52 protein-coding genes and 2 tRNA genes (1 of these 54 running past the window's edge) are annotated in these 57,671 nt (G+C 44.3%); 31 read left to right on the forward strand and 23 right to left on the reverse strand.

Annotated elements, in window-relative coordinates; all coding sequences use genetic code 11:
* Positions 1–134 precede the first annotated feature (134 nt).
* From Q4492_RS14070 to greA, 4 genes are all read left to right on the forward strand, one after another.
* Positions 135–929, forward strand: a complete 795-nt coding sequence (locus Q4492_RS14070; protein ID WP_303419192.1) for an ABC transporter substrate-binding protein — start codon at positions 135–137, stop codon at positions 927–929.
* A gap of 228 nt (positions 930–1,157) precedes the next feature.
* Entirely contained in the window at positions 1,158–2,291 is a 1,134-nt protein-coding gene (gene carA / locus Q4492_RS14075; RefSeq protein WP_303419194.1) for a glutamine-hydrolyzing carbamoyl-phosphate synthase small subunit, read from the forward strand.
* A gap of 101 nt (positions 2,292–2,392) precedes the next feature.
* Entirely contained in the window at positions 2,393–5,602 is a 3,210-nt protein-coding gene (gene carB, locus Q4492_RS14080) for a carbamoyl-phosphate synthase large subunit (RefSeq protein WP_303419197.1), read from the forward strand.
* 1 nt (position 5,603) lies between these two features.
* Positions 5,604–6,080 carry a transcription elongation factor GreA gene (gene greA, locus Q4492_RS14085; RefSeq protein ID WP_303419200.1) on the forward strand — a complete coding sequence of 159 codons (477 nt, stop codon included), beginning with the start codon at positions 5,604–5,606 and terminating at the stop codon, positions 6,078–6,080.
* Positions 6,081–6,136: 56 nt separating this feature from the next.
* Here the strand turns inward: greA and Q4492_RS14090 are convergent, their stop codons facing one another.
* Positions 6,137–6,439, reverse strand: coding sequence for a YhbY family RNA-binding protein (locus Q4492_RS14090; RefSeq protein WP_067868174.1), 303 nt, complete (start codon positions 6,437–6,439; stop codon positions 6,137–6,139).
* A 125-nt stretch (positions 6,440–6,564) separates the two neighbouring features.
* On the opposite strand from Q4492_RS14090, the gene rlmE reads away from it, so the two are divergent.
* The 15 genes from rlmE to pnp all read left to right on the forward strand — a co-directional run bounded on the left by rlmE (position 6,565) and on the right by pnp (position 21,854).
* Positions 6,565–7,185 (forward strand): 23S rRNA (uridine(2552)-2'-O)-methyltransferase RlmE, encoded by a 621-nt coding sequence (gene rlmE, locus Q4492_RS14095; protein ID WP_303419204.1) that lies wholly within the window; start codon positions 6,565–6,567, stop codon positions 7,183–7,185.
* Positions 7,186–7,288: 103 nt separating this feature from the next.
* Complete coding sequence (gene ftsH, locus Q4492_RS14100) at positions 7,289–9,250, forward strand: ATP-dependent zinc metalloprotease FtsH (protein ID WP_303419206.1); 1,962 nt, start codon at positions 7,289–7,291, stop codon at positions 9,248–9,250.
* 89 nt (positions 9,251–9,339) lie between these two features.
* The gene (gene folP, locus Q4492_RS14105) at positions 9,340–10,197 is read left to right on the forward strand and encodes a dihydropteroate synthase (RefSeq protein WP_303419208.1); all 858 of its coding nucleotides are present in this window, start codon (positions 9,340–9,342) and stop codon (positions 10,195–10,197) included.
* Between the two features lie 10 nt (positions 10,198–10,207).
* Positions 10,208–11,554, forward strand: coding sequence for a phosphoglucosamine mutase (gene glmM, locus Q4492_RS14110; RefSeq protein ID WP_303419211.1), 1,347 nt, complete (start codon positions 10,208–10,210; stop codon positions 11,552–11,554).
* A gap of 45 nt (positions 11,555–11,599) precedes the next feature.
* Complete coding sequence (tpiA, locus tag Q4492_RS14115; RefSeq protein WP_303419214.1) at positions 11,600–12,349, forward strand: triose-phosphate isomerase; 750 nt, start codon at positions 11,600–11,602, stop codon at positions 12,347–12,349.
* A 15-nt stretch (positions 12,350–12,364) separates the two neighbouring features.
* Positions 12,365–12,745, forward strand: coding sequence for a preprotein translocase subunit SecG (gene secG, locus Q4492_RS14120; RefSeq protein ID WP_303419217.1), 381 nt, complete (start codon positions 12,365–12,367; stop codon positions 12,743–12,745).
* Positions 12,746–12,764: 19 nt separating this feature from the next.
* Positions 12,765–12,851 (forward strand) — tRNA-Leu (locus Q4492_RS14125).
* A gap of 50 nt (positions 12,852–12,901) precedes the next feature.
* Positions 12,902–12,978: transfer RNA gene (locus Q4492_RS14130), tRNA-Met, on the forward strand.
* A gap of 189 nt (positions 12,979–13,167) precedes the next feature.
* Positions 13,168–13,623, forward strand: a complete 456-nt coding sequence (gene rimP, locus Q4492_RS14135) for a ribosome maturation factor RimP (RefSeq protein ID WP_067868160.1) — start codon at positions 13,168–13,170, stop codon at positions 13,621–13,623.
* 33 nt (positions 13,624–13,656) lie between these two features.
* Positions 13,657–15,147, forward strand: a complete 1,491-nt coding sequence (gene nusA / locus Q4492_RS14140; protein WP_303419222.1) for a transcription termination factor NusA — start codon at positions 13,657–13,659, stop codon at positions 15,145–15,147.
* 27 nt (positions 15,148–15,174) lie between these two features.
* Positions 15,175–17,736, forward strand: a complete 2,562-nt coding sequence (gene infB / locus Q4492_RS14145; protein WP_303419225.1) for a translation initiation factor IF-2 — start codon at positions 15,175–15,177, stop codon at positions 17,734–17,736.
* A 17-nt stretch (positions 17,737–17,753) separates the two neighbouring features.
* A complete protein-coding gene (rbfA, locus tag Q4492_RS14150) occupies positions 17,754–18,155 on the forward strand; it encodes a 30S ribosome-binding factor RbfA (protein WP_067868151.1) in 402 nt (133 codons plus the stop codon).
* A gap of 3 nt (positions 18,156–18,158) precedes the next feature.
* Positions 18,159–19,142, forward strand: a complete 984-nt coding sequence (gene truB / locus Q4492_RS14155) for a tRNA pseudouridine(55) synthase TruB (protein ID WP_303419230.1) — start codon at positions 18,159–18,161, stop codon at positions 19,140–19,142.
* Between the two features lie 141 nt (positions 19,143–19,283).
* Complete coding sequence (rpsO, locus tag Q4492_RS14160) at positions 19,284–19,553, forward strand: 30S ribosomal protein S15 (protein ID WP_303419234.1); 270 nt, start codon at positions 19,284–19,286, stop codon at positions 19,551–19,553.
* A gap of 195 nt (positions 19,554–19,748) precedes the next feature.
* Positions 19,749–21,854 carry a polyribonucleotide nucleotidyltransferase gene (gene pnp / locus Q4492_RS14165; RefSeq protein WP_303419237.1) on the forward strand — a complete coding sequence of 702 codons (2,106 nt, stop codon included), beginning with the start codon at positions 19,749–19,751 and terminating at the stop codon, positions 21,852–21,854.
* Positions 21,855–22,114: 260 nt separating this feature from the next.
* Here the strand turns inward: pnp and Q4492_RS14170 are convergent, their stop codons facing one another.
* Entirely contained in the window at positions 22,115–23,515 is a 1,401-nt protein-coding gene (locus Q4492_RS14170; protein WP_303419240.1) for a PLP-dependent aminotransferase family protein, read from the reverse strand.
* Between the two features lie 143 nt (positions 23,516–23,658).
* On the opposite strand from Q4492_RS14170, the gene Q4492_RS14175 reads away from it, so the two are divergent.
* Positions 23,659–24,537, forward strand: a complete 879-nt coding sequence (locus Q4492_RS14175) for a DMT family transporter (protein WP_303419243.1) — start codon at positions 23,659–23,661, stop codon at positions 24,535–24,537.
* Between the two features lie 37 nt (positions 24,538–24,574).
* Here Q4492_RS14175 and Q4492_RS14180 read toward each other — a convergent pair whose 3' ends face one another.
* Both Q4492_RS14180 and rsuA read right to left on the reverse strand, forming a co-directional pair.
* Entirely contained in the window at positions 24,575–25,615 is a 1,041-nt protein-coding gene (locus tag Q4492_RS14180; protein ID WP_303419246.1) for a methyltransferase, read from the reverse strand.
* A complete protein-coding gene (gene rsuA / locus Q4492_RS14185; RefSeq protein ID WP_303419249.1) occupies positions 25,612–26,307 on the reverse strand; it encodes a 16S rRNA pseudouridine(516) synthase RsuA in 696 nt (231 codons plus the stop codon). Before rsuA ends, Q4492_RS14180 begins: the two co-directional genes overlap by 4 nt.
* Positions 26,308–26,451: 144 nt before the next feature.
* Here rsuA and Q4492_RS14190 point away from each other — a divergent pair, with 144 nt between their 5' ends.
* Positions 26,452–27,288 (forward strand): 6-carboxytetrahydropterin synthase, encoded by an 837-nt coding sequence (locus tag Q4492_RS14190; protein WP_303419251.1) that lies wholly within the window; start codon positions 26,452–26,454, stop codon positions 27,286–27,288.
* Between the two features lie 94 nt (positions 27,289–27,382).
* On the opposite strand, the gene Q4492_RS14195 is transcribed toward Q4492_RS14190, so the two are convergent.
* The 10 genes from Q4492_RS14195 to dksA all read right to left on the reverse strand — a co-directional run bounded on the left by Q4492_RS14195 (position 27,383) and on the right by dksA (position 39,031).
* Positions 27,383–28,564 carry an acetyl-CoA C-acetyltransferase gene (locus tag Q4492_RS14195; RefSeq protein ID WP_303419254.1) on the reverse strand — a complete coding sequence of 394 codons (1,182 nt, stop codon included), beginning with the start codon at positions 28,562–28,564 and terminating at the stop codon, positions 27,383–27,385.
* A gap of 390 nt (positions 28,565–28,954) precedes the next feature.
* A complete protein-coding gene (gene panC, locus Q4492_RS14200; RefSeq protein ID WP_303419257.1) occupies positions 28,955–29,803 on the reverse strand; it encodes a pantoate--beta-alanine ligase in 849 nt (282 codons plus the stop codon).
* Positions 29,804–29,805: 2 nt separating this feature from the next.
* Positions 29,806–30,600 (reverse strand): 3-methyl-2-oxobutanoate hydroxymethyltransferase, encoded by a 795-nt coding sequence (gene panB, locus Q4492_RS14205; protein ID WP_067868117.1) that lies wholly within the window; start codon positions 30,598–30,600, stop codon positions 29,806–29,808.
* Between the two features lie 40 nt (positions 30,601–30,640).
* Positions 30,641–31,126 (reverse strand): 2-amino-4-hydroxy-6-hydroxymethyldihydropteridine diphosphokinase, encoded by a 486-nt coding sequence (gene folK, locus Q4492_RS14210; protein ID WP_303419260.1) that lies wholly within the window; start codon positions 31,124–31,126, stop codon positions 30,641–30,643.
* Positions 31,116–32,537 (reverse strand): polynucleotide adenylyltransferase PcnB, encoded by a 1,422-nt coding sequence (pcnB, locus tag Q4492_RS14215; RefSeq protein WP_303419262.1) that lies wholly within the window; start codon positions 32,535–32,537, stop codon positions 31,116–31,118. The genes folK and pcnB overlap by 11 nt, the downstream gene beginning before the upstream one ends.
* 624 nt (positions 32,538–33,161) lie before the next feature.
* Positions 33,162–34,550: a sigma-54 dependent transcriptional regulator gene (locus tag Q4492_RS14220; RefSeq protein WP_303419265.1), complete on the reverse strand. Its 1,389-nt coding sequence runs from the start codon at positions 34,548–34,550 to the stop codon at positions 33,162–33,164.
* Positions 34,551–34,572: 22 nt separating this feature from the next.
* Complete coding sequence (locus tag Q4492_RS14225) at positions 34,573–37,506, reverse strand: ATP-binding protein (protein ID WP_303419268.1); 2,934 nt, start codon at positions 37,504–37,506, stop codon at positions 34,573–34,575.
* The gene (locus Q4492_RS14230) at positions 37,499–37,669 is read right to left on the reverse strand and encodes a hypothetical protein (RefSeq protein WP_156473713.1); all 171 of its coding nucleotides are present in this window, start codon (positions 37,667–37,669) and stop codon (positions 37,499–37,501) included. The genes Q4492_RS14225 and Q4492_RS14230 overlap by 8 nt, the downstream gene beginning before the upstream one ends.
* A gap of 3 nt (positions 37,670–37,672) precedes the next feature.
* Positions 37,673–38,557 carry a tRNA glutamyl-Q(34) synthetase GluQRS gene (gene gluQRS, locus Q4492_RS14235; RefSeq protein WP_303419272.1) on the reverse strand — a complete coding sequence of 295 codons (885 nt, stop codon included), beginning with the start codon at positions 38,555–38,557 and terminating at the stop codon, positions 37,673–37,675.
* 45 nt (positions 38,558–38,602) lie between these two features.
* The gene (gene dksA, locus Q4492_RS14240) at positions 38,603–39,031 is read right to left on the reverse strand and encodes an RNA polymerase-binding protein DksA (protein WP_303419275.1); all 429 of its coding nucleotides are present in this window, start codon (positions 39,029–39,031) and stop codon (positions 38,603–38,605) included.
* Between the two features lie 278 nt (positions 39,032–39,309).
* Between dksA and Q4492_RS14245 the strand changes: the two genes are divergently transcribed.
* Positions 39,310–40,476 carry a pyridoxal phosphate-dependent aminotransferase gene (locus tag Q4492_RS14245; protein WP_303419278.1) on the forward strand — a complete coding sequence of 389 codons (1,167 nt, stop codon included), beginning with the start codon at positions 39,310–39,312 and terminating at the stop codon, positions 40,474–40,476.
* Positions 40,473–41,174 carry a DNA/RNA nuclease SfsA gene (gene sfsA / locus Q4492_RS14250; RefSeq protein WP_303419279.1) on the forward strand — a complete coding sequence of 234 codons (702 nt, stop codon included), beginning with the start codon at positions 40,473–40,475 and terminating at the stop codon, positions 41,172–41,174. Before Q4492_RS14245 ends, sfsA begins: the two co-directional genes overlap by 4 nt.
* Before the next feature lie 8 nt (positions 41,175–41,182).
* Here the strand turns inward: sfsA and Q4492_RS14255 are convergent, their stop codons facing one another.
* Together Q4492_RS14255 and Q4492_RS14260 are read right to left on the reverse strand one after the other, a co-directional pair.
* On the reverse strand, positions 41,183–41,500 hold the full coding sequence (locus Q4492_RS14255) for a Rieske (2Fe-2S) protein (RefSeq protein ID WP_067868094.1): 318 nt from the start codon (positions 41,498–41,500) through the stop codon (positions 41,183–41,185).
* Entirely contained in the window at positions 41,500–43,035 is a 1,536-nt protein-coding gene (locus Q4492_RS14260; protein ID WP_303419282.1) for a bifunctional aminoglycoside phosphotransferase/ATP-binding protein, read from the reverse strand. Before Q4492_RS14260 ends, Q4492_RS14255 begins: the two co-directional genes overlap by 1 nt.
* Before the next feature lie 76 nt (positions 43,036–43,111).
* Between Q4492_RS14260 and mrcB the strand changes: the two genes are divergently transcribed.
* Both mrcB and Q4492_RS14270 read left to right on the forward strand, forming a co-directional pair.
* Positions 43,112–45,442: a penicillin-binding protein 1B gene (gene mrcB / locus Q4492_RS14265; RefSeq protein WP_303419283.1), complete on the forward strand. Its 2,331-nt coding sequence runs from the start codon at positions 43,112–43,114 to the stop codon at positions 45,440–45,442.
* On the forward strand, positions 45,430–46,038 hold the full coding sequence (locus tag Q4492_RS14270; RefSeq protein ID WP_303419285.1) for a M48 family metallopeptidase: 609 nt from the start codon (positions 45,430–45,432) through the stop codon (positions 46,036–46,038). Before mrcB ends, Q4492_RS14270 begins: the two co-directional genes overlap by 13 nt.
* 81 nt (positions 46,039–46,119) lie before the next feature.
* Here Q4492_RS14270 and Q4492_RS14275 read toward each other — a convergent pair whose 3' ends face one another.
* From Q4492_RS14275 to Q4492_RS14295, 5 genes are all read right to left on the reverse strand, one after another.
* Positions 46,120–46,719: a hypothetical protein gene (locus Q4492_RS14275; protein ID WP_303419287.1), complete on the reverse strand. Its 600-nt coding sequence runs from the start codon at positions 46,717–46,719 to the stop codon at positions 46,120–46,122.
* Positions 46,719–47,999 (reverse strand): glutamate-1-semialdehyde 2,1-aminomutase, encoded by a 1,281-nt coding sequence (gene hemL / locus Q4492_RS14280; protein WP_303419289.1) that lies wholly within the window; start codon positions 47,997–47,999, stop codon positions 46,719–46,721. Before hemL ends, Q4492_RS14275 begins: the two co-directional genes overlap by 1 nt.
* 20 nt (positions 48,000–48,019) lie before the next feature.
* A complete protein-coding gene (gene thiE, locus Q4492_RS14285; RefSeq protein WP_303419292.1) occupies positions 48,020–48,649 on the reverse strand; it encodes a thiamine phosphate synthase in 630 nt (209 codons plus the stop codon).
* 20 nt (positions 48,650–48,669) lie between these two features.
* Complete coding sequence (locus Q4492_RS14290; RefSeq protein WP_303419295.1) at positions 48,670–50,394, reverse strand: chloride channel protein; 1,725 nt, start codon at positions 50,392–50,394, stop codon at positions 48,670–48,672.
* 268 nt (positions 50,395–50,662) lie between these two features.
* Positions 50,663–50,863 carry a hypothetical protein gene (locus Q4492_RS14295; RefSeq protein WP_303419298.1) on the reverse strand — a complete coding sequence of 67 codons (201 nt, stop codon included), beginning with the start codon at positions 50,861–50,863 and terminating at the stop codon, positions 50,663–50,665.
* 103 nt (positions 50,864–50,966) lie between these two features.
* On the opposite strand from Q4492_RS14295, the gene Q4492_RS14300 reads away from it, so the two are divergent.
* The 6 genes from Q4492_RS14300 (at position 50,967) to Q4492_RS14325 (ending at position 55,635) form a co-directional block, all read left to right on the forward strand.
* On the forward strand, positions 50,967–51,350 hold the full coding sequence (locus Q4492_RS14300) for a hypothetical protein (RefSeq protein WP_067868067.1): 384 nt from the start codon (positions 50,967–50,969) through the stop codon (positions 51,348–51,350).
* A 76-nt stretch (positions 51,351–51,426) separates the two neighbouring features.
* Positions 51,427–52,632 (forward strand): NO-inducible flavohemoprotein, encoded by a 1,206-nt coding sequence (gene hmpA, locus Q4492_RS14305; RefSeq protein WP_303419305.1) that lies wholly within the window; start codon positions 51,427–51,429, stop codon positions 52,630–52,632.
* Positions 52,633–52,786: 154 nt separating this feature from the next.
* On the forward strand, positions 52,787–53,215 hold the full coding sequence (locus tag Q4492_RS14310) for an Rrf2 family transcriptional regulator (RefSeq protein ID WP_303419309.1): 429 nt from the start codon (positions 52,787–52,789) through the stop codon (positions 53,213–53,215).
* Between the two features lie 320 nt (positions 53,216–53,535).
* Positions 53,536–54,570 carry an N-acetyl-gamma-glutamyl-phosphate reductase gene (gene argC, locus Q4492_RS14315; RefSeq protein ID WP_303419314.1) on the forward strand — a complete coding sequence of 345 codons (1,035 nt, stop codon included), beginning with the start codon at positions 53,536–53,538 and terminating at the stop codon, positions 54,568–54,570.
* Between the two features lie 162 nt (positions 54,571–54,732).
* Entirely contained in the window at positions 54,733–55,089 is a 357-nt protein-coding gene (erpA, locus tag Q4492_RS14320; RefSeq protein WP_303419317.1) for an iron-sulfur cluster insertion protein ErpA, read from the forward strand.
* Between the two features lie 93 nt (positions 55,090–55,182).
* Positions 55,183–55,635, forward strand: a complete 453-nt coding sequence (locus Q4492_RS14325) for a DsrE family protein (protein ID WP_303419319.1) — start codon at positions 55,183–55,185, stop codon at positions 55,633–55,635.
* Between the two features lie 9 nt (positions 55,636–55,644).
* Here Q4492_RS14325 and Q4492_RS14330 read toward each other — a convergent pair whose 3' ends face one another.
* A complete protein-coding gene (locus tag Q4492_RS14330) occupies positions 55,645–56,751 on the reverse strand; it encodes an anhydro-N-acetylmuramic acid kinase (protein ID WP_303419322.1) in 1,107 nt (368 codons plus the stop codon).
* A gap of 5 nt (positions 56,752–56,756) precedes the next feature.
* On the reverse strand, positions 56,757–57,671 hold the 3' portion of the coding sequence (locus Q4492_RS14335; RefSeq protein WP_303419325.1) for an OapA family protein. Its footprint extends 453 nt past the window's final position; the window shows 915 of its 1,368 coding nt (coding positions 454–1,368); its start codon lies beyond the right edge, outside the window — the gene reads right to left on this strand; its stop codon occupies positions 56,757–56,759.

Genomic DNA, 57,671 nt, shown 5'->3' on the forward strand with positions numbered 1-57,671 from the left:
TACGTAGCCGGGGTTTTTTGCGTCTGGGGCTTGGGGTTCAGGCCTTTGGACGTACCGCTACCTTTTAGCGGTTGCGTGTGTTTGCTGTTGCTGCTTATACTCAATTGTATATTGTCGGTTTTGAGGTTGTCAGTTTGAGTCGCCGTTTTTTGCTTTTATCTCTTTGTGTTTTTTTATTGTTGCCTTTATCCGCTCTAAGGGCGAGTGAGTGCTCTGTGTTAACTGCCGCAGGTAATGTGGAGTATTCCCCTTATTTATGGCGCCAAGGCGGAGATAACGGAGAAGTTATTGGGGCTAACCGACTGGTAATTGATGAAATAGCTAGACGCTTAGATATTACTATTCAGTTATTAGATGTTGGATCTTGGGCGCGTGCGCAGGAGATGCTGAAGCGAGGGAAGGTAGACTTGATGGCGGGTATTTTTTATACAGAGCCGCGTACTATGTATATGAATTATATTTCCCCAGCTTTTTTTAAGACAGCCAGTGTGGTTTGGCGTAAATCGAATACGCAAGCCTCCTATAATTCCCGAGATGATTTAATCGATTTGCATGGTGTGACTGTCATCAATAATAGTTTTGGGCAGGGTTTTGATGAATATGCGAAAGAAAAGCTGAATCTAACTTATGTTCCCTCTTTAGGGCAGGCCTTTTTAATGCTTGATCGAGGTCGAGCTGATTATGTGCTGTATGAGAAAAATCCAGGTTTAGCTTACGCAGAGTTGCTCGGTTATAAAGGGCACTTTGATGTTCTAGAGCCGCCAATTAGTGCTGAAGGTCTTCATTTGGCAATATCTAAAAAATCAAAATGTAATACGGCCGTCTTGAGAAAGCGCTTGGCGCTAGTGATCGCCGATATGCAAACTGAGGGTTTTATGGATCAGGCGCTATCTAAAGGCTTTGAAAACTGGCGCCTCTTTTTGGATTAATGCTGTTCTAAGCGACTCTTAAAAAACAATTTTGTTTAATTATGCCCTTTTCGCAATTGCGGAATAGACAGAAAGCGCCTTTATAGCATAAAATACAGCCGGTTTGCCTATAGCAAACCTTTTGTACAAGTTTCTTAACAAGGAAGCGAGGCTGAATTTCGGTTTGCCTCGCTTTTTTGCACGTATCGTTTCTGATTTTGTTGTTGCACATTTTGCGAGGAGGTTCAATTGGCGAGACCAGCCATTCTTGCTCTTGAAGACGGAAGTATATTCAAGGGCGTAGCCATTGGCGCAGACGGGCAGTCTAGCGGCGAGGTTGTATTTAATACCTCTATGACGGGTTATCAGGAAATTCTGACAGACCCTTCTTATTGTCGTCAGATAGTAACCCTTACTTATCCTCACATAGGTAACACTGGTACCAATACTGAGGATGAAGAGTCGTCTCGTACTTGGGCTGCGGGTTTAGTTATCCGCGATCTCCCTTTGGTTGCGAGTAACTTTCGTAACGAAAAAAACCTAGATGATTATCTGAAAGATAACAATATTGTAGGTATTGCAGACATTGATACACGTCGCTTAACTCGAATACTTCGTGAGAAAGGTTCGTTAAGTGGCTGTATTATGGCCGGTGATATTGATGAGGCTAAGGCGCTTTCTGATGCTAAGTCTTTTCCTGGCTTAAAGGGGATGGATCTTGCTCAGGTTGTTACTACTGAAACAGCTTATGAGTGGAACTCGTCAACTTGGAAACTAGGTTCAGGTCATGCTGATCTTGATCCAAAGTCTCAGCCTTTCCATGTTGTTGCTTATGATTACGGTGTCAAACGCAATATTTTGCGTATGTTGGTTGAGCGCGGTTGCCGTTTAACTGTAGTGCCAGCAAAAACTCCAGCTGCTGATGTCTTAGCTATGAATCCTGATGGTGTGTTTTTGTCTAATGGTCCAGGCGATCCAGAACCATGTGACTACGCTATTGCTGCAATTTCCGAGATCTGTAAAACAGATGTACCTGTTTTTGGGATCTGTTTAGGTCATCAGCTTTTAGCGTTGGCATCAGGTGCTAAAACGGTGAAAATGAAATTTGGTCATCACGGTGCTAACCATCCAGTTCAAGATTTAGATGGTAAGCAGGTAATGATCACGTCTCAGAATCATGGTTTTGCGGTTGATGAGGATGCGCTTCCGGCGACGTTACGTGCAACGCATAAGTCATTATTTGATGGCTCTTTGCAAGGTATTGAGCGTACTGACCGTGCGGCGTTTAGTTTTCAGGGGCACCCTGAGGCGAGTCCGGGTCCGCATGATGTCGCGCCTCTGTTTGATCGCTTCATTGCTGATATGAAAGCAGCTAAAGCGTAAGTCATCTATAACCTAGAAATTAGGTTGTTTGAAACGATACAGGGAGGGTGTGAATTGTCCGCCTTCCTCAGCTTCTAACTGATACGACTGGTTTAATACCGATGCCAAAACGTACTGATATAAAAAGTATTTTGATTCTTGGTGCAGGTCCGATTGTAATTGGGCAAGCATGTGAATTTGATTATTCTGGCGCGCAAGCGTGTAAAGCTCTGCGTGAAGAGGGTTATCGAGTTATTCTTGTTAACTCTAACCCCGCTACTATTATGACTGACCCTGCGATGGCTGATTCTACTTATATCGAGCCTATCAATTGGAAAACAGTTGAAAAAATTATAGCGAAAGAACGCCCTGAAGCATTATTGCCTACAATGGGTGGGCAGACCGCTTTGAACTGTGCGCTTGATCTTGAGCGTGAAGGGGTTCTGGAAAAATATGGCGTTGAGATGATCGGTGCTAATGCTGATACTATCGATAAAGCTGAAGACCGCAACCGCTTTGATAAAGCGATGAAAGCTATAGGCCTTGAGTGTCCTCGTGCAGCTATTGCTCATAGTATGGAAGAAGCGCTTCAGGTTCAGGCTCAGCTTGGTTTTCCATGTATTATCCGACCTTCTTTTACTATGGGAGGTACCGGTGGAGGTATCGCTTATAACAAAGAAGAGTTTATCGAGATCTGTGAGCGTGGCTTAGATCTATCTCCAACAACAGAGTTATTGATTGACGAGTCTCTGATTGGTTGGAAAGAGTATGAGATGGAAGTTGTTCGTGATAAAAACGACAACTGCATTATTGTTTGTGCGATTGAAAACTTCGATGCAATGGGTGTACATACAGGCGACTCTATCACTGTTGCGCCAGCACAAACATTGACGGATAAAGAATATCAGATCATGCGTAACGCTTCTTTGGCGGTATTGCGTGAGATTGGTGTTGAGACGGGTGGTTCTAACGTTCAGTTTGGCGTAAACCCAGTTGATGGCCGTATGGTCGTTATCGAGATGAACCCGCGTGTATCTCGTTCATCAGCTTTAGCCTCTAAAGCAACCGGTTTCCCGATTGCGAAAGTGGCTGCGAAGCTCGCTATTGGTTACACGCTGGATGAACTACAGAATGATATTACCGGCGGTCGTACACCTGCATCTTTCGAGCCTTCGATTGATTATGTTGTTACTAAGATACCGCGTTTTACCTTTGAGAAATTCCCACAAGCTAATGATCGTCTAACGACTCAAATGAAGTCGGTAGGTGAAGTTATGGCGATAGGCCGTACACAGCAAGAATCACTGCAGAAAGCATTGCGTGGTTTAGAGGTTGGTGCGACTGGTTTTGACTCTATTATTGATATTGAGAGCGATGATGCTCGCGCCACCATTGTGCGTGAGATGAAAGAGCCGGGTGCTGAGCGTATCTGGTATCTAGGCGATGCTTTCCGTTTAGGGATGACGGTCGAAGAGCTGTATGAAATTAGCGGTATTGATCCGTGGTTCCTTGTTCAAGTCGAAGATATTATCAAAGACGAGTTACGTGTATCTGAAATCGCGATGACTGATCTAGATAAAGATGCCGTCTTCAAGCTGAAGCGTAAAGGTTTCTCTGATGAGCGTTTGGCTAAGCTGCTTGGCGTATCAGAAAAACAGTTCCGTAAGCACCGTCATAATCTAGATGTTCGTCCTGTTTATAAACGTGTAGATACTTGTGCCGCTGAGTTTGCATCTGATACTGCCTATATGTATTCCACCTACGAAGAAGAGTGTGAAGCTAATCCGACAGATCGTGAGAAAATCATGGTTATCGGTGGCGGTCCTAACCGTATAGGTCAAGGTATCGAATTTGATTACTGCTGTGTTCATGCTGCGCTTGCTGCGCGTGACGATGGCTTTGAAACAATTATGGTTAATTGTAACCCTGAGACTGTTTCAACAGATTATGATACATCTGATCGCTTATTCTTTGAGCCGATCACGCTTGAAGATGTTTTGGAAATTGTACACGTTGAGAAACCTAAAGGAGTCATTGTTCAGTATGGTGGTCAAACGCCGCTGAAGCTTGCAGTTGCTCTTGAGCAAGCGGGCGTGCCGGTTATTGGTACCTCACCTGAAGCGATTGATCGTGCAGAAGACCGTGAGCAGTTCCAGCAGATGCTTAAGCGTTTAGGTCTTAAGCAGCCTGAGAACGCGACAGTTCGCTCTTTGGAAGAAGCGATTATTGAAGCGGGTAAACTAGGTTATCCTCTGGTTGTTCGTCCATCTTATGTTTTGGGTGGTCGTGCAATGGAAATAGTGTACAAAGAGGAAGAACTGCGCCGTTATATGACAACTGCGGTTCAGGTTTCTAATGACGCGCCTGTACTATTGGATCATTTCCTTAATGCGGCTATCGAAATTGATATTGATGCCGTATGTGATGGTGAAACTGTAGTTATCGGTGCAATCATGCAGCATATCGAGCAGGCGGGGGTTCACTCAGGTGACTCTGCATGTTCTTTCCCTCCATACAGTCTCCCGGCTGATGTGCAGGATGATATGCGGGAAATGATTCGTAAAATGGCGCTAGAGCTTGGCGTCGTTGGCTTGATGAATGCGCAGTTAGCTTATCAAGATGGTGAAATTTATGTGATTGAGGTTAACCCTCGTGCATCACGTACTGTGCCATTTGTATCTAAATGTATTGGTGTATCTTTAGCTAAAATTGGCGCTCAAGTGATGACTGGTAAGTCTCTGAAAGAGCTTGGTTTTACTGAAGAAATTGTGCCTAAGCTATTTAATGTCAAGGAAGCTGTTTTCCCATTTAATAAGTTCCAAGGCGTTGACCCAATCTTATCACCAGAGATGAAATCTACGGGTGAAGTGATGGGCGTAGGTGCGACCTTTGGTGAGGCCTTTATGAAGGCTCAGATCGGTGCCGGTGAGACTATGCCGCAAGCGGGTCAGGCATTTATCTCTGTACGTGAAGTCGATAAAGAAGCATCTATGCAGGTTGCCAAAGACCTTGTTGAGCTGGGCTTTTCGCTTGTAGCTACACGGGGTACTGCCGCATTAATGGAAAAACATGGTTTAGAGGCGAAAATTGTCAATAAAGTCATGGAAGGTCGTCCCAATATAGTGGATATGATCAAAAATGACGAAATTGCTTATATTATCAATACGACAGAAGGCCGTAAGGCAATTGAAGACTCTGCTGATATTCGTCGTAGTGCACTCCAGCATAAAGTTCCTTATACAACGACCTTGGCGGGTGCTGAAGCGATTACCATGGCGTTGCAATATGGCGAAGAGAAAGAAGTTCGTCGTATTCAAGACATAGGAGCCTAAGATGATTAGAGTACCGATGACTGCTGCTGGCGAGAAAGCGCTTCGTGCTGAGCTTGAGCAGCTAAAAACAGTTGATCGTCCACGTGTTATTGCTGATATTGCAGAGGCGCGGGAACACGGAGATCTAAAAGAAAATGCTGAATACCACGCCGCCCGTGAACAACAAGGCTTTATTGAGGGGCGTATTCAGGATTTAGAATCTAAGCTGTCAAACTGCCAAGTGATCGATGTTTCAGCGATCCCTGCAACAGGTAAAGTTATTTTTGGTACTACAGTGACAATCATTAATCTCGATACTGAAGAGTCTAAGACTTATCAGATTGTTGGAGATGATGAGGCTGATATCAAAGCGGGTAAAATATCGGTTAATTCCCCGATAGCACGCGGTTTAGTTGGCAAAGAAGAGGGTGATGTCGTTAATATTCAGACGCCGGGTGGTGCGACTGAATTTGAAATTGACGAAGTTGCTCACATCTAAAGCGATAAATAAAAAGGGGTGCCAACTGGCACCCCTTTTTTGTATATAGATAATTCTTAACGAAGAAGATTGGATAGTTTAGGATTAGGTTCTAACGCTTTTCTGTAGATGAGCGCTATATGTCCAATTTCTTGTATGAGTTCTGCTTCAACGATTGAGCATAGTTCGCGTATAATGAGTTTCTTTGTATCTCGATCACCAACAGCAAACTTTACTTTGATTAATTCGTGATCTTCTAGAGCGCGATCGACCTCAAGTTGAACTGCTTCAGTTAAGCCTTTACCTGCTACAGTAACAACAGGGTTTAGTTTGTGACCAAGAGTGCGATAATGCTTCTTTTGCTCAGGATTCAAGCTCATATTAAAATACGCTGCCTTAAAGTGTTTTGATGAGCTTAGAGCTCAGAAAAGATAATATAACAATTTTACAACAGTTGTTCGCAGCTTAGTAGCGTACAACGCTTAAATCAGAGAGCAAGTGGTTAGTGGCGAAATCAGCAAGCAGTGAGCGTTGGCTAAAAGAACATTTTGATGATCACTATGTGAAACAAGCAAAAGAGCATGGTTATCGCTCCCGTGCGAGTTTCAAGCTTATTGAGCTTGATACAAAAGATAAATTATTCAAACCCGGCATGACTGTTGTGGACTTAGGTGCGGCCCCAGGTGGCTGGTCTCAAGTGGCGGCAGAGCGTGTTGGTGATCGGGGGCGAGTGGTTGCGTCTGATATATTGCCTATGGATGGAATGTCGGGAGTTGAGTTCGTGCAGGGTGATTTTACAGAGGAAGCTGTTTTGCAACAGATACTTTCTGCCTTAGGAGATGAACCGGCAGACCTTGTAATTTCAGATATGGCCCCCAATATGAGTGGTATGTCAGCAGTTGATCAGCCTGCGGCTATGTATTTGGTGGAGTTAGCCTTAGATATGGCGCGTGAGGTACTTAAGCCCGGCGGAAATTTTGTCGCTAAAGTATTTCAAGGCGAAGGTTTTGATCAGTATTTGCAAGATATGCGTACAAGTTTTAATAAAGTGGTCACCCGTAAGCCTGATTCTTCTCGTGCTCGATCACGAGAAGTGTATTTATTAGGTAAAGGTTTTAAAGGGTAGGCCGTGTTTTAGTGGTCAAGTGTGGCCGCATAGTATAGTGTTTAGCGTCTCCAAGTAGAGCGCCAAGCTTAATCAGCAAATTGAGGGTATTCCATTGAATGATATGGCGAAAAATCTGGTTTTGTGGCTAGTGATCGCAGCGGTATTGCTGACAGTATTTAATAACTTTAATGAAAGTGCGGAATCTAAACGTCTTAGCTATTCTGAATTTGTTTCAGAAGTGAAAGCCGGAAGTGTAGAAAAAGTCATTATTGACGGTTATACAATCCAAGGGCACCGTAGTAATGGTGAGACATTTGAGACAACGCGACCAGCGTTGCAGGATCCTAAACTTGTTGATGACCTGTTTGCGAATGATGTAGTTATTGAGGGTAAACAACCAGAACAGCAGAGCATTTGGACTCAGCTGTTAGTTGCTTCCTTCCCTATATTAGTCATTATCGCTGTATTTATGTTCTTTATGCGTCAGATGCAAGGGGGTGGCGGTAAAGGCGGCCCTATGTCGTTTGGTAAATCCAAAGCGCGCATGATGGGTGAAGATCAGATTCAGACTACATTTGATGACGTGGCCGGTGTTGAAGAAGCGAAAGAAGATGTCCGTGAGTTAGTTGATTTTCTTCGTGATCCAGGTAAATTTCAGCGTCTTGGCGGTCATATTCCCCGTGGTGTACTTATGTCGGGTAGCCCCGGTACAGGTAAAACCCTATTGGCGAAAGCGATAGCGGGCGAAGCAAAAGTACCTTTCTTTACCATCTCAGGTTCTGATTTTGTTGAGATGTTTGTAGGTGTAGGTGCATCCCGTGTTCGTGATATGTTTGAGCAAGCGAAAAAGAACGCACCTTGTATTATCTTTATAGATGAGATCGATGCTGTTGGTCGTCACCGTGGTGTAGGCATGGGCGGCGGTAATGATGAGCGAGAGCAAACCTTAAACCAGTTGTTGGTTGAAATGGATGGCTTTGAAGGTAATGAAGGCATTATTGTTATCGCGGCAACTAACCGACCTGATGTGTTGGATCCAGCATTATTACGTCCAGGACGTTTTGATAGGCAGGTACATGTTGGTCTTCCAGATATTCGTGGTAGAGAGAAAATCCTTAAAGTGCATATGCGGAAAGTGCCTTTAGGAGATGACGTAAAACCTGAGCTGATTGCTCGTGGTACGCCTGGTTTCTCTGGTGCTGATTTGGCAAATTTGGTCAATGAAGCCGCTCTTTTTGCCGCACGAGGCGGTAAACGTACCGTTAGAATGGAACAGTTTGAAAAAGCAAAAGACAAAATCATGATGGGCGCCGAGCGTAAATCGATGGTGATGTCTGAGAAGGAACGCTTGAATACAGCGTACCATGAAGCGGGGCACGCGATTGTTGGTCGTTTAATGCCTGAACATGATCCTGTATACAAAGTGTCCATTATTCCTCGTGGTCGTGCTTTAGGTGTGACTATGTTTTTGCCTTTAGAAGATCGCTATAGTCATAGCCGTCAGTCGATTATGTCCAACATCTGTTCGTTATATGGTGGTCGAATCGCTGAGGAGATGACTTTAGGTAAAGATGGTGTGACTACAGGTGCTTCTAACGATATACAGAGAGCGACTTCTTTTGCTCGGAGTATGGTTGCGAAGTGGGGTTTGACCGATGAGATGGGGCCTCTGCTATATGATGAGGAAGAGTCTGATCCGTTTAACCGTGGCTATGGTCAAGGCGCTAAACCGCTTGCTGAGGAAACTCAACGTAAAATCGATATGGAAACCCGTAAGATTATCGATGAATGTTACAGGCGTGCTGAGAAGATCCTCGTAGATAATCGCGATATTCTTGAGTCTATGTGTGCTGCACTTATGAAGTATGAAACTATTGATAGTAGTCAGATAGATGAGTTGATGGAGCGTAAGCCTGTTTCTCCGCCTGAAGGTTGGGTTGAGGGTGATGACAGTGAAGGTGATACGCCTGCTGCATCGGCAGATGAGTCGACTAAACCATCCGCCGATGAAGTAGATATGAATGAAGGTGATGAGGGCGTTGATCCAGATGTGCCTGATTCTTCAGATAAAAATATCCACTAATTATCAGGTGGATTGAAAGATAAAAGGCTAGCTTTGTAACGAAGCTGGCCTTTTTTAATATGTTAAATAATCAGAATAAGGCAGATACTATGCGTGAATTTCAGTTTGGCACGCGTACCTTAGATTTATCATACACGCATGTGATGGGTATTCTTAATGTCACGCCTGATTCGTTTTCCGATGGCGGAGTGTTGCATAACGGCGGTTCAGTTCAGTTAGATAAAATTCTAATTCAAGCTGAAAAAATGATCGGTGATGGCGCAACCATTTTGGATATTGGTGGTGAGTCAACGAGGCCTGGTGCTGTACCTGTATCGCTTCAGGAGGAAAAAGAGCGAGTGTTGCCAGTCATCGAGAAGATAGCCCAAGAGTTTGATGTGGTTATCTCTATCGATACCAGCGCTCCTGAACTCATAACAGAGGCGGCCAAGTTAGGCGCAGGACTGATTAACGATGTTCGTGCTTTAGGGCGAGAGGGAGCCTTAGAAGCGGCCTCTCGCACAGACTTACCTGTTTGCCTGATGCATATGTTGGGAAGTCCTGCGACTATGCAGGATCGTCCAGAGTATGCTGATGTTTTGGATGATGTCAGCGATTTCTTTGCCGAGCGTGTTTTGGCTTGTGAAGCTTCAGGTATAGCTAAAGAGCGCCTTATTCTTGATCCAGGTTTTGGTTTTGGTAAAACCGTGGAGCATAATCTAAGGCTGATGAATAATATATCTCAATTGCATGCATTTGGGTTGCCTTTGTTGATCGGTACTTCTCGTAAATCGATGCTGGGTGCGGTGTTAAATCGAGAAGTTGACCAGCGTTTGGCCGGTGGTTTAGCTACTGTTGTTATGTCGGTGATGCAAGGCGCCGCCATTGTTCGAGTGCATGATGTTAAAGAAACTGCGGATGCAGTAAAAATGACCCGCGCCGTTATGGCTGAAGCGGTTATTAAATAGAGGGAAGAAGATGACAAAGCGCTATTTTGGGACTGACGGTATTCGCGGTAGGGTTGGGCAGTTTCCAGTGACGCCAGACTTTGTTCTGAAGTTGGGTTGGGCGGCAGGTAAGGTCTTTGCTCGAGAGGGTTATAGTAAAATTTTGATCGGCAAAGATACGCGTATTTCCGGTTATATGTTTGAATCTGCTTTAGAGGCAGGTTTGTCTGCGGCGGGTGTGGATGTGCTGTTAACAGGCCCAATGCCTACACCGGCCGTCGCTTACTTAGCAAGAACCTTTCGTGCGGATGCGGGGATTGTGATTAGTGCGTCTCATAATCCTTTTTATGATAACGGCATTAAATTCTTCTCATCTGAAGGGACAAAGCTACCCGATGATGTTGAGCAAGCGATAGAAGCGCAAATGGATATAGCGATGACGACAGTGGATTCGTCTGAGCTGGGTAAAGCGAAAAGGATTGTTGATGCCGCTGGACGCTATATTGAATTTTGTAAAGCTACAGCGGGAGGCATCTCGCTAAAAGGATTAAAAATTATTTTAGACTGCGCAAATGGCGCAACTTACCATGTGGCTCCTTCTGTATTTACTGAATTAGGTGCAAAGGTTATTGAGATCGCATCCTCTCCAGATGGTTTGAATATAAATGAAAACTGTGGTGCTACAGAAACTGAACGTTTACGTACCGTTGTGTTGGCTGAAAAAGCGGATTTAGGTATAGCGTTGGATGGCGATGGTGATCGCGTCATCATGGTGGATCAGGATGGGCAGGAGGTTGATGGCGATGAGCTGTTATTTATTATCGCTGCCCAGATGCGCCGCGAAGGTGTATTCACCGGTGGCGTTGTCGGAACATTGATGAGTAATTTTGGACTCGAGCAGGCGTTCGCGCGTGAGAATATTCCATTTATCAGAGCAAGTGTAGGCGATCGTTATGTCATGGAGCAGTTGTACCTGAATGACTGGATTTTAGGTGGAGAAAGCTCCGGACATATTGTTTGTCGTCACCTGACAACGACTGGAGATGGAACTGTTGCTGCGTTACAAGTACTAAAAGCTATTGTTGAAACCGGTAAAACTTTGGCCGAGCTGCGTCATGGTATGACTAAAATGCCGCAAGTGATGATTAACGTGCGAGTGGCTCAAAAAGTTAATATTAATGAGATTGACAGTATTCAGCAGGCTGTTGTCAATGCAGAGAAAAAACTCGGCGAGCGGGGACGCATTTTGTTGCGCCCTTCGGGTACAGAGCCTTTGGTTCGAGTCATGGTTGAAGGGGAAGATGCGGATGAAGTGGCTAATCTCTGTCAACAGCTCGCGACCGATGTTGAAAAAGCCTTGATGGAGCTTGAAACTTAAGTGTAAGCCAGTTAATATTTGCGCCTCTTGAAATAGGGGGTATTAATGCGCAGAGCTTTAGTTGCCGGAAACTGGAAGATGAATGGCCGAACTGACTTCATTAATAAATTAATGAATGAGTTAGTTTCTGGTATTCAAACTTCAGCCGTTGATGTGCTAGTGTGTCCGCCTGCGATATACCTATCCCAAGTGAAGTCGCTGTCAGGTTCGTTCATTGCTGTGGGTGCACAGAATGTGAGCGAAAACCCAGACGGGGCTTTTACGGGCGAAATTTCACTGCCGATGTTGAGTGACTTAGGATGTGAGTATGTGATCCTAGGACATTCGGAACGTCGCAGTCTGTATGCAGAAACTGATTTAGTGGTTGCTGATAAGTTTATCGCAACAGTGGCTGCAGGGTTAAAGCCTATTCTTTGTGTAGGTGAAACTCTTGAAGAACGAGAGCAAGGTAAGACACTTGATGTTGTTGGACGTCAGTTAAAGGCAGTAATTGATGCTGCTGGAATTGATAAGTTTGCGGATGCTGTTATTGCCTATGAGCCTGTATGGGCAATAGGTACAGGTAAAACCGCGACATCTGAACAAGCGCAAGATGTACATGCTGCAATTCGCGCAATGATCGCAGAGTATGATGCAAAAACTGCATCAGCTACCCGTATCTTATACGGTGGTAGTGTCAATGCGGGAAATGCTGCAGAGTTGTTCGCGAACGATGACGTTGATGGAGGGCTAGTAGGTGGAGCCTCTCTTAAAGCAAATGATTTTATTGCCATCTGCCATGCGGCAGGTGCATAAATAGACGGTTAAACAATGGAAACAGTAGTTCTGATTATTCATGTGTTGTTAGCAGCGGCTGTAATTGGTCTGATTTTGCTGCAACAGGGCAAAGGCGCTGAAGCAGGTGCCTCTTTCGGTGCAGGCGCTTCCCAGACTGTTTTCGGTAGTACGGGTAGTGGTAACTTTCTGTCTCGTATGACGGGTATTGTTGCTGCAGGCATTTTTGTAACAAGCTTTATCTTAGCTATCTATGCTAAAGAGAAAGCAGAATCTATTGGTGACGCGGGAATCCCAGCAGCTACGGTTGTTGAGAGTCAAGCCCCTGTGCTACCTGCTGAGCCTCAGCTTCCTGCTTTGGAAGAGGAAGGAAAGGTTGTAGCGCCTGTTGAGTCAGATATTCCAAAAGCTGACTAATGGGTCGTAAAGGTTTGATGCCCAAGTGGTGGAATTGGTAGACACGCTACCTTGAGGGGGTAGTGGCCGTCAGGCCGTGCCGGTTCAAGTCCGGCCTTGGGCACCATTAATCTTGATTAAGGTCGCTGGTACATATACAATTTGCACCAGTTTTGATGCGGGGTGGAGCAGCTTGGTAGCTCGTCGGGCTCATAACCCGAAGGTCGTTGGTTCAAATCCAGCCCCCGCTACCAACCTTATTTAGCGTAAGGCCCCTTTTTAGGGGCTTTTTCGTCAGTGAATTACAGTATAAGAATATCTATACTGTAGGTCGGGAATGGGTCATTAGACCCATTTTTTGTTTGTGAAATTTGTAAATGCTTTAGTTAACTTATTGAAATATAAGAAATAAGCGTTTAAGTGTTAGTACGGGTGGGTTGTTCGTGTCAGCGAAAATGAAACTGTTACAAGAGTTAATTGAACCGTCAGTAATTGCGTTGGGGGTTGAGCTCTGGGGTATTGAGTTTCTCTCACAGGGAAAACACAGCACTTTAAGGGTGTACATTGATTCTGAAAATGGCATTAGCGTAGATGACTGCGCAAAGGTAAGTCATCAGATCAGTGGAATTATGGATGTTGAAGATCCGATAGCAGGAAATTATACCTTAGAGGTATCGTCGCCTGGTGTGGATCGTCCGTTATTTACTTTAGAACAGTTTGCGGCCTATGCCGGTTCTCATATCCAGCTGCGTTTGCGCATAGCATATGAAGGGCGTCGTAAGTTCAAAGGTATTTTAAATGGTATTGAAGGCGACGACATACTTGTCGTTGTTGATGATGAAGAATATATGCTGCCGATTGAGTATATCGATCGGGCAAACATTATCCCTCAGTTCTAAATATAGAATTGGGGTCTTGGGTGAGGCAGAGGCATGAATAAAGAGATTCTGTTGGTAGCAGAAGCAGTTTCTAACGAAAAAGAAGTTCCGAAAGAAGTTATTTTCGAAGCTATCGAAGTTGCATTGGCAACGGCGACAAAAAAACGTTATGACGAAGAAGCTGATATTCGCGTAGTAATTGATCGCGCAACAGGCGATTACGAAACATTCCGTCGTTGGTTAGTTGTAACCAACGAGGTTGTACCTGCACTAGGTACAGAGTTAACAATGCAGGAAGCTGAAGAGATTGATACAGCGCTGCAGCCAGGTGATATCCACGAAGAGCAGGTTGAATCTGTTAAGTTTGGTCGTATTGCGGCACAAACGGCTAAACAAGTTATCGTACAGAAAGTGCGTGAAGCTGAAAGAGCAAAAGTGGTTGAACTCTATCGTGATCGCCAAGGTGAGTTGATCTCGGGCAGTGTCAAAAAAGTTACACGCGATAATATTATAGTGGACTTAGGTAACAACGCTGAAGCGTTGCTACCACGTGACCAGTTGATTCAGCGTGAAACATTCCGCATGGGTGATCGTGTTCGTGCTGTTTTACTTGAAGTTCGCTCTGAAGGTCGCGGGCCTCAGTTAATTATGAGCCGTGCGTGCAACGAGATGTTGATTGAGTTGTTTCGTATTGAAGTGCCTGAAATTTCGGAAGAGGTTATCGAGATTCGAGCTGCTTCCCGTGATTTAGGTTCCCGTGCGAAAATTGCTGTAAAAACAAATGATGGCCGTATCGATCCGGTTGGTGCTTGTGTTGGTATGCGAGGTTCTCGTGTGCAAGCTGTATCAAATGAATTGAACGGTGAGCGTGTTGATATTGTGTTGTGGGATGATAATCCTGCACAGTTAGTGATTAACGCAATGGCGCCTGCTGAAGTTGCATCGATTGTCCTAGATGAAGAAACTCATTCTATGGATGTTGCTGTTGCAAGTGAAAATCTTGCTATGGCTATTGGTCGTAACGGACAAAATGTACGTTTGGCATCTGAGCTAACTGGCTGGGAACTTAACGTCATGACTGAAGAGGATGCACAGAATAAGCATCAATCTGAAGTTGGTTCTGTCATTGGTCAGTTTGTTGATCATCTTGATGTGGACGAAGACGTTGCAGAAGTATTAGTTGGCGAAGGCTTCACTACACTGGAAGAGGTTGCTTATGTTCCAGTTGATGAGATGCTTGAAATTGATGGATTCGATGAAGATATCGTCAATGAGCTGCGCAAACGTGCTAAAGACGCACTGCTTAACTTGGCAATAGCCAATGAAGAGCAACTGGATAAAGCAGAACCCGCTGCAGATCTTCTTGAGATGGAGGGAATGGATAAGCATTTAGCTTTCATTCTTGCTGCTCAAGGCATCATTACGATGGAAGATTTGGCGGAACAATCTATTGATGATTTGATAGATATCGAAGACCTGGACGAAGAACGAGCCGCATCGTTAATCATGACTGCTCGTGCTCCATGGTTTGCAGAAGAAGAGTAAGGTTAACGGAAGAGGAGCCCCTTAATAATGGCCGAAGTAACAGTAAAGCAACTCGCCGAAATGGTTGGTGTTTCCGTTGATCGTTTGCTCGAGCAAATGAAGGAAGCAGGTATATCTGGTAAGAATGTTGGCGCTGAAGTATCTGAATCAGAGCGTCAAACATTGCTGAATCATCTTAAGCGTAGTCACGGTGAAGATGCAGCAGATGGTGAACCAAAGAAAATCACTTTAAAGCGTAAAACTACATCTCAGCTTAAAGTGTCAGGTTCATCAGGTAAGAAGAAAACAGTTAATGTAGAAGTACGTAAAAAGCGTACCTATGTGAAACGCTCAGAAGTTGAAGGTGGTGATGAGCCAACTGAAACAGTTGACGAAGCTGCATTAGAAGCTCAGAAAGCTGAAGAATTGCGTTTAGAAGAAGAGCGTAAGCAGCAGGAAGCGAAAGAACAAGCTGCACGCGAAGCGGCTGAAGCAGAAGCTGCTAAAGAACGTGAAACTAAGCAAGAGCAGAGCCGAGAGCAAGAAGAAGTTGATGTTCAGCGTAAGCAGAAAGAAGCTGAAGAAGCGGCTCGTTTAAAACGTGAAGAGGAAGAAGAAGCTCGCCGTCGTAAGGCTGAAGCTGAAGCTGAAGCACGCTTTAAAGCACAAGAACAAGCTAAGAAGAAAGAGCCAGCGTCACAAGATAATCGTCGCGGTAAAGGCAAAAATAACCGTGGTGATAATCGTAACGATAACCGTCGAGGCGGGAAAATTAGCCGTAATCGCGGTAAAAATGGTCGTCCTCTTTCTAACAAGCCAAACGAACATGGCTTTAAAGAACCAACAACTCAGCAAGTCATTGATGTAACTGTTCCTGAAAGTATTACTGTTGCAGAATTAGCGAAGAAAATGAACGTTAAAGCTGCAGAAGTGATCAAGGTTATGTTTGGTATGGGCGCTATGGCGACTATTAACCAAGTGATTGACCAAGAAACAGGTATGCTTGTTGTAGAAGAGATGGGTCATACGCCAATCGCACTTCAAGAGAATGCGGTTGAAGAAGCGTTGATGGAAAGTATTCAAGCAATGCAGGGTGAGCAGGAAAGTCGCGCACCGGTTGTTACTGTTATGGGTCACGTTGACCATGGTAAAACATCATTGTTGGACTATATACGTTCATCACGTGTAGCTTCCGGTGAGTCCGGCGGTATTACGCAGCACATTGGTGCTTATCATGTAGAAACAGATAATGGCATGGTTACTTTCTTAGATACACCGGGACATGCTGCTTTTACAGCGATGCGTGCGCGTGGTGCTTCTGTAACTGATATCGTTATTCTTGTTGTGGCTGCTGATGATGGTGTAATGCCTCAGACTGAAGAAGCGGTACAGCATGCTAAAGCTGCGGGTGTACCACTCGTTGTTGCGGTTAATAAAATTGATAAAGAGCAAGCTGATCCTGATCGTGTTAAGAATGAACTTGCAGCACTGGATGTTATCCCTGAAGAGTGGGGTGGTGAAAATCAGTTTGTAAGTGTATCGGCTAAAACAGGCCAAGGTATTGATGAGTTATTAGATGCAGTGTTACTGCAATCTGAAATTCTTGAACTAACTGCAGTGCCTAAGGCTCCAGCTCAAGGTGTAGTTGTTGAGTCCCGTCTTGATAAAGGCCGTGGTCCAGTTGCAACGGTACTGATCCAAAACGGAACCTTGGAAAAAGGTGATATCGTTCTTGCCGGTCTACATTATGGTCGTATTCGTGCGATGCTGGATGAAAATGGTAAGCCTATTCATGGTGCAGGTCCTGCTATCCCGGTTGAGATTCAAGGCCTAGATGGTACGCCTAATGCCGGTGATGAATTCACTGTTGTTAGCAGCGAGAAGAAAGCGCGTGAGATTGCACTGTTCCGTCAAGGTAAATACCGTGATGTGAAATTGGCCCGCCAGCAGAAATCTAAACTAGAAAACTTGTTTGCTAACATGCAAGCCGGTGATGTTAAAACTTTCAATATTGTCCTTAAAACAGACGTACGTGGTTCATTGGAAGCGCTAACTCACGCATTGGAAGATCTATCTACCGATGAAGTAAAAGTGAATATCGTTTCTGGCGGTGTTGGTGGTATTGCTGAGACTGATGCTAACCTTGCGGTTACAGCATCTGCATTGATGGTTGGTTTCAACGTCCGTGCTGATCAGCAGGCTCGTCAGGTAATGGAACGTGAAGGCATCGAACTTCGTTACTACAGCGTAATCTACGATATTATTGATGACGTTAAGCAGGCGATGGGCGGTCTTCTTTCTCCTGAATACCGTGAAGAGATCGTTGGTATTGCTGAAGTACGTGATGTATTTAAAGCACCTAAGATTGGTCTTGTGGCTGGTTGTATGGTTACTGAAGGTACAGTTTTCCGTAACAAGCGTATTCGTGTACTGCGTGACAACGTGGTTATCTATGAGGGCGAATTAGAATCTCTACGTCGCTTTAAAGATAACGTAAACGAAGTTCGTCAGGGTATGGAATGTGGTATCGGCGTTAAGAACTATAACGACGTTAAAGTAGGAGACCAGATTGAGGTCTTCGACACAGTCGAAGTTCAACGTACACTTTAAGGTAATAGATAACCTTTATGGCACGCGATTATAGTCGTACATCAAGGATTGCGGACCAGCTCCAACGTGAGCTGGCCCAGCTTATCCAGTTAGAAATTAAAGATCCTCGTCTTGGTATGGTGACAGTAAGCTATGCCAAGGTGAGTAAAGATCTTGGCTACGCTGATGTTTACATCACTGTTTTACCGCTTAATGGTAAAGATGAAGATGAAGCAATAGTTGATTCACTAAAAGTGCTTAATAATGCGGCCGGTTTCCTAAGAGGGGCGCTGGCTAAACAAGTTAAGTTACGAGTGATGCCGCAGTTGCGTTTCCATTTCGATGAAACTATCGAACGTGGTCGTCACTTGCATCATCTGATTGAGGCCGCAGTGCGCCAAGAAAATCAGAATTCAAATAACGACACCGACGGAGAGTAATGCGTGGGTCGTCGTAGAAACCGAGGCCGGGCGGTCGACGGTGTATTTCTGTTAAATAAACCGCCAGGTATCTCTTCTAATTTTGCTCTTCAACAAGTGCGTCGTCTATATGGTGCCGCTAAAGGTGGGCATACAGGCGCGCTAGATCCTCTGGCAACCGGTATGCTTCCTATCTGTTTAGGTGAAGCGACAAAGTTTTCACAGCATCTGTTAGATTCAGATAAACGCTACATAACCACCGCAAAGCTAGGGATAAGAACAGACTCTAGTGATGCTGATGGCGTGGTTGTTGAAGAAAAACCTGTACCAGAAAATCTAACCGAAGCACAGATTGAGCAGTTTCTCGTCGAGCATTTTAGCGGCGAAATAGAACAAGTGCCGTCCATGTTTTCTGCGCTAAAGCATCAAGGCCAGCCTTTATATAAACTGGCACGCCAAGGGATCAAGATAGAAGTTAAGCCGCGTAAGGTCATTATCCACGAGATAAAAATGACGGCCTTTCGAGGTGATGAAATTGATCTTGAAGTGTATTGCTCAAAAGGGACTTACATCCGTTCAATTGTCGAAGATCTAGGCCACCTTATAGGCTGTGGAGCCCATGTAAAAATGCTGCATCGAAAAGATGTCGGCGCATTTACAGCGGACCAGATGATGACATTGGATGAGCTGCGTCAAAATGTACCGGAAAATGCCGATGAAGAGGCCCTAAAGGGCATACAATTTGAGCTAGATAAGCTATTATTGCCAGCGTGGGCAGCAGTGGCTGATTTGCCAGCTGTGCAACTTGATCCCTCCCAGTCGAAACTTTTGCTTCATGGTCATCATGTGTTATCGAATGAAGCACAAAAATATGAGACGGGTGGTTTGGTGCGTTTATTTGCATCTGCAACTGAGGTAGACCCCGAGCGTTTTTTGGGTGTTGCTGAGGTTAGCGATGAAGGAGCATTTAAGCCTAAACGGCTTATTTGTACTGAAAACGACCAATAGTACTAATTAAATAGAATTTTTTAGGTGTCTAAAGAGGCCTAAATAATGTGGCGTTGTACTGAAAATATGCTCGGTGCATCGTTTCTTTCAAATCCAGCGGCTAAATAACAGCCGTGTGCATATTTTTTTAGGAGAATGAAAATGGCATTAACTGCTGAAAATAAAGCGGCAATCGTTGCAGATTTCGCTCGCGCTGAAGGCGATACTGGTTCCCCAGAAGTTCAGGTAGCTTTGCTAACTGCTAACATCGAAGGCTTACAGGGTCACTTCAAAGTGAACAAGCATGACCATCACTCTCGTCGCGGTCTAATCCGCATGGTAAACCAGCGTCGTAAATTGCTGGATTACTTGAAAGGTAAAGATGCAGATCGTTACCTAGAGTTGATCAAGCGTCTTGGTCTACGTCGCTAAGTTAGTGTAAGTTTCTCAGGGCCATACATTGTATGGCCCTGATTTTATCTGAGGCAGTAAAGTAGTTAACAATTTCATCCCGCCTGTACTTCAATACACTTTTGGTTTTTATATAAAGAGTTTATTGAAGTACTGGCACTACTTAGGTATGGATGTTAACTCGCTGCGACCTCATCCAATTTTAAGGAAATTATTGTGTTTCAAGTAACTACTAAAACATTTCAGTTTGGTGGTCAGGAAGTAACTATCGAAACTGGTCGCGTTGCGCGCCAGGCGACAGGTGCTGTTCTGGTCAAAATGGGCGGTAACGAAGTACTTTGTACGGTTGTTGGTGCTAAAGAAGAAAAACCAGGTCAAGGTTTCTTCCCTCTATCTGTTCACTACCAAGAGAAATACTACTCTGTTGGTCGTATTCCGGGTGGCTTCTTTAAGCGTGAAGCGCGCCCATCTGAGAAAGAGACTTTGACATCACGTCTAATCGACCGTCCAATTCGTCCATTGTTCCCGAAAGGCTACATGAACGAAGTACAGGTTGTTTGTACGGTTATGTCTGCAGATAAAAAGAATGATCCTGATATCGCTGCAATGATCGGTACATCCGCTGCACTTGCGATCTCTGGTATTCCATTCCAAGGTCCAATCGGTGCTGCACGTGTAGGCTTCACTGAGCAAGATGGTTATATTCTTAACCCAAGCTATGAGCAGCTTGCTACGTCTGAACTAGACATGGTAGTTGCGGGTACGGCTGACGCAGTATTGATGGTTGAGTCCCAAGCACAAGAGCTTTCAGAAGATGAGATGCTAGGTGCTGTTCTTTTTGCTCATCAAGAGATGCAAGCGGTTGTTACGGCGATTAACGAGCTATCTGCTGAAGCAGGTAAAGAAGCTTGGGTATGGACGCCGAAAGAAAAAGACGAAGAGCTTGTTGCTAAAGTACGTGCTGAAGTGGCTGAAGGTATTGCAGCTGCGTACCAAGTTGCAGACAAAATGCAGCGTCAAAACGCATTAGCTGAACTTCGCGCTAAAGCGGTTGAAGCGCTTTGTGGTGAAGAAGAAGGTCAGCCTTCTGCAAGCGATGTGTCTAGCATTGTTAGCTCACTTGAAAAAGAGATCGTACGTGCGCGCATCGTAAGTGGCGAGCCACGTATTGATGGTCGTGATAATAAAACTGTTCGTGCTATTGATGTACAGATCGATGTACTACAAGGTACTCATGGTTCTTCATTGTTCACACGTGGCGAAACGCAGTCTATTGTTACATGTACTTTAGGTACTGCACGTGATCAGCAGATCATCGATGCAATCGAAGGCGAGCGTAAAGACCCGTTCATGTTGCACTACAATTTCCCTCCATACTCTGTAGGTGAATGTGGTCGTATGATGGGTGCTGGTCGTCGTGAAATCGGTCATGGTCGTCTAGCCCGTCGTGGTGTTGCTGCGGTTCTACCAACACAAGAAGAGTTCCCATACACAATCCGTATCGTATCTGAGATCACTGAATCAAACGGTTCAAGCTCTATGGCATCGGTATGTGGTGCATCTCTATCTATGATGGATGCGGGTGTTCCTCTTAAGGCACCAGTTGCGGGTATCGCAATGGGTCTTGTTAAAGAAGAGAACGGCTTTGCTGTCCTAACTGATATTCTAGGTGATGAAGATCACTTAGGTGACATGGACTTTAAAGTGGCAGGTACTGAAACCGGTATTACTGCACTTCAGATGGATATCAAAATTACAGGTATCACTGAAGAGATCATGGATATAGCGCTTGAACAGGCATATGAAGCACGTGTTCATATCCTTAAAGAGATGGCTAAAGTTATCGGTTACGCTCGTCCAGAGCTTCCAGATAATGCACCAGCGTTGACTCAGCTTAAGATCAACCCTGAGAAGATCCGTGATGTTATCGGTAAAGGTGGTGCAACTATCCGTGCACTGACTGAAGAGACTGGCGCATCTATTGATATCGAAGATGATGGTACGGTCCGTGTTTATGCAGCTGATAAAGCAGCAGCAAAAGCCGCTACTGATAAGATCCTAGAGATCACTGCAGAAGCTGAGATCGGCAAAGTTTACGAAGGTAAAGTTGTTCGTATCGAAGACTTCGGTGCTTTCGTTAATATCTTACCAGGCAAAGATGGTCTAGTTCATATTTCTCAGATCGATAACAAACGTGTTGAGAAAGTAACTGATTACATCCAGATGGATCAGATGGTTAAGGTTAAAGTTCTGGACGTAGACCAGCGCGGCCGTATTAAACTATCTATGAAAGATCTAATTGCTGACAATGAAGTAAGCTAAGCATTGCTGCATAACACTTAGCTTCGGCTAAGATGGATTAAAAAACCGCCCTTGGTAACAATGGCGGTTTTTTTGTGCTTTTTTTTTACAAACAGAGGATAAGTAAAAGTGGGTTTGTTGATCATAGGTTTTAGGGGTTGATAACTTATCCCATAAATCTGTGGATAACTTCGTTAGTAGTCTGAGTGCTGATCGCTGGGAGCCACTAATAGTGAGGGGTGCCGAGAATTGGTTATATTTTTATCAGCGGTGGAAAACGCTTAAAATCTATCCATCATTTCGCCTAATGTTGCGATTGCTGTGATCTGTTCATTACTTTGCGTGTAATGGGCATAGCAGAGTCGGATATGGTGATTGAAGCGGTTATCTGCACAAAAAAGATTGCCTGGGGATATACCGATTCCTGCGGTTAACGCTTGTTGAAATAACTGATCACTGGCGACTCGCTCAGGTAGATTAAACCACTGTAAAATACCCCCTTGCGGTTTTATAAACATGGTTTCTTTGGGCCAAAAGCGCCTTACATCTTCTGTTAGCATATCAACACGTTCACTATAGATTCGGCTCACTTGCGCTAGGTGGCGACGGTAACGACGGCCAATGAGTAGTTCGCTAACAGCTTGCTGTGTAATGGCCGGACACGCGATATTTGTGACAAATTTATAGTAATTGATTTTGTCATAATAGCGTCCAGGAAGCACCCAGCCGAGTCGTATGTCTACATCGATGGTTTTTGAAAAAGAGCCGCAGTGGAGCACTCTTTGCTCCGTATCTAAAGCTTTTAATGGGGTTGGGCGTTGCTGGTTATAGCTGAGTTCTGCAAAAACATCATCTTCAATTAAGGCTATATCCCAGCGATTAGCTAGATCTATAAGCCGTTTGCGGGTCGATAAATCTAAGTTGAAACCGAGTGGGTTATTGAAGCTTGGATTAGTGAGCACGGCTTTAATCGGCCAGCGTTCTAGTGCACTTTCTAAAGCATCTAGGTTAGTGCCTTGTATTGGGTCGGAGGGAAGCTCGATCACTTTTAAGCCTAATGCCTCTATGCATTGTAGTGTCCCGTAGTAGCAAGGAGACTCGACGGCAATGGTATCCCCTGCTTCGGCAACAGCACGTAGGCAGAGTGAGACCGCTTCCTGCCCCCCTTGGGTGATGACAATATCTTCACTATTGCAGGCGATAGAAGTGGAATTAAGGTGGTCAGCTAGGGCTTTTCGGAGTCTTGGGTCACCGGGTGGCGTGCTGTAATGACTTCTGCGTCGGCTGCTCTCTAGTGCCCATCGACGAGCGGTTTTAGCAAGTTGTTGATAATACCAGCCAACTGTTGGCCAGCGTGAATCAGGATAAGCAGAACCAAGAGCTAGGTTTCCAGGTTGGTTGGCTGAGCCTAATACACTAAAGGCGGTTGCACCCATAGTGACTTTTCTTGGTTTCAGGGGAGGGCTGTTTTTTAGTTGTGCCGAAACAAAAAAGCCCTGTCTATCTTTTACTTGGAGTTGTTTTAGGTTTTCCAGCTCAGTTAGTGCTCGAATGATGGTGTTTTTACTTAATTGATATTGCTGGCTGAGTGCTCTTATTGAGGGTAGGCGGGAGCCTGGTGGAAGATCACCTTGTTCTATACGTAATTGAAGTTTCTGCACTAAGTGTTCATATTTTTTCATGGGTACAGCTTACTTTAATTTATTGATAAATTCATATATTGCTTCTCTGTACCCTAAAAGGTCGATGTTTTGTGTCCCTTTTCTGCTTGGACTCTAGCCTCTACAGTGTGCTTTTTTGTAATAGATATGTGGGGATTAACCTAATGCTGAGTCGGCAGCAAAAATTAACATTAGTACCTTGGGCTTTTGTCGGTATTTGGAGCACAGGTTTTATCGGTGCTAAGTATGCTGTGCCTTATATGGAACCGTTTAGTGTTTTATTTTTGCGTATGTTTCTCACCTTGATCGTCTTTGCTGCTCTTATGTTTTGGCGCAAGCCTCAATGGTGTTCTCCTAAGCAAGCGGGTCACCAGATGGTGGTTGGGTTGTTGGTACATGCCTGTTATTTAGGTGGTGTTTTTGTTGCTATTGATTGGGCGCTACCGGCGGGTATTACTTCATTAATTATGGGGGTTCAGCCTCTATTGACTGCGTTAATCGGTTGGTTGTGGATAAGTGAGCGCTTACATAAAGCTCAGTGGTTAGGTTTGGTGCTTGGCTTTTTGGGTGTATTGCTCGTGGTGAGTCAGAACGGCGCTCAAAATTCTGATGCTGCCGGTTGGGATGCATGGACCGCGGCGATTGTTGCTTTGTTGGCGATCTCTATTGGTACGCTCTATCAGAAACGTTTTGGCGGCGGTGTAGACTTGATGGTTGGCGCTTTCTATCAATATTTAGTGACAGCTATTGTGATGGCATTGCTGGCTTGGCAGTTTGATTCGGGTGAGGTGATTTGGAGTTGGCCCTTATTAGGTGCTGTTTTATGGATGGTGTTAGCTTTATCTGTGACAGCTATTTTACTGTTTCTTGTCATGATCCGTGAGGGGGAAGCGAGTAAGGTTGTTAGTTACTTTTATTTAGTGCCGCCATTGACTGCACTGGAAGCTTGGCTTCTTTTTGATGAAACACTGAATATTTATGCGCTATGCGGTATAGGCGTTACTGTAGCGGGTGTCTATCTGACGGTTAAGCGTAGGGTATAGATTAAAACAGGCTAGTGTTTGCTAGCCTGTGGATCGCTTACATCTTGTGAGTTAGACGGATCAGCTTGAAGTTACCATTAGACATAATACATTCAGCTTGATGGAAGTATTTGAGGGCTTTGCGTTCTAATGGGATATGCATATTTGTAACAAAACAAGCAATACCTTGTTCATTGAGGTGATCATGGGCAGCTTTAAGAAAGCGATCGGTCAAGTCGCCATCCACGGCAAAGCCTGCGTGGAAGGGCGGATTGCAGACAATTAGATCAAACTTTTCACTAATGCCTTGTGCACAGTTAGCGGCGATAACCTTCGCATTGATGGGGTAGCGGGCAAAGTTACGTTCACAAGCAATAATAGCTGCAGCGTTGTTGTCTGTGGCCGTTACGGGGATGTCTAAGTGTGTCAGGTTGAGGGATAAGTAACCATAACCGCAGCCGAGATCTAGCGCACTTTTAGGAGGTTCAGGTAGGGTCATCAAAAAGCTATCTAAATGTTCTATTAGGTAAGCGCTGCCTTTATCTATTTTATCCCAGCCAAAGATCCCCGGTTTGCTCTGGTACTCAAATCTATCATCGGTACAACCTGTGCGCAGTTGGTGATAGTTTTTATCATCTAGGATGTCGTCGCTGTGTTCGTTGGTTTTTATGAGTTGGGCGAGCCATGTGTCTTTGTCTTTTTTACTGTTTTCACCCATACCAAAAAGCTTTTTAGCTTTTGTGAAATAGGTTTTTATGCCTTCGTTTTTATTACCGGCAAGAATTAGTTCGCCACCAACTTTTAGGCAGCGATAGGCTTCATTAATCAGGTGGTGGGCAACTAGTTTCTCTTTAGATACTCTATAAATGACACGCTCTAAGCTATTATCCTCAATAATGGAGAGATCATAGTCGGAGAAAAATGTTGTCCATCCTTGTCGCTGTAATTGAGCTTGAAGGTCTAAGCGATTAGTAATGCAGGTGACAGCATCGTTAGGCTGAAGGTTGGCGGCAAGTAAATTTTCATCCGCTAGCCACAGACTTTTTGTTTTTGCGCTCTTAATATAAGGAGCGAGTAGAGGAAACGCTGAATCACTCATCGGATGCTGTTGATCTCTTCGTCAGTTAAAAAGCGATATTCGCCAAGCTCTAGTTCTTCATCAAGTTCAATTTGGCCTATTTTAGCTCTATGTAACTCTTCTACTTTGTTACCAATAGCAGCAAACATGCGCTTAACTTGATGATAGCGCCCCTCAGTTAAAATGACTTCGGCTTCGTGGCTACTAACAATGGTTAATTCTGCTGGTTTAGTGCGAACTTTGTCATTGATAAGAGTCAGCCCTTTCGCAAACTTTTCTATCGCATCCTCAGGGATAGGGTCAGCAGTGATGACTTGATAGAGCTTGCCGGTTTTATGTTTTGGTGAGGTGATTCTATGTGCCCATTGGCCATCGGTTGTAATAAGCACAAGTCCCGTGGTATCTACATCTAGTCGGCCACATATTGTAAGTTCATTCGCTCTTGGTAGATCGATAAAACTTAAAACGCTAGGGTGTGTACCGTCGTCATTGGAGCAGACGCAGCCTATAGGTTTATTCAACATCAGGTATTTTTCCCCTGGTGCTTCTAGTGGATAGCCACTGAGGTATACCTCATCTTCAATCTCATCTATATGTAAGGCTGGATTGGATACCTCTTCGCCATTGAGTGTGACTTCGCCTGTTTTAAGAAAGCGGCGAACCTCTTTACGAGAAAAACCAGAAGACTGAGAAAGGTATTTATCTAGGCGCATGTAAGTACTTTTTTAGTAACTCGGTGAGTGAAGAATGGAATAAAGCAGCTATTATATCTGAAGGAGCTTATCCCCTACAGCCTGCGGCGTTTTTTACCTGCGCATTTTAGGCTAATATACGCGCCTTAACCGTGGAGCCTGCTTGTGAAATTGTTTGTAGATAACCTTACCAATGTGGATTTTTCCTATTTGCACCCTCAAAGAGGGTTATTGGGAGAGTCGTGGCTTGTTCAGCTGGAGCTTGATGGCAGTTTGAATGATCAAGGGATGATTTGTGATTTTGGTATTGTTAAAAAAGAAGTTAAAAAGTGGTTCGATCTTTGGATTGATCATGCGTTGGTTGTGCCAACGGGGTTGCCAGAGTTGGCGTATAGGGTTGATGCCGGTTATACCGCGGTTGAGTGGGCTTATCCTAATGGCGAACGCTTTTCTTGTCGCTCGCCTGAAGCGGCTATCTGTTTAGTGGATATGGCTGAGATTAACGAAGCTACACTGGCTGATTGGTGTCAGGGAAAATTGCTTGAGTTGTTTCCCGGCGAAGTTAAGGGTTTAACCATTCGCTTTGTACCGGAAAAAATTGATGGGGCTTTTTATCATTACAGTCATGGCTTGCAGAAGCATGATGGTAATTGTCAGCGCATTGCTCATGGCCATCGTTCTAAAATTGAGTTGTTCATCAATGGACAGCGGGATAGATCTTTAGAAGCGGAGTGGGCGGAGCGGTTTAAGGATATATACATAGGCTCAGAGTCCCATGTAACATCCCAGAGTGAAGATGAGCATAACTATGCTTACCAAGCCCCACAGGGCCGGTTTGAAATTAGTTTGCCTGCTCGGGTTTGTTACATAATCGATACGGATTCTACGGTGGAATTGATTGCCTCCCATTTGGCTAAGCAAATCAAGTTAAGTTACCCCAATGACCGGGTCATGGTTAAAGCGTATGAAGGGGTTGGTAAGGGAGCAATCGCAGAGGCGTAGTTATTGCCTGTCAGTGTGAATTAAAGAAAAAACCGCAGAAAACTGCGGTTTTTTTATGTAAGGGAGGGGCGTTAATTAACCCCTCTTATCGCTATTAGCTACGTTCAACGGCTAATGCTGTACCCATACCGCCACCAATACAGAGTGTCGCTAGGCCTTTCTTAGCATCGCGTCGAGCCATCTCATGTAGAAGGCTTACGAATATACGACAACCTGAGGCACCAATAGGGTGACCCATAGCGATTGCGCCGCCGTTAACGTTGACCTTGTCAGTATCCCAGCCTAGGTCTTTATTTACAGACATGGCTTGAGCAGCAAAGGCTTCGTTTGCTTCAATTAGGTCAAGGTCGTCAACGCTCCAGCCTGCTTTAGCAAGGGCTTTCTGAGTCGCGCAGATTGGGCCTGTGCCCATGATTGCGGGATCAACACCTGCAGAGGCATAGGCTTTGACAGTCGCAAGAACAGGAAGACCTAATTCAGCCGCTTTCTCCGCTGAACATACGATCACAGCCGCAGCACCATCATTAATTGTTGAGGAGTTACCCGCTGTTACTGTGCCATCTTTTTTGAAAGCAGGGCGTAGTTTAGCCAGTGCTTCGGGTGTGCAGCCAAAACGTGGCTGTTCATCCGTATCAAATACGATAGGGTCGCCTTTACGTTGTGGAATCGTTACAGGGATGATTTCATCCTTAAAACGACCAGCTGTTACTGCAGCTTCTGCTTTGTTTTGAGATGCTGATGCGAAGGCGTCTTGCTCTTCGCGAGTAAAGCCATATTTATCTACGATGTTTTCAGTTGTGATACCCATATGGTAATCGTTGAAAGCATCCCATAGGCCATCCTTAATCATGGAGTCGATCATTTTCCAGTCGCCCATGCGAGCACCATTACGGGAATTCGGTAGGACATGAGGGGCTACACTCATGTTTTCCTGACCACCCGCAATGATAAGTTCTGCATCACCGCAACGAATGGCTTGTGTTGCCATCTGAATGGCTTTTAGACCAGAACCACATACTTTGTTGATCGTAAGTGCTGATACCTCATTTGACAATCCTGCATTTAGGGTTGCCTGGCGTGCTGGATTTTGACCGCAGCCTGCCGTTAGAACCTGGCCTAGAATAACTTCATCTACTTGATTTGGGTCTAAGCTTATTTTCTCAAGTAAACCTTTGATTACAGTTGCACCTAGATCAGATGCAGCGATTTTAGAAAGTGAACCACCAAAAGTACCAACTGCGGTACGGCCCGCAGCAACAATTACAACGTCACGCATTCGAAATGCCTCTTAGCTTAGCTATGTACAAAATTCATTCACGATGATCATAAGCCATATAGATGACTTGATTGTTTCAGGTGAAAAGCGGCATTTATACAAAAACCTTTATATGTCATTCCATCTTGCATGACTGGTTTAAAAACCGTTTTTCTATGCAGCAATACTATTCATATAGTTTTTATTGCATTGCAGGAACTCATCGTTCTTGCAGTCTGCGCGACCAGAGCCCTGCTTGTCAAGCCACGAAAGTAGGGGGCTTATAAGACTTACGTTGATGATTAGATATTTTGCGCTGCAAAATAAAAGCGGGAAGGATAGAGTTAAGAAATATGAAAACTAAGCTAATTCAGCGGGTTCCGAGCGAGGTTTCCTCGCTCGGGATGTGATTTATAGATCGATTTGAAGGTTATCAATAAGACGAGCTGCCCCTATATAAGCTGCAGCTAAAATAACAATTTGATGATCTGTGTCGGTTGCTGGTTGTAAATCACTTCGGCGGCAGATCTTATAATAATCTCTTTTAAAACCAGCAGCTTCTAGAGTAGCTTGAGCTTGCTCTTCGATTTCGTTAAAGGCTTTATTGCCACTCACAATCGCTGTCTTAGCTGTTTGCAGTGTTTGGTTAAGTAGAGGGGCAATCTCAAGTTCTGATGGTGTTAGATAGCCGTTACGGGAACTTAAAGCGAGTCCCTTATCATCACGAGCAATGGGGGCGCCTTGGATCTCAACAGGCAGACTGAGATCTTCGGTCATTCGACGAATGACCATCAATTGCTGAAAATCTTTTTCGCCAAAGATAGCAACATCAGGCTGTACCATGCCGAAAAGCTTACAAACAACCGTAGCGACTCCACGGAAATGTCCGGGGCGTGTTATGCCACAGTACATGTCTGAGATAACAGGTACTTCAACTTGGGTCTGGGCTTCTCGACCGTGGGGATAGACCTCTGCATCTGTAGGTGCAAATAGGTAATCACAACCTCGGGAGGATAGCTTTTCCTGATCCTGCTTAAGTGTCCTAGGATAGCTGTCTAAATCTTCACCTGCGCCAAATTGTAGCGGATTAACGAAAATAGAGGAGACAACAATATCGCTAGTGGACTTTGCTTGGTCTATTAGTTGTAGATGACCTTCATGTAGGTTGCCCATAGTAGGAACAAAACCTATGCGCCGACCTTGCAAACGCTCCTGTTTGAGAGCAGCTCGTAATTCGGCAATCGAGTGTATAGTTTGCATGCTTATTCGAATCCGTGTTCCTGTGCGGGGAAAGTGCCATCTTTAACCTCTTTAATATAGAGGGATATAGCAGCTTCAATACTGTCGGCATTTTGCATAAAGTTTTTAACAAACTTAGGGCTTCGGCCGGGTGTGAGGCCTAGCATATCGTGCATAACCAATACCTGTGCATCGGTATCTGACCCAGCACCGATACCAATAACAGGAATATCGAGCGCTAAAGTGATCTCTTCTGCTAAAAGTGAAGGTACGCACTCTAATAAGATAATGCTTGCGCCTGCATCTTGTAATAAGACGGCATCATTCAGCATCTGCTTGGCGCTTTCTGTATCGCGCCCTTGAACGCGATAGCCGCCGAGCTTGTTTACGGTTTGTGGTGTTAGGCCTAAATGAGCGCAGACGGGAATACCACGTTCTGCCAGCATAGATACTGTATCAGAAAGCCATGCGCCACCTTCTAGCTTCACCATGTTTGCACCGGCTTGCATAAGTGCCGCGGAACTGTCCATCGCCTGTTCAGGTGTTGAATAGCTCATAAACGGGAGGTCAGCCATGATTAAACTACCCTGATTGCCTCGGGCAACCGACTGGGTGTGATAAGCCATCTCTTCAACGGTCACAGGGAGCGTGCTGTCGTTTCCCTGAAGTACCATACCTAAAGAGTCGCCTACCAGAATGACTTCGGTACCAGCAGAACTGATCAGGTGAGAGAAACAAGCATCGTAGGCAGTTAGAACTGCGAACTTCTCGCCGGCCTTTTTCATTGATGACAACGTGTGCAGAGTTATTTTGCTCATGGAATTAGCTTCCTAATATTACGCGTTGGCGCGATTATACCTATATCTTTAGCAGGCTGCCCATAGGACATGCTGTTAATAGTTCAGATAAAGGTAAGCCTTTTGGCATAGAAAGGTGCGGATTAATTTCCGCTAAGGGGTATAGAACAAAGCTACGTTCATACATATAGGGATGGGGAATACTAAGGCGCTCGGTTTCTATGATCTGATGACCGTAGAGCAAGATATCAAGATCGAGTGTTCTTGGGCCCCAATGCCTCTCCCTGATGCGTTGGTGCTTCTGTTCTAAAAGCTGTAGCTGATCTAGTAAAGCTTCAGGGGAGAGCTCTGTTTCTATCTCTGCTACTGCATTAATAAAGTCTGGCTGGTCTTGTGGGCCGACGGGTGCTGAGGCGTATAAAGACGATGCGTTAATTAGTTCGCACTTGTCTAGTAATGCTAGCTCGTTTAACGCACTTGATACTTGCTGTATTGGGTCGTCTAAATTACTACCTAAACCAATAAAACAACGGAACTTAACTTTCATTGCCTGAGCGTTCTTTTTTTGGTTTATATGTTTTTTTTCGGCGTGTACGGCGAGGCTTATCTATTTTATCTAAGCCATTTAGCATTTCGTCTTGTGCTTCGCTATTCACATTTTGGAAATCAGTCCACCACTGGCTTAACCCATCAAGTTGTTCGCCACTGCTTTCTCGTAGGAGTAGTAGGTCGTAGGCGGCTCTGAATCTTGGCATTTCCATTAGACGATGAGCGCGATGACCTTGACGGCGAGGCAAGCGCAACTGCATCTCCCAGATCTCTCGGATTGGCGTCGAAAAACGGCGAGGAATGGCTGTAGAACGCACCTGTTCCGCAATGACCTGATTCGCTGCTTCATGCAAAGCGGGCAGTGGAGGCATTTTTTTCTCACGCATTAGCTTTTGCATACGTTTCTGTGTGGGATACCAGAGGATAGCTGCGAATAGAAAAGCAGGGGTTACACTTTTTCTTTGTGCTAAGCGTCGGTCTGTATTTTTTAATGCATTCTCAATAAGCCTTTCCATAGGAACATCTAATTGAGGATCGTTCAGTAAGTCTTGGACTTGAGAGAAAAGAGGTTCAAATAGCTCAAGGCGTCGAAGTTGCTGGTAGGATTTGAGTGCGTGCCCAGACTGAAATAATTTTAATGTTTCATCAAATAAACGAGCGGGAGCTATACGCTTTAGCATGGGCGCTAAAGGTCGGATAGGGCTTTCAGATGCTGGCTCAATCGTGAAATCAAGTTTAGCGGCAAAACGAGCGGCCCTTAGCATGCGGACAGGGTCTTCTTTATAGCGATCTTCTGGATCGCCGATCATGCGCAGCACACCTTTTTGTAAGTCTTCGAAGCCGTTGGTGAAATCGTATACGCAATGGTCTTTCGGACAGTAATATAAAGCATTAACTGTAAAGTCTCTGCGTAGGGCATCATCTTCTATAGTGCCATAAACATTATCACGCAGGATCATTCCGCTATCGCACTGTTCACCGGAGCCATCTTCTGGCTGGCTATCATGGCTCGCTCTAAAGGTTGCAACTTCTATTAAGTCACGGCCAAAACGGACATGAACAAGTTTAAAACGACGGCCAATCAGGCGACCGCGGCGGAATAGCTCAGCCGCTTCTTCTGGGTGAGCGTTAGTTGTAACGTCGAAGTCTTTAGGTTTTTTATTCAGTAATAAATCACGAATACAGCCCCCGACTAGTAAACCGTCATAGCCTGCATCTTGCAGGCGATAGGCTACTTTAAGAGCGTTGTCATCTAAAAGTCGACGGGGAATTTTATGCTCTTCTTCTGTTATCCGGTGCTTTTTAGCTTCGGTTATTATTGCAGAAGTCGGCATTGAGCCATCATCATTTTTTGTTTGTGGGTTGCCGCGGAATACTTTACCCAGCGCTTTGCTAATGGTTTTAAGCAATTTAGTGCCTATTTAATACAAATTTAATATCTAGTATGAGGGTTTGTAGGCTAGGTGTCTTAGAAGGATTTTAAGTGGTAATGATCCTTTTAGCCGTTCCCTTATAAAAAATCGGGTGCGCAATCATACCATTGATAGAGGGTATAATGGGAGTGCTAGCTGGTTTCAATTATTATTCGGAAAGAGGGGGATGGAATAGCTGACCGCATCTCAGGTAACAACTGCTATATATGTTTCTTAGCTTGTTGTTATTTTTTCTAAGAGCCTTCTAGATCGTTACAACTTCGCTACGATCAGCTTTACTAAACCTCATTATTATTTTTATTCGAGGCGGGTGCTTTTAAATTCTAATTCCAGTTTTTATTTTTATTGGTGGTCTAGATTTTAAAGCGTGCTTCTTTTTGTTTTCGAACTAATAGAGTGCATGACATGTGCCAGTTTTTAAAAGTCCTTTTAAAACATGGTGTTATTATTTTGTTGTTATTGGGCTACCTACTTTGGTACTTATTTTGTTACTAGTTGTTACGCTAAGTTGTGCTGCGTGGGTAGTAAGGTAACACCTGCTTTGTTACCGTTGCGGGTGAGGTGTCATACCTTTATCTAATTGAATTATAATGTATTTGTTTATTTTCGTGCTTTGCGAGGAATACCTAATTTTTGGCGGCGTTCCCATAAGCACTTTCGACTAACCCCTAGTTTTTTCGCTAGCTCTGTTTCACTCAATTTATCTTGGTTTTCTATAACAAAACGTTGAAAGTAATCATCTAAAGATAAGTTGGCTTGTTCTTCAGTGCTTAAAGAAAGATCGGGTTCGGGGGTTCTTGCGGCAAACTGGGTTTCTAGTTCATCCAAGGAGGTTTTAGGTATGTCGAGACCTAAGTCTTCTAAAGTGATTACAGTGCCTTCTGCAAGAATTACTGCGCGTTCAATTGCATTTTCTAGTTCTCGAACATTACCTGGCCAACGATAGGTGCGCATAGCTTGTCTTGCCTCATGGGAAAAATGAGACTCAGCTGTATTCATTCGTTGGCAAGCATTGGCTAGCATTTTATCTGCAATTTCAAGGATATCTGAACCGCGTTCCCTTAGCGGTGGGATACGTAACTCCATTACATAAAGTCGGTAATAGAGATCTTCACGGAAATTATTTTGCTTGGCGAGCTCTTTTAAATTTCGATGAGTTGCTGCTATAAGTCGCACATCCACTTTCTTTGAGTGGACTGAGCCGACGCGGCGAATTTCACCCTCTTGTAAAAAGCGCAGGAGCCTTGCTTGAGCTTCGAGGGGTAGTTCGCCAATCTCATCGAGGAATAATGTGCCACCATCAGCCGCTTCTAAAAGCCCGCTGCGACCTGTATTTGCACCGGTAAAGGCCCCTTTTTCATGACCAAATAGTTCTGATTCTATTAAGCTTTCAGGTATAGCGGCACAGTTAACCGATATCATTGGTATATGAGCACGTGTGCTTTGCTCATGAATGGAGCGAGCGGCTAGCTCTTTACCTGTACCCGATTCGCCTTGAATAAGGACCGTTGCATTGGTGCGAGCCACCTTTGTAATACGTTTTGCAAGTTCTTGCATAGATGAGCAAGAACCAAAAATCTGAGTTTGATCTGTAGAGCCATTATCGCTCTCTACTCGAGGGGCTTGAGTTCCGTTAGTTGTATTGTTTTCAATTATTTTTCTTACAGAGAGTAGCATTTCATCATGATCAAATGGCTTTGCAATGTAATCTACCGCGCCGAGTTTCATAGCATCAACTGCTGAGCGAAGGCTGGCATAGCTGGTCATAATGAGTACAGGAACGGATTTAGCTAAAGAGATAAGGTCTGTACCGGGAGCGCCTGGCAAGCGAAGGTCGCTGATGATTAGATTGAAATCGTCTAGTTTGAAACGACTGGTTGCTTCATCAACTGATGCGGCATCATCAACATTAAAATCGTTCTTTTCGAGTAATCTGCGTAACGCAGCTCGAATAATTGTTTCATCTTCTACAATCAGAATACGGCTCATAGGCTCTCTACCTTACATCCCACTATCTCGCGCGGTCAGGATCTTCTGTCCATCTCAGACGCGGGAGCGTTATTGCCACTTGAGTGCCTTTCTTCTGTTTTTTGTTGGCCGGGCTTAGTATCTCAATACTACCATAATGCTCTTCAATTATGTTATAGACTAATGATAGTCCTAAGCCGGTACCTTGACCTGGATCTTTTGTTGTAAAGAAGGGTTCGAATAGCCGGTCTTGAGATTCTGCTGTTATACCGCTGCCTTCATCGGTTACACGCAAAATTACAATTTCGTTTGTTTCTTCTGCTTCGAGCCATATAGTGTCTTGGTTTTTTGAGGCATCGCTGGCGTTCTGTAATAAGTTCACAAAAACTTGATGCATCTGTTGTGGATCACCCATGATTCTTAAATTATTAGGGATCTGATTAATATATTTTAAATGCTTGCCGTGGCTATCTAATGATAGGAGATGTATTGCTTCTTCTGCGCATTGAGCGAGAGAGACGGGCAATTGTTCACGATCAGCTTCCGGTCTTCCGGCATGAGCAAATCGAACTAATGATTGCACTATTCGGCTAATACGTTTGGTTTGATCAACGATTTGGTCGCCTGTTTCTAAAATATATGGGTTTTTTGTTTCTAGTTTAAGATTTTGTGCTAAACAGGCGATGCCGGTCACTGGATTACCTATTTCGTGGGCAACCCCTGCCGCAAAGCGACCAATGGAGGCTAAACGTTCATTGTGGGCCAGTTTGTCCTGCATGTTTTTTGTATCTGTATCATTTTCTAATAGGATAACCATGCCGATATCTCTACGTTCCTTAAGAATCGACTTATGCAGGCTAAACCAGTGTGTGTGTCCGTCAATAATAAGTTTTTGCCCTAGCTGGTGGGCAATGGGAGCATCGACGAACTGTTCTAGCACTTGGCTCCAAGGATTGCTGTTACTGCTTAGGGCGCTGCCGATCACCTCTTCGTTGCGTATATGAGTTAAACGCTCCATCTCATGATTCCAAAACAGTACCTGGCCTTCTGTATCTAAAGTGCACACCCCTATAGGTAGTTTTTGCAGGGTCAGGCGGTGGTAGCGTCGCATTTCGTCAAGTTCAGCGGCAAGGCCGGTTAGTTGTAATTGATAGTCTTCTAATTGATTTTCAATTAAGTGCACATTACTGGCTTTGAAACCAACTCCCATAGGATCAGCCGGACGGTCAATAGGTTCGAGTAAAGCGGCGGCTTCTACTGGGCCTAGTAGTCCAGAAAGGTTGTTTTCTAGCATGGCCCGTAGTCGAAGTAGATCAACAGGGCGAATACTATCAGGGTGGATATTCATACTATCTAAGGCTTGCTGAACTTCTCTTTCTGCTGCTTTTCGCCCCAGCCTAGAGGCTAGCATCTCCGTAAAATCGCTGATACGAGAGGCTCGTAAGTTGGTTGTATTTGTTTTTTGGAGTGCATTCATTAAACAAGCTTGAGCGGCTTGGGATTCCTCCGTCGATTGATGAGTAAAAATCGAAACAATGCTCATAACCGCTGTATTCACTAACAGTGAAAGGATCGCAATATGATCCCAATTACTATCGTTAATATTGAAAGGTAATGTTTCTGCGGGTGATGCACTCAATACGGGGATAAGCATGCTGAATAGCCAGATTCCCATGCCTGATAGCAAGCCTAATAGTAATCCCCAGCGATTAGCGTGCTGCCAAAAAAGGGTAACAAGTAACCCCGGTAAAAATTGTAGAAAGGCAACTATAGCGACAATCCCCATTTGATGGAGGTCGAAGTGGTTACCTATTAAACGGTAGAACAGATAACTACCTAATATCATCGCCATGATTAGAATACGTCTAAGCCAAAGTAGACGTGCGTAAAAGCGAGGTGTTTTAGGTTTTGGTATAAGGGGTAAGATCACATGGTTTTGTAGCATAGAGGCAAGTGCTACCGTAGCAACGATCATAATACCGCTGGCTGCTGATAGCCCACCGATAAACGCTAGAACGGTTAACCATGACGAATCTAATAGTAGTCCTATATTTAGGATAATAAATTGTGGATCACCTCCGACGTTTAAGGATTGTCCGGCCCAAATGATAGGGGGAACTGAACAAGCGAGTAAAAGTAGGAAAAGGGGCATGGCCCAAGTGGCTTTGTAGAGTGTTTCATCTGAGGCGTTTTCGGTAAACAACATATGAAAAGTATGGGGCATTACAATCGTGGCGGTAAAAAAGGCTAATATAAGCGTGCGCCAAGCTTCACTGTTAACGGGGGTTTTTAGTTGTTCTAGTACCTCCGGGTGATCTGTTATGAAACTCTCAGTGCCTCCTATGCCGCCTAAAATGCCAAAAATGGCGAAGCCTGCTATGACCAATAAAGCACTTAGCTTAATGACGGATTCAACCGCCATCGCGACCATCAAACCGTGGTGATTGGTTCTTAATGAAGCGTGTCTCGCCCCAAAGAGGATGGAAAATAGCGCGATAATAAAACAGAATCCTATACTGATCTGATTCGCGCTAAATTGATCATTCAGTATATACAACGTATCGGAAACAGCTTGTATCTGAATCGATAGCATGGGTAGTGTGGCGAATACAGAGATGAGTGCTGTTAAAGTGCCTATTGCCCCGCTTCTAAACCTAAAAGCAAATAGGTCGGGTAGGGAGCTTAATTGATAAGTACGGGTTATGCGTAAGATCGGGATAAGCAAAGCAGGTGCTAATAGGAATGTCAGTACTGGGCCAAAATATGATCCAAAAAAGTTATACCCTGATTCCTTGGCTAGGCTGAATGCCCCGTAGAAGGTCCAGACGCTGGCGTAAACACCAATAGAAAGCACATGGGTTAGAGGATGGCGAACGATCTTTTTGGGTAGAGCTCCTCGTTCAGTTAGGTAAGCGGTCCCAAAGAGGAATAATAGGTAGGCAACGCCAATTAATATTAGGGAAGGCAAACTAAACATCGGAGCGTTTCCTATCAATTAGGAAGGCGATGGCAATAACCGCCAGCCAAATGATATAAGGTAAAAACCAAGGTGTATCCATGCTTTGCCAGCTATCAATAACGAGAGGAACCACTAAATAAAGCATAATTACTAACAGGATAAGTAAGCGATGAAAATACATAAATTATTCGCTCCTATCGACCGGTTTGGCTAGCGTTTGGCTAATCTTTTCTAGATCCCAGTTTTCAATTCCCCAACGAATAATTTCATCTCTACTTGCATCGAGTAATTCGCTCGGTGGTTGTTGGTCTAAAAATACAAGCACGTTGAATAGGGAGGGAACGATATTATCTAACTTCAGTGCGGGTGCAAATGTTTGTTTACTGAGCTTTTGGCCCTGTGTGTTACTCGCGACAGGGATATGGGCATAGGCTGGTGTTGGATAATCGAGTAGTTGTTGTAGGTGGATCTGTCGCGGAGTTTCATTGAGTAGATCTGAGCCTCTAACCACGTGAGTCACTCCTTGTAGATAGTCATCAACAACGACTGCGAGTAGATAAGCGTATAGATTATCGCGCCGATAAACAACGAAATCACCGCTCTGACTTAGGGAGCTAAGGTATGGGCCTTGGATTTGGTCATTGAAACTGATCGAGATGTTTTTACATTTAATACGAATGGCACATTGTGCGTCGTTGTTGGGGGGATTTAACAAGCAGTGCCGGTCATATGTTGAGCTGTTACTGCGCGCTAAAATCTCTTTCCGTGAACAATCGCAGCGGTAGGCATAGTGTTCTGATAATAGAGTATCTAGAACATCTTGGTAGTAGTGGTGGCGTTTACTTTGAAAGCTTAGTTCTTCATCCCAATAGAGGCCAAAAGCATCGAGAATTTTTGGGAATTGCTCTTTTGCACCCGTTTGTTCGCGGGGTGGGTCAAGATCTTCAATACGAAGTAGCCATTTGCCGCCGTTAGCTCGAGCGTCAAGGAAGCTGGCAAACGCGGCGATTAGCGAGCCAAAATGAAGAGGCCCTGTTGGGGATGGGGCAAATCGACCGATATAGGTCACAAGGTTTATCCTAAAGAGCCAGCCTTGGGCCGGCTCTATATCGGATTAGCGACCGAGTTGTTTTTCTTTAATCTCAGCCAACGTTTTGCAATCGATGCAAAGTGACGCTGTTGGACGAGCTTCAAGACGGCGGATACCTATTTCAATGCCACAAGCATCGCAGTACCCATATTCATCTTCATCGATAAGATCCAATGATTCATTGATTTTTTTAATCAACTTGCGTTCACGGTCACGAGTTCGAAGTTCGAGGCTAAATTCCTCTTCCTGACTGGCTCGGTCACTTGGGTCTGCAAAGTTGGATGGCTCTTCCCGTAAATGGTGAATAGTGCTGTCCACCTCTTCCATGAGTTCTTGTTTCCAAGCCCCAAGAATGTTGCGGAAGTGCTCTTTGTGCTTTTCATTCATGTACTCCTCACCTTCAGTAATCTGGTAAGGATCAAAATGTGTGAAAGATTCGCTCTTGTTTGGCATAAGCGCTGCCTCACTCTTTTGCGTAAGCCATCATTAGGATGACTTCACTTGCCCGTGTTATTAATGCAAGAAATGCATTTAGCATGAAAGGCAGGCAAATTACCAGATGCGCTGCCGTTGTGCTAGCCCTAAATTTGTTCAATAGACACCTAAGAGTAATAAATTAGGCTTGGTTTTTGCTTTAGCCCTTGAAAGTAGAGGCTTGCGGCGTTGTTTTGATTATTACTTTGTTGAATCTAGGTATACTTAACTTATTTGTTGTGGAATCAGGAATCAATATGAGTTTTCAGCCTTCTAAGCGTGTTGCTGAGATCGAAACCTTTAAAGTAATGGACCTCTTAAAGAGAGCTAAGCAATTAGATGCGGCTGGATTTGATGTAGTGCATATGGAGGCCGGCGAACCTGATTTCGCTACCGCGCCTGCGATAGCTGAAGCCGCAAAAGCAGCGATCGATAAAGGCTTTACCCAATATACACCTGCGGCGGGTATTCCAGAGTTACGTGAAGCGATCAGCCAGTGGTATCAGCATAAATATAATTTAGATATTTCAGCGGAGCGAATTATTGTTACGACGGGTGCGTCCAGCGCGTTGTTGATGATTTTTTCATTGCTTACTGATGCGGGTGATAGTTTTATGATGGCGGATCCAGGTTATCCCTGTAATCGCCAATTTTTACGCTTCTTAGAAGCTAAGTCTCAGCTTGTACCTGTAGATGCGGAACAGAATTTCCAACTGAATGCGGAATTAGTTAAACAGTATTGGCGACCAGAAACTGCAGGTGTGCTACTCGCCTCTCCTGCGAACCCAACGGGGGCTGTTGTACCTTATGACGAGCTTGTTGCTATCGCTGCCGAGGTTAAGCGGCAACATGGTTCGCTTGTAGTGGATGAGCTTTATCACGGTTTGACCTACGAGGCGGATACGCCTTCGGTATTAGCGATTGATCCCGATGCTTTTGTTATTAATAGTTTCTCTAAATATTTTGGTATGACCGGGTGGCGGTTAGGTTGGCTGGTAGCTCCTGCTGATGTAGCGCCAGAATTAGAAAAACTCGCACAAAACTTAATGATCTCTCCCCATACGATCTCCCAATATGCGGCATTAGCTGCATTTGAACCTGACACTATTGCCCTTTTTGAAGAACGTAAAGATCAGTTTAGATTACGTCGAAATCTGCTTGTTAAAGGGTTGAGGGAATTAGGTTTTTCTATACCTGTTATGCCAGAAGGAGCCTTTTATGTTTATGCGGGGGCGCAACATCTAACCAATAATACCTTTGATTACTGTTGGTCGTTATTAGAAGAGAATCATATTGCTGCCACCCCTGGATTAGATTTTGGCCGCCATCGCTGTAATGAATATATACGTTTTTCGTACACTACGGGCTTGGACCGAATAGAGCTGGCACTTGAACGTTTAGAGAAAAGGATTAAAGGTTTATGAAGCTAGATAATTTAATTCAAGGCCGACTAGTTAAACGTTATAAGCGGTTTCTTGCAGATATAGTCCTTGATAATGGGGCTGAGGTTACCGCTCACTGCCCTAACACAGGTTCAATGAAAAATTGCGCGGATGAAGGTAGTCGGGTTTGGGTGCTTGATAGCCAAAATGAAAAGCGAAAGTATCCCCTTGGTTGGGAGCTTGTTGAGGTTGAGGGTCAATACCTTGCCTGTATCAATACCGGACGGGCGAATAAGCTGGTTAAGGAGGCGATAGAGAACGGTACGATTAAAACCTTGCAAGGCTATGAGTCCATACGACAAGAGGTTAAATATGGGGAAAATAGTCGTATCGATCTATTGCTAGAAGATCAGGAAAAAGGACGGGTCTGGGTTGAAGTTAAGAATGTCACGCTGCTCGAAGAGGATAATCTAGGTAGTTTTCCTGATGCTGTTACGGTGCGGGGTGCGAAACATCTACGTGAGCTGATGGCGATGGTCGAGCAGGGGGATCGTGCCGTTATGTTATTTTGTGTGCCCCATACAGGTATTGAGCGTGTCAGACCTGCAGATTATATAGATCCTGAATATGGGCGTTTGCTCCGAGAAGCTAAAGCGGCGGGAGTTGAGGTGATTGCCTATGGTGCTGATATCAGTGAAACACAGATTAGTCTTGTACGTGAATTACCGGTCGTGCTTTAAATATCCTCTTAAAGATCAATCAGTATGTCATCGCCTTGGCGGATAAATGCAATTTTATTAAGTTGATCTTCCACGCAAGGCCCTGCGATACATTCGCCTGTATCGATTTTAAATAAGGCCCCGTGCGTTGCACATTGAATAAAGGTTTTTTCATAATCTAAAAACTGATCGGGCTGCCATTCCAATGGAATGCTGCGGTGGGGGCAGCTGTTTTCGTATATATAGATCTCATTTCGATAATTTAAAGCGACTAGCTTTTTGCCTTGGATCTCAAATCCTTTAGCATCCCCTTCGGGAATATCTGAATAGGAGCATAATTTGATCATTAAAAAATAACTTCCTGGATTCTAAGTTGCTCTAATAATCGGTTGATTGCATCATCATCATCGGTTTCAACGATAACGGTGATCTTCTCTTCTTCAGGTGTTAATGGCTGCTCATGCTGTTTTTGCTCTTGCATTACCGAAATGTCAGCGTCTGAGGCATCACTTCCTTCACTTTCTCGGCGTTTTAGGCGAGCTTCTATTAGTTTTTGTTCGCATTGACAGCTAATGATTCTGATAGGGATGCCGCGTTTTTTAGCGAGATCAATATAGCTCTGTCGGGTGCGCTGGCGAATAAAGGTGGCATCAACAATAACGGAATAGCCGTTATGCAGTAGATTGGAGCTTGTATCAAACAGTAAATTGAAAGTATGAGCGTTCATCTTAGGGCTATAAAGCTCGAGTTTTTCGCCTTTTAAACTTAGTTCCCTAAAGAGACGTTTACGCTCAACATCGGATCGAATTCTAATGGTATCTGTAGTATCAACGAGCTGCTGACTTAAATGACTTTTTCCGCTACCTGATACACCATGCATTAAAAACAGGGTGGGTTTAGGTTTATGTACATAATAATCGGTAAGGCGGAGGTATCGTCGCAGGCTGTTCATATCATGCATATCACCTAATACGGAAACCTTGGCGCGCACCATTGAACGGTAGGCTTTGTAGAAATTCAAAAGCGGTAGGGCTTGGTAGTCACCACTAATCTCTAAATATCTATTGAGGCAACGGTTAGCCCAACGGAATTCGCCATTTGCTTCTAGGTCCATCAGTAGAAAAGCAATATCACTGATTGTATCTATCCAACGAAACTGCAAGTTAAACTCTATACAATCAAATAGACGCAGCTCGTTGTTATAAAGTGTGATATTGGAAAGGTGAAGGTCGCCATGACACTCTCGTACATGACCTTCTAGTTTCCGCTGTTGCATGAGTGGCGTTAACTTGCGGAAACGCTGAGCAATGTACATTGATAATTGTTGAACTTTATCGCAATCATCTAAGTTCGTTGTGTGCTCTAAGGTGTCGAGTATATGCGTGAAGTTATCGGCAACAACGTCCCAAATAGTATCGGGCTCCCCCCAAGGACTATCTTGAGCGACAATAGGGACTACACTATGGAATTCGGCAACTTGTTCAGCCAGTGTGTCAATCCAGCTGGCTTCAAAGCGTTGGTTTGCTAAAAGTAGGTCAAGGCGTTGTTCTGTATCGAATTGATGCATCTGTACTGCGTATTCGATAGCTGAGTCGTTGTCTGCAATATCAAAGATCGGCTGCTCTTCAGTGCCGCCAATAGCGATGACCCGCTGATAGATATCAGGTGCAAGGCGCTGGTTAAGACGCAGTTCTTCTTCACAAAAGTGCTGTCGCTTAAGGAGCGTGGTAAAATCCAGAAAACCAAAGTCCACTGGCTTTTTAATCTTATAGGCATACTTGCCCGTTAAGATTAGCCAGGAGATATGGGTTTCTATCAACTCGATCTTATCAACCGGATGAGGATAGAAATCCGCTTTTTGTAGAGAATCTAACAGCGTCATAAAGGTTCTAAATAATTTATTAGGTCGGGTTAGCTGCTTTTTCGCTAGCCCCAAGGACAGGCATTATACTTAGCGAATGGCAAAAAAGAGAGCACCAAAATCATCAAGTCGAGGTAGAGCATCAAAAAAACCTCGCAGTTTCTTAAAAAAGACACTGTTTTTATTATTAAAACTTTCGCTGCTAGGCCTTGTTCTAGGCGGTATTGGATTGATTTATCTGGACGTCCAAGTAAAAAATAAATTTGAAGGTAAACGCTGGGCATTACCTGCAAAGGTCTATGCGCGACCCTTGGAACTTTATGCGGGACAGGTACTAGATCGCGAAGCGCTGAAGCAGGAATTAAAAGGGCTTGGCTATCGTTTTGTTAATCGGGCTGATCGTCCGGGTATGGTTGAATGGGCATCAAGTCGAGCGCGGGTTTATACGCGTGGTTTTAGCTTTCCGGATAGTGATGAGCCTGCTAGAAGGTTGATGCTTAACTTTAGTGGAAAGCAGTTAAGCTCGATTAGAGATGATCGAGGTAAAAATATCTCCCTAAGCCGTTTAGAGCCTATTCTTATTGGCGGTATTTATCCGAAAGATAACGAAGATCGCGACCTTATTCGGTTAGATCAAGCGCCTGAGGCTTTGCTATCTGCTCTTATTCAAATAGAGGATAGAGATTATTACAACCATTTTGGTATCTCACTAAAAGGCATAGCCCGAGCTATGGTGGTGAATGTCAAAGCGGGGCGTTTTATTCAGGGTGGTAGTACCTTAACACAGCAGTTGATTAAAAATTTCTATCTAACCTCTGATCGTACGCTGGCAAGGAAGTTGATGGAGCTTCCTATGGCTGTGTTACTGGATCTGCACTACAGCAAAGATGAGATTCTTGAGGCATATCTTAATGAGGTCTATTTAGGTCAGGCGGGTTCTCGTGCGGTTCATGGCTTTGGATTAGCGAGCCAGTACTATTTTGCGCAGCCTATTAATGAGCTTAAGCTTCATCAAGTTGCTCTATTGGCCGGTCTTGTGAAAGGGCCTTCTTATTATGATCCGAGACGCCACCCAGAAAGAGCTAAGGCGCGTCGGGATCTTGTGTTGAAGGTCTTGCAAGAGCAAGATGTTATTAGCATGAAGGAACGCTTGGATGCAGAAAAACGCCCGTTAGGCATAGTAAAACAACGCAGCTTACATAAAGGGGCATACCCTGCATATTTAGATCTAGTTAAACGTCAGTTGAGAGAGGAATACCCTGAGGAAGTTCTCAATTCAGAAGGGTTAAGAGTTTTCACAAGTCTTAATCCAACCGTACAAGCACATAGTGAGTCTGCATTAGCAACAACCGTGACTGCGTTGCAGAAGCGTTACGGAAAACCGGTCAAAGAACTTCAAGGTGGCATGGTTGTAACCGATCCACAAACAGGGGAGGTGCTAGCGCTGGTGGGGGGGCGTAATGCTCGCTATCAAGGTTTTAATCGGGCACTTGATGCACAGCGTTCAATCGGATCATTAGTTAAGCCTGCGGTTTATTTGGCGGGGCTTGAGGAGGGTTATACGCTTGCAACCTTACTTGATGATCAACCAGTCAGTGTGCCGCTGCCAAATGGTAAAAGTTGGGTGCCTCAGAACTTTGACCATGTGAGTCATGGCAAGGTCCCTTATTTTCGCGCATTAGCAAAGTCCTACAATCAAAGTACAGCGCAATTAGGGATGGCGATAGGTTTAGACCGTGTTATCGACATGTTGCAGCGTTTAGGCATTAGCCGCAAACCTAAACCTTACCCTTCATTGCTACTAGGCGCAGAATCAATGAGTCCATTTGAGATTGCGACGGTCTACCAAACCATTGCAGCTAATGGCTTTAGAGCGCCGATGAGAGCGATACGTTTAGTGACGGATTCAGAAGGCGTGGAGTTGTCACGTTACCCCTTTGATGTAAAACAAGTGGTGTCAGCGGAGAATATGCACTTGATTCAATACGCTTTACAAGCCGTAACGCGGGAAGGGACAGGACGAGCGGTTTATAACCGCTTACCCGCGGCTTTAAATGTGGCGGGCAAAACCGGCACGAGTAATGATCAACGTGATAGCTGGTTTGCTGGTTTTGCGGGTGACCGTATGGCAGTGGTGTGGTTGGGACTAGATAATAACGGTAAGTTACCTTTTACGGGCTCTGGTGGCGCGTTAAAAGTATGGACCGAATTAATGGTTAAAGAGCAACCGCATTCCTTTATGTCAGTACAACCGGAAGGTATTGAGTATCATTGGATCGAAGAGAGTACAGGGTTATTGTCTGCCGAACAGTGTGAAGGTGTGAGACAATTACCGTTCATAAAAGGTACAGCTCCGCAAGAATATGCTGTGTGTGCTGATAATCAAAAGAATGAATCTTTGGATTGGTTTAAAAGATGGTTCAGGTAGCAATGTTGCAGACAGCAGTTCAGACAAGAAAATTACGTATGAGTACGGCTGTTAAAGCTGTGTGTGTGAGCTTCGCTATATTAGGGTTGGCTGGATGTGTAAGTGGAACAGGAGGCTATCGCCCGCCGGTTGAGGATAGAACCGAGCAAGGTGGTGTTATTCAGCCAGTAGAGTCAGGATCAACAGGTGTTATTGTAAAACCCGCTGTTATTAGTGAGAGTAGAACCGAGCAGCAAGTATCTGTGCCTGTACCTACTCCAATGACATCAAGGCCGCAAAATCCTGCTGTGATAGCCTTATTGAAGAGTGCCGATCAGCAGAAAAATAGTGGTTCGATGCAGGCCGCGGAAAGTAGTTTAGAGCGGGCCCAACGTATCGCACCACGAGATCCAGAGATTTATTATCAGTGGGCCGATATTCGGCGGCTTGAGGGGCAGTGGTCTCAAGCAGAACAATTGGCTCTTAAAGGTACTAATATGGCCATAGGTGATGCAGTTATGTTGCGTCGCTTATGGCTATTGATTGCTGATATTCGATCAGGTATTGGCGATAGTGCAGGGGCTAAGCAAGCGAAGAATAAGGCTTTTAGCTACTAAATTAAGAATACTTGATGACTATAGAAAGGGACGCCAATGCGTCCCTTTTTTATGCTCAGTCCTAACAGAAGTTATCCACTGCTAGAGTTTGCTTTTTCGAAGTGTTGCGGAGAGCATAAATAAAGAGATACCTAAGAAAAAATGACTCCCAATACTGTTTTGTAGAGAAGGTACCAAAGAGCCTTGGCTGAATAGCAATAAGCTTAGGGCAAAGAAAATAGCTGCGGTTATACCGGGTATGCGAGCTAATGGGGATGGTGTCTTTAACAGACTTACAAAGAGCGCTATTACCGTTAATACCACCATTATTTGACTATATTGCACCCCGAAATCGGCCCGTCGAGTGACTTCGAATAATGCGAATAATGCTAGCAGCCAGCGTCCCCACGCAGGTTTTGACCACTTGAAATTCCAAGCAAGGTCGACAAATGCGCTGGCAATAAAGGGAATGCCCGCGAAGAATGCAAGATTGTCCAACATCAGCTTTAGTGTCTGTATCTCTTGTGCTGGCAGGTATATAAGTAGTGAGCCAGCAGCAGAACAAGCAATAAACACTGATGCTAGGCAAAGAACCATGCAGGCGCGTTGATCTTTTTGCTCACTAATATTGTAGCTGCGCCGTGCCAGAAGCAGGGCGCCTACAAATAAAAACAGATCGATGAGTAAGAAGAAAATTGTCATTAGAGGGTCGCAAATACTTTATCAGCGGCAGCAATAGTCGCCTCAATATCTTCTTGGGTATGAGCCGCTGAAATAAAGCCCGCTTCAAATGCCGATGGCGCTAAGTAAATCCCTTGTTCCAACATACCGTGGAAAAATGCAGAGAACTTATCAGCATCACAAAGCATTGTTTCTGAGAAGCTTGTCACCTGTTTTTGATCGGTAAAGAATAGGCCAAACATTCCCCCTACACGACTAGTCGTGAATGGAACGCCATTTGCCATCGCTACGGCTTCTAACCCTTCGGTTAAAAGTTCCACCTTTGCGCTTAACTGTTCGTAAAAGCTCGGAGCTGAAATGGCATTTAACATAGTTAAGCCTGCTGCCATCGCAAGAGGATTGCCGGATAGCGTACCTGCTTGGTAGACCGGGCCTAAAGGTGCGATATGGGACATGATCTCTTTTTTGCCACCAAAGGCACCGACCGGTAAACCACCGCCAATGACTTTACCTAAAGTGGTTAGATCAGGTTTGATATTGTAGACCGCTTGAGCACCGCCTAAAGCAACGCGAAAACCGGTCATGACTTCATCAAAAATAAGTACAGTGCCATATTCATCACAAACTTCACGCAACCCTTCTAAAAATCCAGGAGAAGGAGGGATGCAGTTCATGTTACCGGCAACAGGTTCAACAATGATGCAAGCGATCTGATCACCACAGTCTGCAAATGCTTTGCGGACATTGTCTATGTCGTTATAAGTTAGGGTGATTGTGTGTTCGGCTAGTGAAGCGGGTACACCTGGAGAGCTGGGTTCGCCTAAGGTCAGCATGCCAGAGCCTGCTTTTACTAATAGCGAATCTGAATGGCCATGATAGCAACCTTCGAATTTGATGATTTTGTCACGTTTTGTGAAGCCGCGAGCGAGACGAATTGCACTCATCGTTGCTTCTGTTCCGGAGCTGACCATACGAACCATATCCATAGAGGGCATGATGTCGCAAACTTTATCAGCCATCTCTATTTCGATCTCTGTTGGCGCGCCGAAACCAAGGCCGTTATCTAAAGAGGCTTTGACTGCATCGATTACTGCTGTATTACAATGACCTAAGATCATGGGCCCCCATGAACCGACATAATCTATATATTTATTGTCATCTTCATCAAACAGGTAGGCGCCTTGACCGCGTTTAAAGAAAATTGGTGTGCCGCCGACGCCTTTGAATGCGCGTACAGGAGAGTTTACTCCGCCAGGGATATGGATTTGTGCGGCTTGAAAGAGTTCTTCGGAACGGGACATCTGTCTATACTCTCTAAAATTCAGTTATTAAATTGCTGGTGGAATTGTTGGGCGGTTGCTTTTATGTCGTTCTGGGCATAAAGCGCGTGAATCACAGCAACCATATCCGCACCGGCAGCGATAATTTTGCTTGCATTATCCACGCTAATGCCTCCAATCGCCACTACTGGTAGGGTAAGTTTTTGCTTGGCTAGTTGCATTAATTCGAGTGGGGCAGGTTTCGCGTTAGGTTTGGTTTTGGATGGGAAGAACGCGCCAAACGCTACATAATCAGCACCTTGTTGCTCAGCTTTTTCGGCAAGCGGGAGTGAATCGTGGCAGGTTATTCCTATGATTGCGTCATTGCCTAATCTATCTCTGGCATCTTTTAGTTCACCATCACTTTGTCCCAAATGAACCCCCGCAGCGCCAGTGCTTAATGCCAGTTCAACATCATCATTAATGATGAGTGCGACGTTATAGCTTTGGCATAGGTTGTTCAGCGCGCTCGCTTCATTCTGCCTTTTCACAGGGTCAGAGGATTTATCTCTATACTGAATAAGGTGGGCGCCACCTAAAATACTAAGTTCAACTTGGGTCAACATTTGATCAAGTGTAGGCATAAGTACAGAGTCTGTAATGCCGTATAATCCGGATAAGGCTGTTCGCATATATAATATTGCCGGTAAAATTAGTTTTCGCGATAAAACGCTTCAATTTGATCGCGAGTAAGAAGGCCAAGAACCTCATTGCGATCTGTCACAATGCATAAAGCTTCGACCCCATCTCTAGTCATCTGCTCTAGTGCTTGCTGTAGTGTGGCTTTGCTGTCAATGATACTCGTATCAAGCCTGAGGGCAGGAATTCTAAGTAAATCAATCAGCTCTTCTGATGATGACGCTTGTTGTACCGCCGTATGTAAATCGCCAGGAGAGAGTAGTATGTACTTACTCTCTTCTGTTATTAGCAGCCAGCTTGGAGAGCTTTCGAGTATTTTACTCGCGCCTTGAGTGGAGATGGTTGGATCACTATTAATAAAATTACGATTCATCAAGCTTTGTGCCGATGAAGAATTCAGCATTTGGGTGAGAGGCCGGTAGCGATAATCCATTCCTTGAAGATGCATACTTATGACAAAAATGGAGGGCATCTTGAATACGTATCTAGCAATAAGGTTGGAGACAACAATTGATATCATCGCTGGAAAGATAATGTTTGGATTGCCGGTTAGTTCTAAAATAGCAACTAATGCGGCCATAGGCGCGTTAGCGACGGCTCCCATCATGCTCCCCATGCCTAGAAGGGCATAAAAACCAGGATGAGCTACGGTTTGATTAACTGCGCTGCTGCCTAAAATGCCTAATAAACCACCGGCTATAGCTCCAATAAAAAAGGTGGGACCGATTAAGCCTGCCGGCATGCCAAGTCCCAAGACGATGGGAGTTAATAAACACTTAGCGATAAGTATCCCGAAGAGTAAACCCAGTCCTATCTCCCCCTGTAGAGCGGAGGTTACAGTGTCATATCCCATCCCCATAACTTGAGGATAGAACACAGCCACGCTACCTGTGAGTACGCCTGCCAGCAGAAGTCTAGATTTATAACCAAACGTCGAATGATTAGACCATTGCATTGCTGCTTTCATTAGCGCAATAAAAATTACAGCGAGTAAACCAATGATACCGCCAAGAAACGCCACATAAGGTATCTCCTGCAACGATTCTATCTGCATAGTAGGTACGGTAAGTGCCCAAGCATTGCCAAACATAAACTGCACGACTAATGCACCGGTCGCTGCGGAGACCATAACCGGCATAAAGCCGATTACCGTGTACTCGAGAAGTACCACCTCCATCGCAAAAACAACCCCTGCGAGGGGGGTGTTAAATGTTGCGGCTATGCCCGCTGCAGAACCACATCCAACTAAAATTCTTAAGGTGTTATTGGGTAAGTTCAGGCGTTGGCCGAGCTGGCTTCCGCAGGCTGCACCTAAATGTATAGCCGGCCCCTCTTTACCAACTGAGTGCCCAAATAGTAAAGCGAGGGCTGCCACAAAAAACTGTATTATTGCGTTAGTTATAGGTAGATAGCCCTGATGGTAAGCCATGCGTTCAAGGAGGTGAGTAATACCAACCTTTCGATTGAGGGGTGTGACTCTCGATAGAATAGCGATCAGTACTAGGCTGCCGATAATGGGCAGAAGAAAATGAAGCCAAGTGGGTAGACCTTCAAAATTTTCACTGTCTTGATTAGGTAATAGGTGCTCTAACGGCGTTTCAAGTAGTGTTCGGAATGAGCCTAACACTAAGCCGCAAATGAGACCGCATAGGATACCTAATATAACCATTTGTGGGAGCGCTTCACCGTATGCTAGACGATGGCGAAACTGCTTCATGGAAAATGTGTTTCGAAACATTATATTTATTACTTAATTGAGAGGCCTTGGCTTGGCGGCTAGATCTTAGTATACGTTAACAGTACATCAACGCTAAGTGCTTGTGATGTGGTTTTTTTGATGTGGAACTATTATAGCCATCAAAATAGTATGTATATGTTAAATAAGGAGGGGATTGAGGTGTGACAATCTTTTTAATTAGGACTGCTTATTCCAAGACTTTCGTATGCCTCAACTGACAGATAAAGAGTATAAGGTGTTTGTTTATTGAAGTGTCTGTTTTATGGATTTAACTCAAAACATGGGAAATATAAATTTTTGCTGTTATTCCAAAAAGTGTTAGGCCCGTTATTAAGCCTAAAAAAATAACGCGTCCTTCTTTATTCGCTCCTGCCTTAAGTGATACGTGCCATACGCTCCAAAGTTTAAAAACAATCATTCCTATTACTGCAAAAAAGACAAAAATTTCCCCTGTAGACCAGATGACCATAGTGTGCTTCCTGATAATATTCATTTGACATGAATATTATATCTAAATAACATGCATTTCAAATGAATGTTATGGTTTTTGTGTTTTGGGGTGGAGCTAGGTTGTGAAAAGATCAGAAATTCTTAAGCCTTTAAGTCGAGAGCATCATATGGCATTGGTTCATGCAAAACGGCTGTTAGCGTTTTCTGATCAAGAGGCTAAAGCGATGCTGGATTATTGGTGCGAAGTGAAAACAGTCGTGCTTGCTGATCTTAATCGTCACTTCGAAGAGGAAGAGTGCTTAGTTCAGGATGTTAATGAGCCATTATTGGCCCGTTTTTATGATGAACATCGACAATTACGAACACTGATGCACGCCGATAATGTTAAGCAGCTGAGGATCTTTGCGATGCTGCTGACCGATCATATACGTTTTGAAGAACGGGAACTGTTTCCGTGTTTGGAAAGCGTTCATTACGCCAGACTATGTCGAAATAGAGAGGGTTAACATTTAATTTTAGTGCTCCTCTATTTCTATCTAAATGAAATAAAACCTCAAATTTTATAGATCAGTAAGGGTGATTATGCAAACTGAAACAATGACCATTGTAAAATCGACTGTGCCTGTTATTCAGGCATCAGGTGAAGCTATCACAAAGCATTTTTATGAGCTGCTATTTGCAGAAAATCCAGAACTGCAGCATGTTTTTAATATGGCCAGTCAGGCCAGTGGGCGTCAGCAATCAACCTTAGCGGCGGCTATATTAGGCTATGCTGCGAATATTGATAATCTTGGGGCATTAGGCGGGACGGTCGAAAAAATTGCGACTAAACATTTTAGTCTTGATATTTCCCCTGCTCAATATGAGATCGTCGGACGAAATCTGCTTAAAGCGATTCGAGATGTGCTTGGTAAAGAAGTGGCTACTGAGAGTGTATTAAAGGCTTGGGAGGAGGCTTATCAGCAGTTAGCGAAGATTTTGATCGGGCGGGAGCAGCAACTTTATGCAAATGCTGAAGCTGAAGGCTGGATTGGGTTTAAGGCATTTAGTGTGAGTAATATAGTTGAGGAAAGTGACGAGATTCGTTCAATCTACCTGAAACCAGTAGATGGTGAACCGCTCCCTTCTTATCGTGCTGGGCAATTTCTCAGCGTTAAGATAGTTAACTCAGCGTGGGAGCATGAAGAGATTCGTCAATATAGTCTTTCTGACAGCTACTCCCCTGATGAATATCGTATATCCGTTAAGCGGGAACCAGCGCCGACGGCTGAGATACCAGAAGGGCGGGTGTCTAACTACCTGCATACGCAGCTTGAGATAGGTAGCCATTTAGCTATTCATATGCCAGGGGGTGATCTGTTTTTGAAAGACAATAGCCGGCCTGTTGTTTTACTGAGTGGTGGCGTTGGTATTACGCCGATGCTGAGCATGCTAAATGAGCTGGTGAAGAATCAGGATGCGCGGGACATTGTTTGGCTGCATGGAACCCGTAATCGCCATACCCATGCGTTTGGACAGCATATAGCGAAATTGAAACGGGACGTTCCTGGATTAACGGCACTCACTTTTTATGAGGATGTTTCGGGGGCCCAAGAGGGGATTGATTACGATAGTCAGGGTTATATTACGTCTGATTGGATTGAGCGTTGCTGTCCGATTGATGCTGAGTATTATTTTTGTGGGCCTCTGCCCTTTATGAAAGTAATTTATCGTCAATTAAAGGCGCAGAAAATCGATGATAATCGACTTCATTATGAGGTGTTCGGGCCAAGTGAAAGTCTTAACTAATTTCATAGATAAAGATTGAGAGGCGTTAAAACCTACAGCGATTTTTTGATATGGATATTATGAGCACTTCTGCTATTGCGTGACAATTAAACGGGGTATAGTTGCGTATATCCCGTTTTATTTATTAGAGATATTAATCGCTTCAGGAGTGTCTATGAGATTAAGCGCTTTTACCGACTTTGGTTTGCGAACCTTGATTTATCTTGCCAGCCTAGAGGAGAAGCGATTAAGCAGTGTGGCGGAAGTATCCGCTGTTTATCAGGTATCTCAGAGTCATATGGTTAAAGTGATCGGGCAGTTGGCAAAGCTAGGTTATGTGCAAACGATTCGTGGTAAAAATGGTGGAATCCGATTAGGGGCTTCTCCAGAGATGATTAATATTGGCGAGGTTATAGCGCAGCTGGAAAACCACCTAGATGGTGTGGACTGCCTGTCAACTGACTGTCAGCTGCTTCCCTGTTGCGAGTTGAAAAAAGCGTTAGTTGAAGGGATGAAGGCTTTTACGGATACCATGCGGAAATATACGTTGGAGGATTTAACGGCAAATAAAAATGAGCTGATTCCGTTGCTGCTTGTGAGCTGAGCGGGCTGAAAGCTCCTTGATTGTAAGGTGCATAGCTGTTGAATTTTTCTCTCCTGTGTTTGTTAGACGATACTCGTACCCCATCTTTTTCCCTTAAGTCATTCTCTGTAAAGATAATTTTTTAGGTTCTGGTTAGGTTCAATTTGGCATATATAAAAAATTATGTCGCTTCATTTGATTTGGTGCGTATTTCATCGGTAATCTTTGTTTCTGTAAGTATTCCTGCGGGAATCTATTTCAAATTATCGATTTAGTAGTTATTGAATTATAGCTTTGTAGTAATATATACAATCGTTTTTTAAACTCGATGAGAGGTTATTGTGATTAAGGTAGGTATTGTCGGTGGCACAGGGTATACAGGCGTAGAATTACTACGGTTGTTGGCAAATCATCCCGAAGCTGTGGTTGAGGTAATCACTTCTCGATCTGAAGAGGGAATTAGCATAGCTGACATGTATCCTAATCTCCGAGGTATTTATGACCTTAAGTTCTCAGTGCCTGATGTTAAAACGTTAAGTGCATGTGATGTCGTGTTTTTTGCTACTCCTCACGGGGTTGCCATGAAGATGGCAGCAGAGCTTATAGATAATGGTGTCAAAGTTATCGATTTAGGTGCAGATTTCCGTATTAAAGATCTTGATGTTTGGTCTCAATGGTATGGTATGGAGCATACGTCTCCAGAGATGGCTGAGCTGGCTGTTTATGGTTTACCTGAAGTGAATCGGGAGCAAATCAAAGAGGCTAAATTAATAGCCTGTCCAGGCTGTTATCCGACAGCAACGCAGCTTGCTTTTCTGCCGCTACTGGAGAATAAGCTTATTGATCATCGTCGTCTTATTGCTGATTGTAAATCCGGTGTGAGCGGTGGCGGGCGCGGAGCCAAAGTCGGCATGCTTATGTGTGAAGCTAGTGAAAGTATGATGGCCTATGGTGTTCATGGGCACCGTCATCTACCTGAAATTAAGCAAGGCTTGGCGCTGGTGGCTGAAAGACCGGTGAATCTGACCTTTGTCCCCCATTTAACACCGATGATTCGGGGTATTCACTCTACCTGCTACGGAGTTTTAAAAGATCCGGTTGAGCATGATTTACAACGTTTGTTTGAAGAGCGTTACGCCGATGAGCCGTTTGTTGATGTGATGCCTGCTGGTAGCCATCCCCAAACGCGGAGTGTTAAAGGCGGCAATATGTGTCGTATTAGTATTCATCGCCCACAGAATGACGATACTGTGGTCGTGCTTTCGGTTATCGATAACTTAGTAAAAGGTGCTGCAGGTCAGGCGATTCAGAATATGAATATTATGTTCGGTATTAATGAGGCTTCAGGACTAAATGTTGTCGGCTTAATGCCTTAATACTTGACTAAATTGGTTGGTTAAGGTGATAATTACACTCTACCTGTGGGTAGGGTGTATATTAAAAGATCGGTATATGTGCTGAATCAAATACCGAAATAGTCCCTGTGCTCATATACTAAGTACCTAAAAGTACCTAAAAAGTACCTAGAAGAAGTATCTATGATAGAAACTGTCGATCCAAGCCTAGAGTCTCCTATGTTGTTTACTGAGGCTGCGGCTGCAAAAGTACAATCTCTAATTGATGAAGAGGAAAACGATAACTTGAAACTACGTGTGTTTATCACAGGTGGTGGTTGTGCTGGTTTCTCTTACGGTTTTACCTTTGATGAGCAGGCTGCGGAAGATGATACAATCGTTGAGCGCGATGGCGTGACTATGGTTGTTGACCCTATGAGCTTCCAGTACTTAGCGGGCGCAGAAGTGGACTTTAAAGAGGGTTTGCAGGGATCACAGTTCGTTATTAATAATCCAAATGCAACAACAACTTGTGGTTGCGGTTCCTCCTTCTCTATTTGATCCTGATCATTAGGGCTATGGATGATTGATTCATAGCCTATTCATATCCCTTCTGCTCTGATATAAGAGATAATTATCCCTTAAGGAGAGTATATGCGCCTTTTATTTACGAGCTTGCTTTTTCTGGTCTCTAGCTTTTGTTCGGCTGATTCGCTGCCGCAATCTCCTGTGGCTCCTGAGGTTGCGAATCCGCATTATCTAGCGCTAATAAAAACAAATTCCCCAAGTGAAGTTGAGATGCTTTTTCAGCGGGCAAGTATGCTTGCGGATGATGTCGATAATTTGAATGCATATGAGCCTATTGTTTTTGTCTTGCATGGTGATGAGGCTCACGCGTTCCGGAATCGTAATATGGAGCAATATAAAGAGTTACTAGATTTAGCTGAGCGGCTTGAGAAGAAGCATGTTATTGATATTCGCGTTTGCGAAAGTTGGATGAGAATGAATAATGTGGATCGTTCCGAGCTTCCAGATTTTGTTGATACCGTGCCATTAGGGCCTGCAGAAAAAGAGCGGCTTCGTCGCGAAGGCTACATCTATTTTTAGTTGGTCGAGCTAAATTTGATAGATTGCACCTAAAATTCGCTCTCCTTTTGCGCCAGTGACACTGGGTTTATTTCCTGAGTTACTTTCCATACATTGCTTGGCAAGCCAAGCAAAAGCTGCCGCTTCCATCCAATCAGCATCGATTCCTGCATCATCCGTCGTGTAGACTTTGTTGTGGGGGAGTAATTCTTGTAAGCGATTCATAAGGGCTTTGTTTCTGCTTCCGCCGCCACAGACTAATAATTCAAATGTTTTGCTGGGAATATGCTTGTTGATCGAATCCGTTACTGTTCTTGCCGTCAGATCTAAGAGAGTGGCTTGTACATCTGCGGCTGCTGTTGAGTAAGGTTTCAATTTGTGACTTAGCCAGCTTAGATGAAACTGCTCTCGTCCTGTGCTTTTGGGTGGCTTTTCGTGAAAGTAAGGTAGCTGTAACAGGTCGTTGAGCAATTTTTCATCACAGTTTCCAGTCTGCGCCCATGCGCCATTCTTATCGTAAGGGCAGTCCTTAGTTTGTGTGATCCAAGCATCCATTAGTACATTGCCAGGGCCTGTATCAAAGCCGAGTACATCTTCTGTGGCTATTGCTGGTAGATACGTTAAATTTGCCATTCCGCCAATGTTAAGCAGGATTCGGTCGCGATTAGTTGTTCGGAAAATTTGGTCATGAAAAGCTGGAACTAAGGGAGCACCTTGGCCGCCAGCGGCCATATCTCTGCGCCTGAAATCACTGACGGTGGTAATGCCTGTATTTTCTGCGATGATATTTGCATCACCTATCTGTAGTGTGTAATTAAACTCAGGGCGGTGTCTTATGGTTTGACCGTGACTACCTATTGCGCGGATCTGCTTTTTATCTAAGCCTTGGTTGCGGATAAGTGAGTTGGCCGCTTTGGCGAATAGTTGGCCCAGTTCAATATCAACTAGGCCCATCAGATCGATTTCATTATCGCCGGGTTGGGTTAGCTGCAAGATCTTTTGTTTAAGTCGCTCAGGGATTGCTTCTGAGTGAGTGGCAATGAGTTGCAATTTAGGGTTGAAGCTAACCGCAGCAACATCAATGCCGTCTAAGCTCGTTCCTGACATAAGGCCAATGTAGATATCAGGAGTACCCATAATCGTTACTGTTTTTGCGTATCAAGGGCTGCCAATGTTGTTGCTTGATAAGTTTCAAGCTGGGCAAGCAAGGCGCTAGCTGTTGATTTGAAGGTCGGACGTTCGTTCTCAGCTATTGGGAGTGCTTGCGGGAGCTTAACGGTTAATGGGTTTTTATGAACACCATTAACGCGAAATTCGTAATGAAGGTGAGGGCCGCTTGCTAACCCTGTTTGGCCAACGAAACCGATGACCTGTCCTTGCTTAATGCGAGTTCCTGTTTTTTGCCCACCTTTAAACTTGCTCATATGTGCATAAAGTGTCGTTATATTGCTGCCATGTTGAACAATAACCACATTGCCGAAACCGCCTTTTTTTCCTCGGAATATTATTTTTCCATCGCCCGCCGCTTTTATAGGTGTCCCTGTGCGCGCAGCATAATCAACACCTTTGTGGGCTCTTATACGATTAAGTACAGGGTGTTTTCTGTTTAAGCTAAACTTAGAGCTGATGCGAGCAAAGCCGACAGGGGCTCTAAGAAATGCTTTGCGCATGCTGTAGCCTTCAGGAGTAAAATAACTGCTATCGCCTTCTGAATTGGTATAGCGTAGCGCAGTGAATTTGCTACCTCTATTTATAAATTGAGCGGCAATAATAGGCCCTTCGCCTATTTTCTTTCCGTCTAAAAACTTCTCTTCGTAAATTAAGCTAAAACTATCACCTTTTCGGATATCAAGTACAAAATCAACATCCCAGCCGAAGATGCTGGCAAGTTCCATAATCTTTTTGCTGGATAACCCTGCTTCTTCGCCTGCTAGAAATAAAGAGTCCTGAATAGTACCGGCAGTATATTTGTGCTCAATATCGGGTTTACGTTCAATAATATCAACATTGAACCCTGTAGGTGTTTTCGTGAGAAGTGTGTGCTTAAGCTCTGATTC

The organism is Neptuniibacter sp. 1_MG-2023 (assembly GCF_030547185.1).
Classification (GTDB): domain Bacteria; phylum Pseudomonadota; class Gammaproteobacteria; order Pseudomonadales; family Balneatricaceae; genus Neptuniibacter.

Coding starts and splice junctions, on each gene's coding strand:
- carB (WP_303419197.1), top strand. CDS start 2,393: ATGCCAAAACGTACTGATATAAAAAGTATTTTGATTCTTGGTGCAGGT.
- greA (WP_303419200.1), top strand. CDS start 5,604: ATGATTAGAGTACCGATGACTGCTGCTGGCGAGAAAGCGCTTCGTGCT.
- Q4492_RS14090 (WP_067868174.1), bottom strand. CDS start 6,439: ATGAGCTTGAATCCTGAGCAAAAGAAGCATTATCGCACTCTTGGTCAC.
- ftsH (WP_303419206.1), top strand. CDS start 7,289: ATGGCGAAAAATCTGGTTTTGTGGCTAGTGATCGCAGCGGTATTGCTG.
- folP (WP_303419208.1), top strand. CDS start 9,340: ATGCGTGAATTTCAGTTTGGCACGCGTACCTTAGATTTATCATACACG.
- glmM (WP_303419211.1), top strand. CDS start 10,208: ATGACAAAGCGCTATTTTGGGACTGACGGTATTCGCGGTAGGGTTGGG.
- tpiA (WP_303419214.1), top strand. CDS start 11,600: ATGCGCAGAGCTTTAGTTGCCGGAAACTGGAAGATGAATGGCCGAACT.
- secG (WP_303419217.1), top strand. CDS start 12,365: ATGGAAACAGTAGTTCTGATTATTCATGTGTTGTTAGCAGCGGCTGTA.
- nusA (WP_303419222.1), top strand. CDS start 13,657: ATGAATAAAGAGATTCTGTTGGTAGCAGAAGCAGTTTCTAACGAAAAA.
- infB (WP_303419225.1), top strand. CDS start 15,175: ATGGCCGAAGTAACAGTAAAGCAACTCGCCGAAATGGTTGGTGTTTCC.
- rbfA (WP_067868151.1), top strand. CDS start 17,754: ATGGCACGCGATTATAGTCGTACATCAAGGATTGCGGACCAGCTCCAA.
- rpsO (WP_303419234.1), top strand. CDS start 19,284: ATGGCATTAACTGCTGAAAATAAAGCGGCAATCGTTGCAGATTTCGCT.
- Q4492_RS14170 (WP_303419240.1), bottom strand. CDS start 23,515: ATGAAAAAATATGAACACTTAGTGCAGAAACTTCAATTACGTATAGAA.
- Q4492_RS14175 (WP_303419243.1), top strand. CDS start 23,659: ATGCTGAGTCGGCAGCAAAAATTAACATTAGTACCTTGGGCTTTTGTC.
- Q4492_RS14180 (WP_303419246.1), bottom strand. CDS start 25,615: ATGAGTGATTCAGCGTTTCCTCTACTCGCTCCTTATATTAAGAGCGCA.
- rsuA (WP_303419249.1), bottom strand. CDS start 26,307: ATGCGCCTAGATAAATACCTTTCTCAGTCTTCTGGTTTTTCTCGTAAA.
- Q4492_RS14195 (WP_303419254.1), bottom strand. CDS start 28,564: ATGCGTGACGTTGTAATTGTTGCTGCGGGCCGTACCGCAGTTGGTACT.
- panC (WP_303419257.1), bottom strand. CDS start 29,803: ATGCAAACTATACACTCGATTGCCGAATTACGAGCTGCTCTCAAACAG.
- panB (WP_067868117.1), bottom strand. CDS start 30,600: ATGAGCAAAATAACTCTGCACACGTTGTCATCAATGAAAAAGGCCGGC.
- folK (WP_303419260.1), bottom strand. CDS start 31,126: ATGAAAGTTAAGTTCCGTTGTTTTATTGGTTTAGGTAGTAATTTAGAC.
- Q4492_RS14220 (WP_303419265.1), bottom strand. CDS start 34,550: ATGAGCCGTATTCTGATTGTAGAAGATGAAACAATTATTCGAGCTGCG.
- Q4492_RS14225 (WP_303419268.1), bottom strand. CDS start 37,506: ATGTTTAGTTTGCCTTCCCTAATATTAATTGGCGTTGCCTACCTATTA.
- Q4492_RS14230 (WP_156473713.1), bottom strand. CDS start 37,669: ATGTATTTTCATCGCTTACTTATCCTGTTAGTAATTATGCTTTATTTA.
- dksA (WP_303419275.1), bottom strand. CDS start 39,031: ATGCCAAACAAGAGCGAATCTTTCACACATTTTGATCCTTACCAGATT.
- Q4492_RS14245 (WP_303419278.1), top strand. CDS start 39,310: ATGAGTTTTCAGCCTTCTAAGCGTGTTGCTGAGATCGAAACCTTTAAA.
- sfsA (WP_303419279.1), top strand. CDS start 40,473: ATGAAGCTAGATAATTTAATTCAAGGCCGACTAGTTAAACGTTATAAG.
- Q4492_RS14255 (WP_067868094.1), bottom strand. CDS start 41,500: ATGATCAAATTATGCTCCTATTCAGATATTCCCGAAGGGGATGCTAAA.
- Q4492_RS14260 (WP_303419282.1), bottom strand. CDS start 43,035: ATGACGCTGTTAGATTCTCTACAAAAAGCGGATTTCTATCCTCATCCG.
- mrcB (WP_303419283.1), top strand. CDS start 43,112: ATGGCAAAAAAGAGAGCACCAAAATCATCAAGTCGAGGTAGAGCATCA.
- Q4492_RS14270 (WP_303419285.1), top strand. CDS start 45,430: ATGGTTCAGGTAGCAATGTTGCAGACAGCAGTTCAGACAAGAAAATTA.
- Q4492_RS14275 (WP_303419287.1), bottom strand. CDS start 46,719: ATGACAATTTTCTTCTTACTCATCGATCTGTTTTTATTTGTAGGCGCC.
- hemL (WP_303419289.1), bottom strand. CDS start 47,999: ATGTCCCGTTCCGAAGAACTCTTTCAAGCCGCACAAATCCATATCCCT.
- thiE (WP_303419292.1), bottom strand. CDS start 48,649: ATGCGAACAGCCTTATCCGGATTATACGGCATTACAGACTCTGTACTT.
- Q4492_RS14290 (WP_303419295.1), bottom strand. CDS start 50,394: ATGTTTCGAAACACATTTTCCATGAAGCAGTTTCGCCATCGTCTAGCA.
- Q4492_RS14295 (WP_303419298.1), bottom strand. CDS start 50,863: ATGGTCATCTGGTCTACAGGGGAAATTTTTGTCTTTTTTGCAGTAATA.
- hmpA (WP_303419305.1), top strand. CDS start 51,427: ATGCAAACTGAAACAATGACCATTGTAAAATCGACTGTGCCTGTTATT.
- Q4492_RS14310 (WP_303419309.1), top strand. CDS start 52,787: ATGAGATTAAGCGCTTTTACCGACTTTGGTTTGCGAACCTTGATTTAT.
- erpA (WP_303419317.1), top strand. CDS start 54,733: ATGATAGAAACTGTCGATCCAAGCCTAGAGTCTCCTATGTTGTTTACT.
- Q4492_RS14325 (WP_303419319.1), top strand. CDS start 55,183: ATGCGCCTTTTATTTACGAGCTTGCTTTTTCTGGTCTCTAGCTTTTGT.
- Q4492_RS14330 (WP_303419322.1), bottom strand. CDS start 56,751: ATGGGTACTCCTGATATCTACATTGGCCTTATGTCAGGAACGAGCTTA.